This window comes from Bradyrhizobium sp. CB2312 (genome assembly GCF_029714425.1).
In the GTDB taxonomy this organism is placed as follows: Bacteria; Pseudomonadota; Alphaproteobacteria; order Rhizobiales; family Xanthobacteraceae; genus Bradyrhizobium.
Window position 1 is genome coordinate 8,098,007 of record NZ_CP121668.1, and the last position, 57,671, is coordinate 8,155,677.

General features: G+C 57.9%; 36 protein-coding genes and 8 pseudogenes (1 of these 44 cut by a window edge). 31 read left to right on the forward strand and 13 right to left on the reverse strand.

Features of this window, described 5'->3' with window-relative positions; translation table 11 throughout:
• From QA642_RS39135 to QA642_RS39150, 4 genes are all read left to right on the forward strand, one after another.
• On the forward strand, positions 1–655 hold the 3' portion of the coding sequence (locus QA642_RS39135) for an extracellular solute-binding protein (RefSeq protein WP_283081644.1). It extends 368 nt beyond the left edge of the window; only the last 655 of its 1,023 coding nucleotides appear in the window; its start codon lies off the left edge, out of view; it ends in the stop codon at positions 653–655.
• Between the two features lie 103 nt (positions 656–758).
• Entirely contained in the window at positions 759–1,640 is an 882-nt protein-coding gene (locus QA642_RS39140) for an ABC transporter permease (protein ID WP_283081645.1), read from the forward strand.
• Positions 1,630–2,430, forward strand: a complete 801-nt coding sequence (locus QA642_RS39145) for an ABC transporter permease (RefSeq protein ID WP_283081646.1) — start codon at positions 1,630–1,632, stop codon at positions 2,428–2,430. Before QA642_RS39140 ends, QA642_RS39145 begins: the two co-directional genes overlap by 11 nt.
• Positions 2,431–2,442: 12 nt before the next feature.
• Positions 2,443–3,531, forward strand: coding sequence for an ABC transporter ATP-binding protein (locus tag QA642_RS39150; protein WP_283081647.1), 1,089 nt, complete (start codon positions 2,443–2,445; stop codon positions 3,529–3,531).
• Positions 3,532–4,057: 526 nt separating this feature from the next.
• On the opposite strand, the gene QA642_RS39155 is transcribed toward QA642_RS39150, so the two are convergent.
• Together QA642_RS39155 and QA642_RS39160 are read right to left on the reverse strand one after the other, a co-directional pair.
• A complete protein-coding gene (locus QA642_RS39155; protein WP_283081648.1) occupies positions 4,058–4,426 on the reverse strand; it encodes an Ig-like domain-containing protein in 369 nt (122 codons plus the stop codon).
• 952 nt (positions 4,427–5,378) lie between these two features.
• Entirely contained in the window at positions 5,379–6,773 is a 1,395-nt protein-coding gene (locus QA642_RS39160; RefSeq protein ID WP_283081649.1) for a M20/M25/M40 family metallo-hydrolase, read from the reverse strand.
• Positions 6,774–7,011: 238 nt separating this feature from the next.
• Between QA642_RS39160 and QA642_RS39165 the strand changes: the two genes are divergently transcribed.
• From QA642_RS39165 to QA642_RS39175, 3 genes are all read left to right on the forward strand, one after another.
• A complete protein-coding gene (locus QA642_RS39165; RefSeq protein ID WP_283081650.1) occupies positions 7,012–7,155 on the forward strand; it encodes a hypothetical protein in 144 nt (47 codons plus the stop codon).
• Between the two features lie 840 nt (positions 7,156–7,995).
• Positions 7,996–9,189: a Xaa-Pro peptidase family protein gene (locus QA642_RS39170; protein WP_283081651.1), complete on the forward strand. Its 1,194-nt coding sequence runs from the start codon at positions 7,996–7,998 to the stop codon at positions 9,187–9,189.
• A 130-nt stretch (positions 9,190–9,319) separates the two neighbouring features.
• On the forward strand, positions 9,320–10,369 hold the full coding sequence (locus QA642_RS39175) for an extracellular solute-binding protein (RefSeq protein WP_283081652.1): 1,050 nt from the start codon (positions 9,320–9,322) through the stop codon (positions 10,367–10,369).
• A 204-nt stretch (positions 10,370–10,573) separates the two neighbouring features.
• Here the strand turns inward: QA642_RS39175 and QA642_RS39180 are convergent.
• The 5 genes and pseudogenes from QA642_RS39180 to QA642_RS39200 form a co-directional block, all read right to left on the reverse strand.
• Positions 10,574–10,987, reverse strand: a pseudogene (locus QA642_RS39180) (IS5/IS1182 family transposase); the annotation flags it as partial.
• A 316-nt stretch (positions 10,988–11,303) separates the two neighbouring features.
• A pseudogene (locus tag QA642_RS39185) lies at positions 11,304–12,317 on the reverse strand (IS110 family transposase).
• Positions 12,318–12,388: 71 nt separating this feature from the next.
• Positions 12,389–13,244 (reverse strand): annotated as a pseudogene (locus QA642_RS39190) (IS5 family transposase); the annotation flags it as partial.
• Positions 13,245–13,615: 371 nt separating this feature from the next.
• Positions 13,616–14,323 carry a hypothetical protein gene (locus tag QA642_RS39195; protein WP_283081653.1) on the reverse strand — a complete coding sequence of 236 codons (708 nt, stop codon included), beginning with the start codon at positions 14,321–14,323 and terminating at the stop codon, positions 13,616–13,618.
• Positions 14,324–14,585: 262 nt separating this feature from the next.
• The gene (locus tag QA642_RS39200) at positions 14,586–14,840 is read right to left on the reverse strand and encodes a hypothetical protein (protein ID WP_283081654.1); all 255 of its coding nucleotides are present in this window, start codon (positions 14,838–14,840) and stop codon (positions 14,586–14,588) included.
• Between the two features lie 130 nt (positions 14,841–14,970).
• Here QA642_RS39200 and QA642_RS39205 point away from each other — a divergent pair, with 130 nt between their 5' ends.
• From QA642_RS39205 to QA642_RS39220, 4 genes are all read left to right on the forward strand, one after another.
• The gene (locus QA642_RS39205) at positions 14,971–16,362 is read left to right on the forward strand and encodes an FAD-dependent oxidoreductase (protein WP_283081655.1); all 1,392 of its coding nucleotides are present in this window, start codon (positions 14,971–14,973) and stop codon (positions 16,360–16,362) included.
• 990 nt (positions 16,363–17,352) lie between these two features.
• Positions 17,353–18,528 (forward strand): Xaa-Pro peptidase family protein, encoded by a 1,176-nt coding sequence (locus tag QA642_RS39210; RefSeq protein ID WP_283081656.1) that lies wholly within the window; start codon positions 17,353–17,355, stop codon positions 18,526–18,528.
• Between the two features lie 935 nt (positions 18,529–19,463).
• Positions 19,464–20,165, forward strand: coding sequence for an aspartate/glutamate racemase family protein (locus tag QA642_RS39215; RefSeq protein ID WP_283081657.1), 702 nt, complete (start codon positions 19,464–19,466; stop codon positions 20,163–20,165).
• Between the two features lie 560 nt (positions 20,166–20,725).
• On the forward strand, positions 20,726–21,907 hold the full coding sequence (locus QA642_RS39220; protein WP_283081658.1) for a M20 family metallopeptidase: 1,182 nt from the start codon (positions 20,726–20,728) through the stop codon (positions 21,905–21,907).
• 579 nt (positions 21,908–22,486) lie between these two features.
• Here the strand turns inward: QA642_RS39220 and QA642_RS39225 are convergent.
• Positions 22,487–23,383, reverse strand: a complete 897-nt coding sequence (locus QA642_RS39225; protein WP_283081659.1) for a LysR substrate-binding domain-containing protein — start codon at positions 23,381–23,383, stop codon at positions 22,487–22,489.
• Between the two features lie 147 nt (positions 23,384–23,530).
• On the opposite strand from QA642_RS39225, the pseudogene QA642_RS39230 reads away from it, so the two are divergent.
• The 3 genes and pseudogenes from QA642_RS39230 to QA642_RS39240 all read left to right on the forward strand — a co-directional run.
• A pseudogene (locus QA642_RS39230) lies at positions 23,531–24,755 on the forward strand (VOC family protein); the annotation flags it as partial.
• A 237-nt stretch (positions 24,756–24,992) separates the two neighbouring features.
• Positions 24,993–26,219, forward strand: coding sequence for a pyridoxal phosphate-dependent aminotransferase (locus QA642_RS39235; RefSeq protein WP_283081660.1), 1,227 nt, complete (start codon positions 24,993–24,995; stop codon positions 26,217–26,219).
• 228 nt (positions 26,220–26,447) lie between these two features.
• Positions 26,448–28,112, forward strand: a complete 1,665-nt coding sequence (locus QA642_RS39240; RefSeq protein WP_283081661.1) for a thiamine pyrophosphate-binding protein — start codon at positions 26,448–26,450, stop codon at positions 28,110–28,112.
• Between the two features lie 130 nt (positions 28,113–28,242).
• Here QA642_RS39240 and QA642_RS39245 read toward each other — a convergent pair whose 3' ends face one another.
• Positions 28,243–29,094, reverse strand: a complete 852-nt coding sequence (locus QA642_RS39245; protein ID WP_283081662.1) for a LysR family transcriptional regulator — start codon at positions 29,092–29,094, stop codon at positions 28,243–28,245.
• Between the two features lie 232 nt (positions 29,095–29,326).
• Here QA642_RS39245 and QA642_RS39250 point away from each other — a divergent pair.
• From QA642_RS39250 to QA642_RS39270, 5 genes and pseudogenes are all read left to right on the forward strand, one after another.
• A pseudogene (locus QA642_RS39250) lies at positions 29,327–29,467 on the forward strand (acyl-CoA dehydrogenase); the annotation flags it as partial.
• A 9-nt stretch (positions 29,468–29,476) separates the two neighbouring features.
• Positions 29,477–30,695: pseudogene (locus QA642_RS39255) on the forward strand (CaiB/BaiF CoA-transferase family protein).
• A gap of 711 nt (positions 30,696–31,406) precedes the next feature.
• Positions 31,407–32,021, forward strand: coding sequence for a Xaa-Pro peptidase family protein (locus QA642_RS39260; RefSeq protein ID WP_283081663.1), 615 nt, complete (start codon positions 31,407–31,409; stop codon positions 32,019–32,021).
• The gene (locus tag QA642_RS39265; RefSeq protein WP_283081664.1) at positions 31,988–32,584 is read left to right on the forward strand and encodes a M24 family metallopeptidase; all 597 of its coding nucleotides are present in this window, start codon (positions 31,988–31,990) and stop codon (positions 32,582–32,584) included. Before QA642_RS39260 ends, QA642_RS39265 begins: the two co-directional genes overlap by 34 nt.
• Before the next feature lie 765 nt (positions 32,585–33,349).
• Positions 33,350–34,393 (forward strand): hypothetical protein, encoded by a 1,044-nt coding sequence (locus tag QA642_RS39270; protein ID WP_283081665.1) that lies wholly within the window; start codon positions 33,350–33,352, stop codon positions 34,391–34,393.
• Positions 34,394–34,469: 76 nt separating this feature from the next.
• On the opposite strand, the gene QA642_RS39275 is transcribed toward QA642_RS39270, so the two are convergent.
• A complete protein-coding gene (locus QA642_RS39275) occupies positions 34,470–34,952 on the reverse strand; it encodes a MarR family transcriptional regulator (RefSeq protein WP_283081666.1) in 483 nt (160 codons plus the stop codon).
• Positions 34,953–35,365: 413 nt separating this feature from the next.
• On the opposite strand from QA642_RS39275, the gene QA642_RS39280 reads away from it, so the two are divergent.
• Entirely contained in the window at positions 35,366–36,898 is a 1,533-nt protein-coding gene (locus QA642_RS39280) for a porin (protein ID WP_283081667.1), read from the forward strand.
• 906 nt (positions 36,899–37,804) lie between these two features.
• Here QA642_RS39280 and QA642_RS39285 read toward each other — a convergent pair.
• Positions 37,805–38,761 (reverse strand): 3-hydroxyacyl-CoA dehydrogenase NAD-binding domain-containing protein, encoded by a 957-nt coding sequence (locus tag QA642_RS39285; RefSeq protein WP_283081668.1) that lies wholly within the window; start codon positions 38,759–38,761, stop codon positions 37,805–37,807.
• Positions 38,762–39,535: 774 nt separating this feature from the next.
• Entirely contained in the window at positions 39,536–40,051 is a 516-nt protein-coding gene (locus QA642_RS39290; protein WP_283081669.1) for a thioesterase family protein, read from the reverse strand.
• 845 nt (positions 40,052–40,896) lie between these two features.
• Between QA642_RS39290 and QA642_RS39295 the strand changes: the two genes are divergently transcribed.
• The 3 genes from QA642_RS39295 to QA642_RS39305 all read left to right on the forward strand — a co-directional run bounded on the left by QA642_RS39295 (position 40,897) and on the right by QA642_RS39305 (position 44,249).
• Entirely contained in the window at positions 40,897–41,271 is a 375-nt protein-coding gene (locus tag QA642_RS39295; RefSeq protein WP_283081670.1) for a hypothetical protein, read from the forward strand.
• Between the two features lie 594 nt (positions 41,272–41,865).
• Positions 41,866–42,759: a 3-keto-5-aminohexanoate cleavage protein gene (locus QA642_RS39300; protein WP_283081671.1), complete on the forward strand. Its 894-nt coding sequence runs from the start codon at positions 41,866–41,868 to the stop codon at positions 42,757–42,759.
• Between the two features lie 14 nt (positions 42,760–42,773).
• The gene (locus QA642_RS39305; protein ID WP_283081672.1) at positions 42,774–44,249 is read left to right on the forward strand and encodes a 3-hydroxyacyl-CoA dehydrogenase NAD-binding domain-containing protein; all 1,476 of its coding nucleotides are present in this window, start codon (positions 42,774–42,776) and stop codon (positions 44,247–44,249) included.
• 148 nt (positions 44,250–44,397) lie between these two features.
• Here the strand turns inward: QA642_RS39305 and QA642_RS39310 are convergent.
• Positions 44,398–45,293 (reverse strand): annotated as a pseudogene (locus QA642_RS39310) (IS630 family transposase).
• A gap of 839 nt (positions 45,294–46,132) precedes the next feature.
• On the opposite strand from QA642_RS39310, the gene QA642_RS39315 reads away from it, so the two are divergent.
• The 8 genes and pseudogenes from QA642_RS39315 to QA642_RS39350 all read left to right on the forward strand — a co-directional run bounded on the left by QA642_RS39315 (position 46,133) and on the right by QA642_RS39350 (position 57,664).
• The gene (locus QA642_RS39315) at positions 46,133–47,665 is read left to right on the forward strand and encodes a porin (protein ID WP_283081673.1); all 1,533 of its coding nucleotides are present in this window, start codon (positions 46,133–46,135) and stop codon (positions 47,663–47,665) included.
• Positions 47,666–48,714: 1,049 nt separating this feature from the next.
• A complete protein-coding gene (locus tag QA642_RS39320; protein WP_283081674.1) occupies positions 48,715–49,833 on the forward strand; it encodes an ABC transporter ATP-binding protein in 1,119 nt (372 codons plus the stop codon).
• A gap of 60 nt (positions 49,834–49,893) precedes the next feature.
• A complete protein-coding gene (locus QA642_RS39325; RefSeq protein ID WP_283081675.1) occupies positions 49,894–50,943 on the forward strand; it encodes an ABC transporter substrate-binding protein in 1,050 nt (349 codons plus the stop codon).
• A gap of 55 nt (positions 50,944–50,998) precedes the next feature.
• Positions 50,999–52,255: an ABC transporter permease gene (locus QA642_RS39330; protein WP_283081676.1), complete on the forward strand. Its 1,257-nt coding sequence runs from the start codon at positions 50,999–51,001 to the stop codon at positions 52,253–52,255.
• A 3-nt stretch (positions 52,256–52,258) separates the two neighbouring features.
• Positions 52,259–53,089: an ABC transporter permease gene (locus QA642_RS39335; protein WP_283081677.1), complete on the forward strand. Its 831-nt coding sequence runs from the start codon at positions 52,259–52,261 to the stop codon at positions 53,087–53,089.
• Between the two features lie 132 nt (positions 53,090–53,221).
• Positions 53,222–53,816 (forward strand): annotated as a pseudogene (locus QA642_RS39340) (IS481 family transposase); the annotation flags it as partial.
• Between the two features lie 819 nt (positions 53,817–54,635).
• On the forward strand, positions 54,636–55,793 hold the full coding sequence (locus QA642_RS39345; RefSeq protein WP_283081678.1) for a Xaa-Pro peptidase family protein: 1,158 nt from the start codon (positions 54,636–54,638) through the stop codon (positions 55,791–55,793).
• 764 nt (positions 55,794–56,557) lie between these two features.
• On the forward strand, positions 56,558–57,664 hold the full coding sequence (locus QA642_RS39350) for an ABC transporter substrate-binding protein (protein ID WP_283081679.1): 1,107 nt from the start codon (positions 56,558–56,560) through the stop codon (positions 57,662–57,664).
• Positions 57,665–57,671: the final 7 nt, after the last annotated feature.

The following is a 57,671-nucleotide window of genomic DNA, read 5'->3' on the forward strand; positions in this document are numbered from 1 at the left end:
TTTCGACATCGCGTCCATTGTCCCGGTCTTCAACTCAAAATACATCAAGCAGTCGCTTACCTCATACTCAGACATCGCCCGGCCCGATCTTGCAGGCCGCGTCGTCATTGCGGCGCCGGGGCAAATCGCCAGCAACTTACATCTTCTTGCAATCGCCGAGGAAAACGGGGGTTCGGTTTCAAACATGGCGCCCGCGTTCAAGGTACTCGAAGCCGCGAAGCCGAACATTGCTGCCTTCGCGCAACAAACGGTCGCACTCGTGCAGATGTACCAGAACGAAGAGGTTTACGCAGGCATATGTTGGGACGGCCGCGCTCATGAATTGCGCACAAAGGGCGCTCCCATCGCGACCGTTGTGCCACCTAAAGGTATTTACTCGACGACAGACTACATCAACGTCGTCAAGGGCACGAAGTATCCGGAAGCTGCGCATGCCTATGCTGAGCAGTTGCTTTCTGACCAGGGGATTCTCGCGACGCCGCAGGCATTTCGGTACAGTCCAACAACGGATGTCAAATTGCCTGATGAGCTCAGCAAGGAGCTTCTGTTCAATTCACCTGAACGCAGCGATCTCAAAAAGAAGATCGATTGGAATACCCTGTGGGCGAACCGGAGCGCCATGATCGAGCGGGTAAACCGAATCGTTCGAAGCTAGCTCAGGGATTGGTTCGACCCCTTGGTATTGCGTCGAGCCTCTGGCTTGCGTGCTCCCACTGCTCCGCCCACAGGCGTCATATCAACTATGAAAGGTCCATCGTGTGAAGGAACCTCTCCTTAATAAGCGTATCACAACCGCAGCCCTTTTGCTGGCCCCAATGGTCTTGCTTCTCATCGGCTTCCTGGTGGTCCCGGTGCTGGGATTGTTGCGATCAAGTTTTCTGCCGACTAGTCATCTTCTCGATGGTGGTGGCTTCAGCTTGACGCACTACGTACGGTTCTTTTCGGACTCCTATTACCCGTCAGTGCTAATGGAAACATTTGTGGATGGACTTTTTGTCAGCCTCGTCTGCCTGGCACTTGGCTTTCCGGTCGGATATTCGCTTGCCCGCCAGCCGCTTCTGGCGCGGCGCTGGCGAACAATCATCGTTATCATGCCGCTGACGCTGAGCCTGGTGGTTGTCGTATTCGGATGGCTGATCGTTCTTGGCCGTAACGGGCTCCTCAATGCACTGCTCGTGAAGATCGGTATTCTTTCTTCGCCGAAAATATTCCTGTTTTCTCGCGCTGCCGTGATCATCGTTTTAGTGCAGCAATTTCTTCCCCTCATGATTCTGTCTGTCATGAGCGTCGTGACGCAGATAAACCCGGTGCTCGAACAGGCAGCTGCCAATCTCCGCGCCAATCGTTTCGTTACGTTCCGAAAGGTTATCATTCCGCTCGCGCTTCCCGGCATTCTCGTTGGCTTTAATCTTGTCTTCGTGTTGTCGATTTCAGCATTCGTCACGCCCCGTCTCATTGGCGGAAGTCGGGTGAGCATGCTTGGAAGTCTTATCTACGAGCGCATTATGGCGGAACTGAACTGGCCGTCGGGCGCAGCCATGGCCTTTATTCTCTTTGTTAGCGGACTTGGCTTCACGGCGGCGTTCAACGCGTTTGCTGCATCACGTTTGATCGTGAAAGGGCGCGGCTATGCGATCTGATCCCATCGACTATATGATGGTTGTATCCGGCGCAGTCATTCGGGTTATCGTCTACACGATGCTTGCCTTACCGGCGATTTTGGTGGTTGTGTCATCGTTTACCAGTGGTGACACAATGCAATTCCCTCCGAAGGGGTTTTCGCTGCGCTGGTATCAGAAGGTATGGGAAAATGAGCCGTTTATAGCGGCGCTTTGGACGAGCACATACATCGCCGTTCTCGTTGCCATCATGGCCCTTGCGATTGGCTTCGCCGCGGCTTTCGCGATCAACCGCTTTTCCTTTCGAGGGAAATCACTCCTGCAGGGCTTGGCCTTTTCGCCGTTGATCGTTCCAGCCGTCGTACTTGGAATAGGCTTGTTACAGCTCTTCTCGTGGTTGCGGCTTACACAGACGATCTATCCGTTGCTCTTGGGGCATCTTGTTCTCGCCATTCCGTACGTCGTTCGTACGATACTAGCGAGCCTCGCGCTGCACGACCAACAGCTCGAACATGCGGCGATGAATCTTCGGGCTACGCCATTGCAAGTCATTCGGCGTATTACGTTGCCACTCATTCTGCCCGGCTTGCTGTCCGCTTCGATTTTTGCCTTTGTGACATCGTTCGGAAACGCGACCGTTTCAGCGTTTCTCACCTACGGCGGCAATGTAACCCTGCCCGTACAGATCTTCACATATATCGACACCAGCTATGATCCGATGGTTGCTGCAATATCGAGCATTATGATCTTGGTGACATTGGCCGTCATTTTGACGATCGAGCGCTTAATTGGCGCGGAACGACTAACGTAGGAGTAGGAGAGGATGCTGGCTTTATCGAAAGAGGAGCAAACCACGGTGCAAGAAGCCGGTGATCTTGTTGTCGAGCTACGCTCTGTTTCCAAGCACTATGGTGATACGGTTGCTGTCGCGAACGCTTCCTTGAGTGCGCGTCGTGGCGAACTGGTTTGCCTGCTAGGTCCATCAGGCTGCGGCAAGACAACGACACTACGCATTGTTGCCGGATTTGTAGAGCCGACCTCAGGCACCGTGAGCATCAACGGCGTCGACATGACGCATCAGCCGCCTTATCGGCGAGATACTGGAATGGTGTTCCAGAGCTACGCTCTCTTTCCGCATATGACCGTAGCCGAGAATATCGCATTCGGTCTGGAAAACTTGAAATGGGCCCGCGCTGACCGTGAAAAGCGCGTCAGCGAAATGCTCAAATTGGTCGAGCTGCCACACCTGGCGCAGCGACTGCCGAGCCAGCTTTCCGGAGGTCAGCAGCAACGTATTGCACTTGCGCGCGCATTGGCGATGCGGCCGGCCGTACTCCTTCTCGACGAGCCGTTCTCAAATCTGGACGCTCAGCTTCGAGTTCGCATGCGCGAAGAGCTTCGTGAGGTCATTCGCGGCGTTGACGTCACGACCCTGTTCGTTACACACGACCAGGAAGAGGCGCTGACCATGTCGGACCGTATTGTCGTCATGAATGCCGGTCAGATCGAACAGGTGGGTACACCGGGCGAAATTTATGAAGCACCGTCGACGTCGTTCGTCGCAAAGTTCATCGGCTGGTGCTCATTGCTGAACGGAATTGTTGGTGCGGACGGCGTCTTCACGTCAGGCGGAGGGCTTCGCTTGAAAGGTCACTGGAGTCCCGGCGCGGGCACGGCGGTCATCCGGCCGGAGCAAATCAAGCTTTCCAGCGACGGAGCGAGAGGGACGGCACTGACGGCCCTCGTGTTGCAGTCACACTATTACGGAGGTGCGACGCGACTCCTGCTGGAGGTCAATGATGAACAATTGACAATGGAAGACCGTTTCCCGTTCGGACGGCAACCTAAGGCCGGCGATGTTCTCACTATCGTGATCTGTGTTGACGATATTCGCGTCATACCGTCAAAGTAAACTCCGGAGGCGAGGGCGCTCACGCATAGTGGCAGTCTAGCCCTCGGAGTTGCCGAAATCGCTGCCGCTCGGATCAGCAATGCGACCGCCGCGGCGTCGTTCATTCGCCAGATGCCGTCCCGCTACCATTCCTGGATCATCTGCCCGCGAGCGCGTGATCATACTGGGGCTCTGACCTTATTCGCCCGCTGCGGCGGCTCGCAGCTATCCATGCCTGGCGGGGAGATCATTGAGACGATAGACGTGGCCCCGAAATCCTGGAAGGTGATCCAGCACCTCCGGGAGAGATCCAATCCCGTGATAGCCAGGCGCCCGCCGTTCCATGTCATCGCTCCGGTTGGGCCGGCCATCTTTTGGTGATGGTGCTGTTTGGAGTTCAGGGCAGCTCCCGAACCGGCAAGCTGAGCGATGTGCCAAGGAAGGTGTCCCGATCAGCCTGTCGAACCTGGCCGACCAGGTCGACGGCTGCACGGTCGCATTGACGCCGTTGTCCCAGCACCTCAAGGCTCATGTGCTGAGCGCCGCCTCACTGAACGGTCGCGTTCAACGTGACCACCGATGTTCCAGAACCCGACGGGCCCTTCCCCCTGAAACTGACGGCAAAGGCGTCGCTGCCCTTGTAGCCTGCCTTAGCAGTATAGGTGTAGGTGGATGCATTCAGTTTCTTGAGAGTCCCGTGCGCGGGCTTTTGCGAAATGTTCGAGCTGGCAATCACTCCATCCATTTTGACCGGAAATAGGCATGTGCCGCCCGATGAGACGCTAAAGTAACCGGTCGAATTTACGCCCCAGCTCGACATGACACCGGTTACTGGACACTCAGAAGCGGCCCGTGCCGAAATCGGCATCGAGCCAAGAACAGCCAGGCCCACGATGGATAATGTACGAAAATGCATTTGGTGTCTCCATTAATGTGAAATGCGATTTGTGAGATCGTATCTTGTATCGTAACTGGCGGCTGTGCTTTTCGTTTCGGCGTGTAAAGTTTTATGAGACGAACTTAGCTTAAACCGGTGCTCTGTACGCGAGATTCGACCATGCGGCACAACACGTACAACTGCGCACCGGCCACGTACGCCCCTTCCTCTATCGGTGCTTAGACTAATCATGCATTGGCGCTTCTATCATGCGTATTTTTGAACGCCGTGCAGTATTTGTGCGCGTCTGGCGTTTGGCCTGGGAAGGTGCCACGCCGCGGGCCCGCTCGATATGCGGCCCCTGAAGTGTAGCCATCACCTTGGGATATTTCGGTGTGCGACCATAGCTCAGCCAAAGCAGCATCTAGTGCGCGCTACGTCCCGGCCAACTCATTGCGCAACGTCCTGCACGAGCATAGTGCGCAAGACCAGCCGGGTGAGCCCTCGGTGCATCCGCGCTATCAGATCGAGATTTCAATGCATACTGATTTTGTCCCAAGACGGCTTTCGGAGGGGGCAGTGCTCCTGCCGGATCTGGTTCGCTCCATGAATGAGCTAAGTTCTTGCAAGTGATTCTGATCGACCTGACTGGACCTATACTGTTTCTGATCAGAGGCGCGCTTTTGGTCCCTTTCCGATCTGACAGGTACGCGGTCCTCACCGGGTGTTTGCGGTTTGCCCCACGATCGCGGTGGGTTCGCCGGCAATCGGAGCTCGACGTTTCCGACGTGACCCCCAAGCGCACTCCTTGGTCACGTCGTCGACAACGTTGAGGATACCTGAGTCCCCCTGCGAGACGGTTTAGGATCGCGTACCCGCCATCTCCTTTCAAAACACAGGAGGGATGCTATCCACTAAGTACGCCGCTCGATCTGAAGGGGGGCAACCGGCCTAATCTACTTTAGAGCAGTTCCGTGCCGACCGGGCCCTTTCAGCTTGAATGTACAACTCCGCCCAGCGCATCCAAGAGAGCCGCTCCAGTACGTATTCCCTTTAGAAAGCAGTCAATCTTGATGTTCTCGTTTGGCGCGTGGTTGGCTTCGTCGGCATTAGCATAAGGCACCACAAATGATGGTACACCCAGAATCTTCGTGAACACGTAGTCCGGCAGGGTCGCTCCGAGCGACGGATAGAGGAGAGGCTCTACGCCATGTGCAATTTGCACTGCTGACTGAACAAGTTGCGAAAACGGTGCATCGAGCGGCGTCCTCGATGGCGGCGTCGACTCCACGCGGACGAACTCAACGTCCGGAGCATGTCTTCTTACGTGAGCCTCTATCTTCCGTAGGATGTCATCTGGGTCTTGTCGTTCGACAAGGCGGGCATCGCATTTGACGAACGCCTCGTGGGGTACAACCGTTTTCGATCCAGGCCCGCCATAGCCTCCGTGGAGTCCGTTGATAGTCAACGTTGGGTGGAACATCAGCCTATCTGCGAGCGGTCTATCTGCTGGATAATCGAGTCTCGCCAGTCCGAGGCCCCGCTTGATCGCTTCACTGTCCTGAGGCAACCGAGCTGCCGCAGCGCGTTCTATATCCCTTGGCGCCATGACGTCGTCATGAAACCCGTTGATCGTAATCTTCCCATCTGCATTCTTCATTGTCGCCAGCAGCTGCACTAGCGTCCAGATGGGGTTTGGAACGACCCCGCCAAAGTGACCTGAATGAACATCGCAGTTCGCAGCGCGAGCTCGTAGTTCAAATGCGGCTATGCCACGAACCCCGTATGTAATGATCGGCTGACCAGCCTCGTGCAGGGGACCGTCGGCTGTTACGACCAGGTCTGCTTTGAGCAGGTCGCGGTTAGCGCGTAAGAAATCCGCGATGTGGGGACTTCCGGTCTCCTCTTCTCCTTCCAACAGGACCAGGACGTTGCACGGCAAGCGGCCATGGACCGCTAGATGGGACTCCAGAGCCAAGAGATTAGCAAAGTGTTGACCCTTGTTGTCTCCGGCTCCGCGCGCATACACGCGTCCATCGCGTATCGTTGGTTCGAACGGCGGACTAATCCAGGCTTCCAAAGGATCCGGAGGCTGGACGTCGTAATGGCCATACAGAAGGATCGTCGGCGCGCCAGGTGCGCGCTCCCAACGCCCCATCACCATCGGGTGGCCCGAGGTTGGGATCATCAGTGCGTCGAGGCCCAACCGGCTCAGCATGCTCACAAGGAGTTCAGCGACCTCGGCCATACCGATGTTCTGCGCGCTGATGCTGGGGTGTCTCAGATAATCAAGCAAGCGGATAACGAACTGATCCTTCTTCGCCTCGATATGCTCAAACACTCTGGACAATTCCGGACGCTCGCTCTGGGCTGTATTGACACTCATGGGGCGCCGCCTCCGATCTGAGTTCGCCAAGCCAAGTGTGGCAACAATGATAGCTTTGATGATGTTAGCTAATGCACCCATCCGAACGATATGTTCGCAGGAAAGCTGCATTGTGGAGCAGTCAGGGATGTTCTTCGGCGTGAGGATGGCTTCCAGATGCGCTCGCCACACAAACGGTTTCTTAGCAGTCGTTGGCTCGCCACGCGCGATTGCCCGCCTCTTCCCGGTGGAAGACCGAGTGATCGCCTTGCTGGGTGAGCCTCTGCACCTGTTCGTAACGATGGGGGTGAGACGAGGCGCAATTGCGACGCCGAAAGTGATCGATAATAGTGAGCGGCGATGTTCGCTCGAAGAGCTGCGGCTGCCGATTTCGGTGCGCTAGGCTGCAGAGTGCTCTCCGCCGATCGTGGATGTTCAAATGGGCGTGCGCCGATCGTCGTCGAACCAAAAAAATCGACACCCTGGCCGAGAGCCCAAAATCGATCTCTGCCTTAGATCGGAATCTATCGCTGAGCTTCGGGGGGGCGTACCTTAAATGACTCGCCCGGTGCCCTTCTGGGCTTCTCCAAGATTGATGAGAACAAAGGCGAGATCATCTCGGCGTAAAATCTTCAGATTATTTCAAACTGGCGCGCATTTTCGGCGCTCTCGGTGTCAAAAGCGGAGAATGCGGCAGCAATCTCAGCTATGCTCCTCACCATGATGATGGCGCAACATCCTTGCTCAAATGTCGAGCCGGAGGCTGCCTCCGGCACGCTGTCAAAATTCGAGGCCGGCGCAGTTTCGCATCGACACGCATTCGATTCCTTGGTTGCGCATAGTCCGTGGCGGGCTGGCGCTGGTAGATGCTTACAATCCAGTTGGCATTGCGCGCGAGCGAGGTGCGGATCGGCATCCCTTGGGCGTGTCGCTTCTCTCTTGCACGTCAGCGGCTCATGCCCTCGAGGTACTTATGGTAGCATCGAGCCTGCTCTGCTCCTGTCTCGCTTTGATCCCGACAGAAGGTCATGATGGCGGTGGCGACACGCAAGGATGCACTTCACGCCGGCCCACAAAAGGGGCGGTTCGAGCGCGCGGGCGCGGTTTGCGATCGGAGTGGTCAAAAGTCCTCGCACGCGAGCAGCCGTCGTTCTGATCCGATTCATAGAGAGCTTCGCAGCCGCGTCGCGCGTCTTTTCACAAAGAAGGTTCGATCCGAACAATCGGAGGGGGATAGATAAAGATGGCATCCGCGTTTCCCAAGTTGGAGTATGAACAACGACTGACCCGCTTGCGCCGGCAGATGAATGACAAGGGTCTCTCTCTGCTGGTGGTGGTCAATCCAGCGAATCTCAACTACCTCTCAGGCTACGACGCCTGGAGTTACCAAAATACCCAAGCTCTGCTCGTGCCGAGCAGTGACCTCGAGCCCGTCTGGATCGGACGCAGTCTCGATGTTGCAGCTGCGCACAACACGAGTTGGCTTTCAGCTGACAATATTGTCGGTTATGCAGAGTCCTATGCCGACAATAGTCCGAATCACGCGATGGAGGCGGTCGCGGGCGAGATCAACCGTCGCGGCTGGAACACCGGGCGCATCGGGTATGAGGGTGATACGTTCTTTTTTAGTCTGCGTGGATTCTTCACTCTTCAGAAGGGTGTGCCCGAGGCCGAGTGGGTAGACGTCGGTGTTCTGATCAATTGGCTGAGAACGGTCAAGACTCCGAGCGAAATCGAGATTATGCGCCGGGCGGGCAAGGTTGTCGACAAGGTCATGGGGGTCGCCATCGATTCCCTTCGGCCAGGAATTCGCGAAAACGATTATGCCGCGCGGATTGTCCAAGCGCAGATCGAAGGGGACGCCGACTTTGGTGCTAGTTACCCGTGTATGATTCCGTTCATTCAGACCGGAGCGCATGCGGGTATAAGCCATGCACCATGGACAACAGACGTCATTCCAGACGGCAGCATTACAGTGTTGGAATTGTCAGGGTGTTACCTCAGGTACAATGCCACGCTCGCCCGGACCGTTAGTCTCGGCAAACCGAGCGACCGCTTGGTCCGACTGGCAAACACCGTGCAGGAAGGACATGCGGCTGCGATGGCGGCAATGAAGCCAGGAGTGACGTGTCACGACGTTTGGGCTGCGTGGCAAGCCGTTTTGTCGCCGAGCGGATTTAAGAAGAACTCTCGAATTGGGTACACTGTTGGTCTGAATTATACGCCGACTTGGCGCGAATATACGGCGAGTTTAGAGCCAGGAAAGGACGATGAACTCCGGGAAGGCATGTGCTTCCACCTCCTGTGCGGAATGTGGACTGGAGACGGCACTAACAAAGGCGACCCGAATTACGGGCTCAGCGAAACCGTTCTAGTGACCAAGAACGGCTGCGAGACCTTGACGAGCTTCGAACGAAAGCTGTTCGTGAAGCCTTAAACCATAAGATGGCAGTGAGGCAACTGCTGTCATCGTATGCCCTCTGCGATCAATGGAAAGTCTCATTACTATTCCCATCTCAGCACGCAATCGTCATTTTCACTCGGGGACCAAACTAAAGGAGACGGGAATGAACAGGCGGACTTTCTTGAAAGCCGCGACGGCGGCGGCAGCCACTTTGGCCTCACCCTACGTGCACGCTCAATCCAGGAAATTCGCAGGTATTACACTGCGTGTGAACGGATACGGCGGTCTCTACGATGACGCCCTCAACAAGAATGTAGTCGCACCGTTGGAAGAGAAGTACGGCCTAAAGGTTCAATTCAACGCCGGCATGACAGCTTCGGATCTGGTCAAACTGATCGCGAACAAGAACAATCCGCCCTACGATCTATTCCAGGCCGATAGCTCGTATATGATCGAACTCCTTAAGGCCAACATCATCGAAGAAATCAAGGCGACCGACGTCGCAAATGTCAAACGGATCCTTCCTGGATTCCGCGAATTCGGCGATTACGGTGTGCCGTATAGCGTCGCCTCCGTGGTTCCGGTCTACAATTCAAAATACATTAAGCAGCCACTTACATCGTACTCAGACATCGCACGGCCTGATCTGGCCGGTCGTGCCGTCATTCCGACAGCAGACACAATCGCCAGCAGCCTTTATATTCTGGGTATAGCCGAAGAAAATGGTGGCTCGATCTCGGACATGGAGCCGGCATTCAAAGTACTTGCGGCTGCGAAGTCTAACATCGTCGCCCTAGCGCAGTCGAATGTAGCCGAGGTCCAGATGTTTCAAGGCGAAGAGGTGTATGCGGGAATCTTTTGGGATGGCCGGGCCCATGAGTTGCGTACCAAGGGCGTTCCAATCGTGACCGTTGTCCCGGCCAAAGGCGTTTACGCGACGACCAGCTATTTCAATATCATCAAGGGCATGAAATATCCGGAAGCCGCATATGCATTCGCCGAGCAGTTGCTCTCGGACCAGGGCATGCTCGGACTACCTGAGGCGCTTCGGTATGGCGTAACCACCGACGTCAAGTTGCCGGATAATCTTAGCAATGATCTTCTGTTCAACTCAGCCGAGCGCAACAAGTTGAAAAAGACCATTGATTGGGAAAAGCTCAACGAAACGCGAAGCGCTCGGATCGAACGGATCAACAAGTTAGTGAGAAGTTAAATCGGCGGGCTGCTCAATGGAGTGACGGTGTTACGCCGATTTAATATGATCGGGGTAACGTCGCTGCATAGTCAATACGTCCATATAGGTTATGAAACGACATATTGACCCAGCAGCCGTAGTCGTCCGTTAAGAACTCGATTTCAGCGGTGAGCGGTCGCGGGTGGCTGCGATGAGGGTGGTCAGGATCAGGCACCGAAAAGCTCTCAGCCAGGCGAGGATGCGGCGAAAGTTGTGGCCGACGGCCGAGAGGATGACGTTGGCCGCATCGCCGGCGCGGCCTTTGAGGTAGCAGCGGCCGAGGTGACCATCGGTCTTCAGGTGTCCGATGATGGGTTCGATGGCGGAGCGGCGGCGCAGCTCGCGCTTGATGACCCCAAAGACGCCGCGCTTCTGGCCGGAGATGAAGATGCGGCGGGGATTTTGTGCGTCGTGGCCGCGGTATCCGTTGTCGACGTCGGCCCGCTCGATCGCGCAGCCGGTGAGTGTCTCGGTGCGGTCGATGACGTCCCGCAAGGTGTGACCATCATATGGGTTATCGGGTAGCGCCCTGGCGTGCAGCACGAACAGGCCGCCGGGAGCACGGCGGTTGTTGGTGACGATGGAGGCTTTGACACCGATCTATGGACCACGCCCGCGTTGCAAGAGGAATCGACAAAGGGATGAAGCGGTTTGCGCCAATCTATCCGGCTTCAATTTGGGGCTGTTGCCCCGAGCCATCATGGATATCCGCTCACTTCTGTCCTCAATAACTCGCCGGCCTCAAGAAGGGCCATGGAGTCGAACCAGGCTTCAGGAGTGTCGGTGGAACCGTTTCTCCATTCGTCCTTTCCGTCTCGCAAACCTCGGCGGGTTATTGTGCCTTCTGATCCCGACCTTGGATTTTCCTTTCCGGCCCTGTTTCTTATGCGGTGCGGCCCAGGAGGTTGGCGTCTTAGTCACGGCCCTTTGCGAGCATGCTCCAGGCCATGCGCGCAAGTTTTGCGGCCAGGGCAACAACCAAGACATTGGAGTGGAGCCGCTTCGACGCTGCCTCTAACCAGGCTGCGAAGCCATGCCGAGGCCAACTCTGACGCTGCAGAAGTACGGCTCTGGCACCTTGAATAAACAGCGTTCGCAGGTACCGATTACCGCGCCTCGATATGCGCCCGAGAATGGTTCGATCGCCGGTCGAGATTTGCTTTGGTACCAGACCAAGCCATGCTGCAAAGTCTCGGCCTTTATGGAAGGCATCACCGGTTCCGATGGCGGCGACCATCGCGCTTGAGATGATCGGCCCGACGCCGGGCGCACTCATTAGGCGGCGACAGTGTGGATCTTGATCAGCGAGTTCGTCGATTTCTTTCGTCATTGACGCGACCCGTCGGTCGAGATAGCGCCAGTCCTCGGCCAAGTCCTGAATGAGCTGGATCACGCGAGGCGATAAGTTGTCGTTTGGCGCTGAGAGAATCTGAGGAAGTGCCAGTCGGAGTGCTGCCGCTCCCTGCCGCACTGGTAGCCCTCGCTCAAGCAAAAAGCCCCGGATTTGATTGATGACCGCCGTTCTCTGCGTCACCAATCGACTGCGAACTCTGTGTAGTGCCTGTAAATCAAGTTGTTCGGCTGACTTCACTGGAACGAACCGCATTGTCGGCCGCTGAGCGGCCTCGGCGATCGCTTCAGCATCCCGAAAGTCATTTTTGTGACCCTTGAGGTATGGTTTGACGTACTGCGCCGGCAAGAGCCGTACTTAATGGCCTAATTTCTCGAGCCTGCGCCCCAGAGGATGTGCGCCTGCACACGCCTCCATTCCGATCAGACAACGCGGAATATTGCCCAGCGACTGGTCAAGCTGATTTCTCGACCGCTTCTTGCGTAGCGTAATTGCGCCTGTGGCATCGAGACCGACGACGTGGAATGTGTTCTTCCCGAGATTGATGCCGATTGTGACAAGGTTCGTATTCGACATGGCTTGCGCTCCTGCTGCCCCCCGCCGGGCTGCACGTTGCCGCTGAGAGCGGGCGTGGTCCATGCCATTAACTCGTAAGGCGCGGCAGCCTTGCCCTTGCCGATGCACTCCACCTCCCGGGCGTGGAAGGAATAAAGCTTCCAGCCCCGCTGACGCTGCTGTTGCGAGCGGATCTGCGAAGTCCCGGCTGAGCGGGAGGACGAAGGCGTTCTCGAGCACAGCTCGACCTTCGATCTTGCGGCCGATATCGCGGATGATCCGGCCCAGCCGGCTGCGCAGGATGCGCAACTCCCGCTGATGCCGCCTGAATTGCTTGGCATGGGCGTAGCGTCCCGCCATCATTGCCGCGGTCTTGGCGACGCGCAGATAGGACTGACGCAGCTTGACCCCGTGCTTTCTCGCCATGTGGTTGAGCCCCTTGATCGCTGCGTGCAGCAGCTTGGCATCGGTCGGGAAGGTGATCGCCTTCAGCTGCACGGTGGTATCGACCGTGACACGCTTGAGGTCCTGGCTGCGTAACGCACCGGCTTCGTGCGCCACCCGCAGGCTCTCGGCCAGCAGCAGCTCCAGCTTGTCGCCGAGCCGCTTGCGCCAGTGGCTCAAATCCGAGCGCTCGTGCGGCAATGAATGCTGGAAGAACTCTTCGCCGGTGAAGTACTGGAAATACGGGTCGTGGACCCAGCGCTCGCACACCCCCTCGTCGGACAGGCCGTAAATCTGCTTGAGCAGCAGCAGCCCAATCACGAAGCGGGTCGCGATGCCCGGCCGACCATTCTCGCTATAGAGCGGCGCGATCTCCCCGTCGATCCAGTCCCAATCGACCCTGCCGGCGAGCTGAACCAGCTCGTGCTTCATATTGATGATCTGGTCCAGTCTGGCCCGGAACAGATCGCCCGATCCCATCGCCTTCTGCTTCTTCGGCCGCATCGCCCCCTCCGATGCGAGGAGGGAATCATGACTGGCGATTCGACGGAATCCTGAAAATGAAATTGCAAGGTTCCGATCCCCGAAGCATCAACACCCTGCAATCGCAAAAAAGCCGGTCTGCCAGATTACGCTTCCACATCAGTCACTTGGTCGCTCTTAACGGACGACAGCCGTACCGGGCCTTCATTGAGGTGGGCTAAAGGCGATGGGCGCGCATGGTGCGGGACGCCGTAGCGACGATCTTCCCCTTACGAACGCGAGGAAACGTAGGCGATGACTCAGCCCTTGAAGACGAAGGGTGAGGCTGCAATTCGGCCCGACACCTTATGCCTAGATCTGCCTGAAGCCTTTCCACGAATATAATCACGCCCTCAGGCGACGGACGCTACCGTCAACCGGCAGAGGGTCGTGATATCGTAGACGGGCAAGTTGGTCGTGCGTCGGATTGCCGGTGCGACCAGCGGGAAGGCTGTGCATTCGAACAGTATAGCCGCGATCCCTTGATGGGCCGCGCGCAGGCGCGCAACGCAGGCGGTGACATCCGCCTCAACAGCAGCCACGTCGGCTGGTGGCAATGGGCGTTTGAGGCCGTCATGCCAGTACTTGCCGCCTTCAATGCCGCCGATCACAATTCGGGCTCGCTCAGTCTCGTCGTTCACTCCGAGCAGATCCTCACTGCAATGGGTCGAGTCGTAGGTCGCGACGGCAATCTTGGCAGACTTCGGCAGCTGGCGAAGCAAGGCCGGCAATAGGAGCAGGCTGGACATCGCGACGGGCACATTTACCGATGCGGCCACCGCCTCCTGATGCCGGATAGAGAAGCCACAATCCGAACTGATTGCAACGGCTCCTCGGTCGACCAAGCGGCGGGCGGCTGCGATGTAGGCTGATTCCAACGCTGGATCGCCCCGGACGACGTTCTCGACCCAAGCTCCCGGGACAATTTCCGAGATGATGGGAAAGTTGAGCAGGGCCGAATCCCGCATTGAGCCAGGCACCGCTGGTGGGGGCGGGGCCCCGGGCGGCAGCCCTCGTTCGAGAAGCAAGACTCCGAGCGAGCGCGGGATCTGCGATGTCATTGCGTGATTTTCCACCAGAAATGAAGGGCTTCGTCTTTCCTGCACTATTATCGCATTCCCTAAGCAGGTTTTCGCTAACGTGGGCGTGTCTTAGACTGCAATTATGCGTGAGGTTGGCAGAAAGCGAACGCCGAAGCCGATTTTGGCCGGACACGCGCGACACGAGCGCGCTTCTAATAAGCTTGGGCAAGCCCACCCTCGAAAGTGCATCGCCGAGCTTCCTGGCTGCCGTTCGCCTTGCTGCTATCTATATTGCTGTCTACTAATCCAACGCGCCTCGTGCACGGTATTGCAGCTCCAAGCGATCCGCTCCAATAGCGACCGCCCTCGTCACCCACGGCATCGCTTTCGGCACGCGCGCAAACACATGGCTGCCGGGTTGATTGCTAAGGCTCTGCATATCGCGCCGGAAGCGCTCAGAAGCTGCCGTGCCAGCAGAGCCAACATGAATAGGCCGCGAAATTTGGTTGTGCGATCGTTCATTAACCAAAGTACGATTCTCGGTGTCGTTCGCCATCTTGGTGATCGAAATCTTCGTCGTCCAGGAAAAAGGTGGTTAATTTCTGCATTGACTGTCGCTGGATCGGAGAAAACCACCCGAGAGCATGCAGTAGTATTGGCGCAAAGATGAAAGCTGCAGGCGTGGAATGGATAATTTCTGGCTGAAACAAGCGTTCGATCGTCTCGGAAAGCCACGGGTGCAATCATTGTCGATGCACGTCACGGTCGATGTGACGATCGTGGGCGGTGGTTATTTGGGCTTATGGACAGCAATCCGTATCAAGGAAAGCTCGCCCTCTCTCAACGTCGCCGTCGTTGAGAGAGATGTGTGCGGGTCGGGCGCAAGCGGCCGCAACGGCGGATTCGTCACGAGCTACTGGGCCAAATATCTCTCGTTGCACAAGCTATGCGGTACTGAAGAAGCGGCCAGGATAGCCAAAGCTTCGGCGGAGGCGGTGCTGGAGATCGGCGCCTTTTGCCGGGAGAATGGCATCGACGCGGAGTTTCGGGCGGATGGGTGGCTATGGACCGCGACTTCGGCGCCGCAAATCGGCTGCTGGAATATCCTCCTCGACGAGTTGGACAAGCACAATGTTCGGCCCTTTCAGGCCCTCGACGGTGCAGATGTTGCCCGCTTGGGGGGGACTGACCGCAACCTGGCTGGGGTGTTCGAACCGAACGCTGCCACGGTTCAGCCGGCCATTCTTGCGCTCGGTTTGCGAGACCACGCCCAAAAGCTGGGTGTGGCGATCTACGAGCACTCGCCTATGATCCGTCTAGAGCGGACCAGAACGCCCAAGGTGATAACGCCTAAAGGTTCGGTCACGAGCAAGGCCGTCGTTCTGGCCATGAACGCCTGGGGAGCCCAGTTCACCTATCTGCGACGTAAGGTCGCCATCGTGTCTAGCGACATGATCGCAACGACGGCCAGACCAGAAAAGCTAAACGAGATCGGCTTTCGAAAAGGCGTCGCGATCTGTGATTCCCGGATGTTCCTGAATTATTACCGGAATACACCGGATGGCCGTGTCGTCTTCGGCAAATCGCTTGGGCATTTCGCATTCGCCGGCCGGGTCGATGATCACTACGACGGGGCCTCACCCAGAGTCGCCGAAGTTGAAGAAAGCTTCCGCAAGCTTTACCCGGCGCTCGGTGACATGGAGATCGAATCATCATGGACCGGTCCAATCGACAGATCTGTAAACGGTCTCCCGTTCTTCGGCCGCTTAGACAATCACCCGGGCATAGTGTTCGGCATCGGCTTTTCCGGTCAGGGTGTCGCGCCAAGCGTTCTTGGAGGAAAGATACTGGCGTCACTCGCTCTTGACGAAGCGAACCAGTGGTCCAACTGCGGACTGGTGCGCGAGAATGTCGAGAGATTCCCGATTGAGCCTTTTCGTTATGCCGGCTCAATCGTTGTGCGCGAAGCCTTGCGCCGTAAGGAAGGTTTGGAAGATCGGGCCAGGAGTCCCGACCCCCTTACGCTTGCGATCGCAAACCTTGCTCCCGTCGGCTACGTGCCTTCGAGGCGAAACTGATATTGCACAAAATAACAGGAACAGATCATGACTCCGCTTGTCCTCAAAGCGTCTGTCCAGCTGACTACAGACGAACTCGACAGTATCAGCCCGGTTTCTCGTCCGATCGGTGAGCCGATCTCCGTCATGCGCAGCAAGGTCGCCTTCAAGTCCTCGACGGCGCGACCAGCGCCGGCATTTGGGAATGTTCACCTGGAAGATGGCGCCGTCAGGTCGCGGAAGCGGAATTCTCCACTTTCATATCAGGGCGTTGCACGTTTACACCTGACGACGGCCCGACAATCTCTCTCGAAGCCGGCGACTCGATATATTTTCATCCGAACACGAATGGCGAGTGGAATATTACTGAGCCGGTTAGGAAGGTTTACGTCATTCTTCCAGCAATACACCGGCCTCTGTGATCGGAGCGAGGACTCTGCGGCCGGAATAGGAGCGAGCATTATCACGCCAAAGCTGCTGGGCGCCGACCTCGGTCGGCGCTTTATCTCCGTGGCTCCAGGTCAAGCCCGGACAGCTATGGCTGGCGTGATCCCCGCTGGAGATCGCCCGGCAATCCACCGGACGTTTGCACTGGGGCAGCCACCTTCGCGTTGTCGCTTTGGGAGAACGCGACTGCAGGCCGACGTTCGCTTCGACTGCGGGAAAGAGCTTACCGTTCCTCGCTCGCAGCGGCTGGTATGGCAAGGGATACATCGTGCGAGCACGCTTCATTTCTGAAGCCGCAATGGCTTGTTCGACTTAATTTCCGCACGAATGGCACACGTTCTGCCAAGCAGGCGCAGGGTTTCGTCCATCAATCCCGCTACATTAGCGAAATCGGGCATTCGGGGGGCGATAATAATGGTGGCATGAGACGATACAGTCACCTGCCGAGCCGACCCAGTGATCTGGTCTTTGGCGTTCCTGCGAAGCTGACTCTTCAATTGCGCATTCTAAGCCCTTCTGCCGCCCTCCAATCTCGACACAACGCATCTCAATGGAGCTAAGACAATGACGATCTGCAAAGCACCGCAGGCCTTCCCTCGCACCGAGTACATGCGCCGGCTTGCCGCGGTGAAATCGGAGATGGCGCGGCGAAACGTCGAGGCGCTCGTCGTCAGCAACAGCTCAAATCAAACCTATCTCACGGGCTATACGGCTCGGTCGGGGTATGTCCCCCAGGCCCTCGTTGTTTCGATGGACCAGGAGGAGCCGACGTTCTTGATGCGGGAAATGGACGCGCCCGCCGCGCTTCATCAGACGTTCCTGGAGCAGGACAAGGTCATTGGTTATCCAGAGTCGCTAGTCGGCAACCCGGTCAAAGACGGCTACGACGCGATCATCGATTTCTTGCGCGAGGCTGGCCTGGCTAACCGCCCTGTGGGATTCGAGAGGGGTGTACTGTCGGCACCTGCGGTAGAGAAATTCAACACGCGCCTGCTCGACGCGACACTCGTGGATTGCACCAGCGCCGTGAACTGGATCCGAATGGTTAAATCGGAACTCGAGATATCTGTCCTGAAAGAGGCGGCCGCCATTACCGACGCCGGTGTCGCGCGCGCGGCGGAGATCTTTCGTGCGGGAGTGCGGGAAGCTGATGCGATCGCGGAAATTGTGTCGACGTTGGCGCGCGGCGCAAACGGCAAGCCCGGGACCTGGATCGCTACTCCCTATTTATGCTCCTCGCCACGAACGGGAACGAGCCACATCACGTGGAGCGATGATGTCTTCCGCCCGGGCTCCCAGATCAACCTAGAAATCGCCGGTGTGCGCCATGGCTATACTGCCCCGATCAGTCGGACGTTCTCCATCGGCCAACCTTCAGACCGATTACGCCGCGTACATGAAGCTCAGGCCGCCGGGCTGGAAGCTGCGCTTGCCACAATCTGCGCAGGACGCACCTGTAGTGAGGTCGCCGAGGCAGCCGATCGCGCGGTCGAGAAGTTCGGGGTCAAGAAAGAGTCCCGGTTTGGTTATCCTATTGGGATCGATTGGCAAGAGCAGACCGCCAGCATCAAGGTTGGCGACAAGACGGTTCTGAAACCGAACATGACGTTCCATGTGCACCTTGGCAACTGGGCTATCGAGGAGGACTTCGGCTACGTGATCAGCGAGTGCGTGCGGCTAACTGAGTCCGGCGTCGAAGTCTTGACGAATGTGTCACGAAAGCTTTTCGAGCTTGTCTAGTGGTCTATGCGGGTCTTTCGGACGCCAAGTCGCTCCGTCTACTTCTGTGTCAATTTGCGAGTTGCACGCTGAGCGACTGGTGCGCCCCCGTTAGGCCCGATTTTTCGCTTCGATGCGACAGAAGCCCACACAGCGAGAGATTATTGCTCGCGGTGCTGTCGTCTTGAGTTCATGCTGCACATTGTGGCCAGTTGGTCGCCGCACCAGTCGAATACCGCAACTCAGCATCGCGTCGCGCGCGCTCATCGATCACCGCCGTTACACGTCAGCTCGATCGATCCAAAATGCACATGCGATGGATGTCCGTGTGCGCCGGCCACGCCAAGAAGGAACGAAATTCTAAGGCGCTCCTAGTCCAATTGACCTCCGATGGACTGCCGACGTCTGTCGGATCAGAGAGCAGACGGCGGCCGTATCAGCTGTAGGGCATAGACTCTCCAAAAGCGATCTGTATGGCTCTTTCATAGTATTCGCATTCCTCAACGGCGCGCCGGGCGCGTCCAGCTGTGTCGGGCTTTGCGAACGATCTCGCTTTCGGAAGACGGGGGTAAACACCTTGCTCCCATTGTAACGGGAAACACACGCCGAGTCCCATTTCGATCTTCTGCGTGCCTGATCCGGGCTAAGCGCTCGCTCATCGCGTCATCGAACACAGTTCCGACCTAATTTCTTATGTCATCTCTGTCGCTTAACCGCCGGCCAGACGCCAGCAGCGCGAAACGTCGTTCCTTGCCGCCAAGACGCAGGATTCCTGCTGTGTAGCGCCACATCAGTTAAATTCCAGCTCTAGAGCCGTGTATTTTATAAGATGGCAGCCATTCTTGATCTCCCAATGTGGCGAGATCTCATGGGGACGACCCATCGGCGGCGATGCCGATACATATATTCCGCCAAACGGCAATGAGCTCATTGTTTTCACGGGAGGAAGATCGGACATGACCCAGAGCGGCGGTGCACTCGGCATATTGCAGTTACAGAATACTGCGCAGACCATGTACGGGTCGCTCGGCCATCCAGCCACTTTCCCATTTCCAACCATTTCCCGACCTGTTCTTGGCGCTTGGACCAAGAATGTCGTCTTTGGCGGTGAAGATAGCAAATTGGAGGCGGCGTACATAAGCACGGCAAAGGATTTGGTACGTGAGGGCGCAGTCGCGATTACCAGCAATTGCGGATTTACGCTCAAATTCCAGAGGGCAATGACCGCGGCTCTGCCGGTGCCAGTGTCGATGTCTTCCCTATTGCTCCTGCCCTATCTCATTGCGACCATCAAAGGGCGTATCGGCATCTTGACGTTCGATTCGAGGCCACTGACCCCTGATCTGCTTAAACTCGCCGGCGTCAGGTCGAACGAGCGCGTAGCCGTCACTGGGATTGAAAACTCAGAGACATGGAGGGTGATGTCAGAGCCTGAAAACAATTACACGATTGAGCAGCTAACAAAGGATGTGCTGTCCGCTATCGCGGCGATGCGCAAGCGATACGACGACATCGAGGCCATCCTCTTCGAATGCGCGGGATTTCCCATAGCGGCTCAGCAGGTTCGCGAGCAGACGAAGCTGCCGGTGTTCGACGCGGTTACCAATGCGAGATTATTGATGAGCGGACGCAACATGGCAGCTCCCAAGTCGATCTAGCACGACCGCCTGCGCGCCTCCGAGTGAAGAGCGGAGAGCGACAAGCCAATCCGGGCGCGAGGCATCCGGCGCCATCGCGCGTAAGGCCGACGGCTCTCTCAGTGGTTCCTAGGCCTTGGCCACGAGTTGAGGGGGCTCCTGCTGGCTGCCAAGGACGTAAACCAGTCGTCGCTGGCTCAGGCGCCAACGTCGACGGGCAATGCCGGAGAGGGGGCAGCTGCTCAATCCTGGGCATGGTCGCGAAGACCGCTGGGGTCGAGCAGGGGCCGTGCTGTCGTCTGTTGCCAACTGCAGTCACAAGCTTCATTCACTACGGCCGGTGAGCCAAAAGACGTAATGGACGTTTGCGGCAGTATCGCGCTTGGCTGAAGGTGAGCTGTTCGCATCAATTGGATGGGATCGAGCCATGGCTGATTTCTGCGATGGACTTCTGCGTCAGAGTTGAGAAAACGCCTCACAAATGCACCCTTGCCAGGCAGTTAGCCGATCTTCTTCCTTGAGCCAGTGTAATCTTCGGCTGAAAGGAGCGCCGGTCGAAGGGCGTGGTGGAGGCAAGCCGAATGAACAGCCGCAGCAACACGTTCATATCCGATGCCGAGCGCGACGCGGTGATCGAGCTGCGCCATGCCATGCATCGCGAGCCTGAGCTTTCCAATGCGGAATGGAAGACGCAAGAACGGATACGCAGCGTGCTGGAGCGCTTCGGCCTCAGGGGCATCAAGGTCTTCCACAATACAGGCCTCTATGTCGACATCGAGGGCACTGCCTCGGGTCCAAAGCGATCGATTGCGGTGCGAGGCGACATCGATGCGCTGCCAATCAAGGAGGCGCGAGACGATCTGCCCTATCAATCCCAGATCAATGGGGTCATGCATGCCTGCGGCCACGACATGCACGGCTCGATCGCGCTCGGCACCGCGCTCGCATTCCATCGAATGCGGGACAACTTCGCGGGTAGGGTACGCGTCTTCTTCCAGCCAGCCGAAGAGGCTGAACCTCTCGGTGGTCAAACGGTGGCAGACGAGAGGCTGCTCGAAGGCTTCGACCGAGCCGTCGGCTTTCACGTCAGTCCGGAAATTCCGGCTGGCAAATTCGGTGCCCGTGAAGGTGCGGTAAGCAAATCTGCCGACCAGTTCACGCTCACCATCTCTGGCAAAATGGCCCATGGCGCCGCACCACATAAGGGCATCGACGCGATCTCCATCGCTGCCGCCTTTGTCAATGAGGTACAGAAGGTAGTTTCGCGCGAAATGCCTGCCGACGACGGCGCGGTCATTACGGTGGGCACTATTCATGGTGGGACCGCCGCCAACATCATCTGCCCCTCCGTTGTCATGAAGGGCACTATTAGGACCCGCAGCCCGGACCGCCGTGCGTTGCTGTCGCAACGTGTGCGCGAAGTAGCCGACGGGGTCGCCGCCATGCACCGCGGCCAGGCCGACTGCGTCATCCGCACCGGCGAGCCTCCCGTGATCAATGATTCCGACATGGTCAAGCGCTTCCGGCAAATCGTTCATGAGAGTGTTGGTCGCGACGCCTTCAATGATAGGAAAGAGATCGCGGGCAGTGACGATTTCGGCTTCTACTCGGCATGCGTGCCGTCGATCTATTTCTGGTTTGGCAGTCGCGCGCCCGGCAACGAGTCGCATGTCCACACGCCGACATTTGGAGCGTCGGACGACCTCATCATACCAACGACTGAGCTCACGGTCCGCTACCTCCTCGATTTCCTGAACTCGTAGGTCGATCGCAGCCGTAGGCCGATTCTGAGCAATGCCCGCCATCGAGCCGCTCAACTTGATCAACCTGTCGCCATCCTGTGTGAGAGGAGCTCATCTCCCACAATCCTCCGAGTTCGTTCGCCATAATGTCTCCCCCGCGACGAACGCTCGCTGGGCTATTTTTCGATGCCGATCTGAGCGCTCCAGTGGCTTCTTACTAATCGCAACATGATGGGCTTGGTGAACTGTGAACACGGCAATCTATAGCGGTCCTGTATTCGAAAATGGCAAGGCAGCAATTCGAGCGGGTCGTGGATCACCTGCGAATTCCGGAAATGGACAGGAGCGTCATCATGACGCGGCGATATGGTCGGTTATCCTTCCAGGTTCTTTCCAGGCATCCTCAGGATGAGCAGCCAGATGCGAGGTGGCCGGAATCGCGCATGAGTGCTCCGCCATCATCGAAGTTTCGCGCACTTACGCACCCGATCCTTTAGCAGGCCATAGTCGGCTCAGGATCGAAGTATGGGAAGCGTGCGAGTTTCACTTTCAGCTTCTGCATCTCTTGGCTCACATCGTAGCCATTGAACGCAAAGCTGTTCATCGGTCTGCAGCGCTTTCCGCGAGCACCCAATCCCGGAATGCGATAAGGGGGGGATGGCTCGATCGCTCAGTTGGCCATACAAGGTAATAGCGCTCAGCACTTTCAATTGGCAGGTCGAGAGCGCGAACAAGCTTGCCATTCGCTAGCTCATCCTGAATGAGGAAGGTCGGTAGCAGAGCAACACCGACGCCGGCCATCGCGGCCTGGGCGGCGGTCGCGAACTGGTCGAAATACATCATCTGTCCGGATCCGCCCACGATGTTCTGGGCCGAGAACCACTGGTCCCAGGCGCCCGGCCGCGTCGAGATGCCGAGCAGGGGGGCTTTCTTGAGGTCGCCCGCTGCACAAAAATCATACTGGTTCTTCAGCTTGGAGCTGCAGGTGGGGACGACCTCTTCAGAGCGCAGCAAGGCCATCTCAGCGCCGGGCCAGTCCCGCGGGCCAAAATGAATGGCCGCATCCAGTGCGTCCGTCCTGAAATCAAAATAGGTCAGGCGCGTTGCAAGGTTGATGGTGATGCCCGGATGCTGCGCGAAGAAGAGGGGAAGTCGCGGCGCCAGCCAACGCGTGCCAAAGGTCGGCAGGATCGCAAGATTGAGGGTCCCTCCCTTGGGATTGGCGCGAACGTTGAAGGAGGCTGTGCTGATCTTCCGTAGCGCTTCGCGGATTTCGCGAGCGTAGGCTTCGCCGGCCGCGGTCAATCGGATGCTCTGGCGTTCGCGTGCAAAGAGCTCGACCTCGAGCAATCCCTCCAGGAGCTTGATCTGCCGGCTGACCGCGCTCTGGGTGAGGCTGAGCTCCCGGGCCGCCAAGGTGATACTGCTCATTCTGGCGGTGGCCTCAAAAGCGGCCAGCAGAGCGGTCGAAGGCAGAAATCGGCGGGGCATATGCATGTTCATTCCGCATGAGAATGATCTCAGGACAAAAGATCGTTTGATTGCAGTGAAAACACAACAATAATCTCTGGTCGGACATACCAGAGCGGCATGGGTCCTGGCGGAAGTCGTTGGATGCCGAAGAGTCCAACACGGAGCGATTTGATGACTGAGCGGCAAGCTCATCCTGATGACATTCGCGACCTGTTCTCACGCGCAATGTCCGACATGTATCGCGCCGAGATTCCGCAATATGGGACCCTCCTGGCGCTTGTCGCTGACGTCCTTGGCGTCGAGCGTCACGGCGTCATCCGGCTCGGCACTGCGCAAGAGTTGTACGACATTCGTCGTCTCTTCGCGGTTCTGGGCATGGACCCCGTGGGCTATCACGATCTTTCGGTGGCCGGCGCCCCCGTTCACTCAACCGCCTTTCGCCCGATCACGGAAGATGCTCTCCGCCGAAATCCCTTCTGGGTCTTCACGCCCCTGCTTCGGGTCGACTTGATCGAAGACCTCGCCCTTCGCGCCGAGGCCGCGGCGATCCTTGCCGCTCGGCGGGTCTTCACGCGGCGTGTCCTCGAGCTAGTTGGAGTGTTCGAGGCAGAAAGGGCGCTGACGCTGTCGGAAGCGCAAGAGTTCGCGCGCGAGGCATTGGAGACCTTTCGTAGGCACAGTGACCCAACCGTCTATTTTGCCACTTATAGGAAGCTCCATAGCGCGCTTCGCCTGATCGCGGACATTGTCAGCTTCGAGGGCCCGCACATCAATCACTGACGCCGCGCACTTTGGATATCGATGCCCTCCAAGCCGGCATGCCAGGACGCGGCACCGCTCCCAAGGCAATCATTGAAGGACCGCCGCGTCGGAACTGTCCGGTTCTGTTGCGCAAGAACAGCTTCAAGGCGCGCGAGGAGCGCATCGTCTTCAGACAAAGCACTCAGAAGGTTACGGCAGGCACTGCGCTTTTTGGCGAGATTAAGCAACGTGGCGGCGCGATGGCGGCAAAGGGACGCAAGTTCTATGATGAGTTGCTCGCGTCGGTACGCCGAAATGTTCAAAACGACCCTGCGGGTCTGAACGCGTCGAACTACGAGTCGAGCTCTCGGTGCGCTTTCGTTCATTGCCGCACGATTGGGGTGGTGGACTGCATTCCAAGGGGCTTGGCTTCTTGCTATTCGGCAACTCCGGCCGGGCGGGCATCGACCCGCCCGGGCGCGGCGGCAACCGTCTATGAACTGGTCAGGGAGTTTTTCTGCAATTTCAGCTCATCGTGTACGAGGACTTCCTACCCGTCAGCGCAGCCGGCATCTTCCAGTCCAATCTCGGCAACAACGAGAAGAACTACGCCGCGCAATCCAACCGGGCGCAGTTCGAAACCGTACTTGGTGCGGTGTCCACGACGAAGTCGAGTTCTATGCGCAGGCAGAGAGGGCTTCGGCAGCAAGCGTTGAATCAAATCGGAGCGACCCAAATCGCCTTTGCCTGAGCAAGAGTCTTGAAAGACACAAGACCCGATCCAGCGCAAGGAATGGGGATATGCGCCAGCCCGCGAGCGCGGCCATTTCGCTCGTAGTTGGCCGCTCGCTCAGAACGCCAACTTTGATGTTCTCTGATCAAGGATTACAACGTGAAGGCTTTAGTTCAAAACCCCCAATTTCGCTTGGCGAGCCGTCTTGCATCAATCGGAGTGTCGCAGATCCTGAGGATCACAGCCCTTGCGAGCGATCTTAAGCGAAACGGCAAAGATGTTATCGTTCTCGGCACGGGAGAGCCTGATTTCGACACGCCGGAATATATCAAAGACGCAGCGAAGTGCGCGATGGATAACGGCGCAACAAAATATACCGCGCTGGACGGCACGCCCGAGCTGAAGGCCGCGATCTGTGCCAAGTTCAAGCGGGACAATGGCCTTGAGTTCGCGCAGAACGAGATCACAGTATCGGCCGGCGCTAAGCAGGTCCTGTTCAACGCCATGATGGCTACACTCGAACCTGGCGACGAGGTAATTCTCCCCACCCCGTACTGGGTGAGTTATGCTGACATCGTGCTAATCATGGGCGGAAAGCCGGTGTTCGTGCCATGTCAAGAAGCGAATGGCTTCCGCCTGACCGCGGACGATCTCGTGCGGGCGATCACGCCGCGTACGCGCTGGGTGATCTTCAATTCACCGTCCAATCCGTCCGGCGCGGCCTATTCGGAGGCAGATTACCGGCCCATCCTCGACGTGTTGCTGGCGCACCCGCATGTATGGCTGATGGTGGACGATATTTACGAGCACATCGTATACGACGATTTTCGTTTCGTCACACCCGTCGCGCTCGAGCCTTCGCTACGCAATCGGACTCTCACGATCAACGGGGTTTCCAAAGCCTATGCCATGACAGGCTGGCGAATTGGTTACGCCGGCGGCCCACGCGCCCTCATCCAGGCAATGGCCGTTGTTCAGAGTCAATCAACTTCCTGTCCTTCGTCAATCAGCCAAGCTGCCGCCATTGCGGCGCTTAATGGTTCCGCGGACATCGTCACGGAGCGGTGCCGATCCTTCCAGGCGCGGCGCGACTTGGTCGTTAGATCCTTAAACAAGATCGAAGGTATCACCTGCCGGGTGCCCGAGGGCGCGTTCTATACCTTTGCCGGCTGTGCGGCACTGATCGGAACGACGACGCCGGATGGAGAATGCATCAACAGCGATATCGATTTTGCGGAATATCTTCTGCGCAGCGTTGGTGTTGCCGTCGTTCCGGGTTCGGCTTTCGGGCTCGCGCCGTATTTCCGGATCTCGTACGCCACATCCGCGAGCCAGCTCGAGGACGCATGCCAGCGAATCACCCTTGCGACAAGTCAGTTGTCCTAGTCTCATACTGATTGTCACATATTCGCGCTTCTCACCTTTATGAAGGTACTTGCCGGAGCGCGCACCATAGTTGGATGATCGACGCCGATACAATCTTCTTGTCGTCCAACAACAGGTCGCCTTCCATTGTGCCGAGGGGGGTGCGATTTTGTCCATCTTCTCCATGCTACTTCCGTCAGACAACAATTGCGCGAAGCGCTCGAACATATTTCCATGGAGAGAGCCGTCATGACCATCCGCAACACCCGCACCGGGGGCCAGATCCTGATCGATCAGCTCGTCGCCCAAGGCGTCGAGCGCGTCACCTGCGTGCCGGGCGAGAGCTATCTGGCGGCGCTCGATGCGCTGCATGACAGCCCGATCGATGTCGTGATCTGCCGCGCCGAAGGCGGCGCTGCGATGATGGCGGAAGCCTATGGCAAGCTCACCGGACGCCCCGGAATCTGCTTCGTCACCCGCGGTCCCGGCGCGACCAATGCCAGCCACGGCGTCCACATCGCGATGCAGGATTCGACGCCGATGATCCTGTTCGTCGGCCAGGTCGATACCGGCATGCGCGAGCGTGAGGCGTTCCAGGAGCTCGACTACAAGGCGGTGTTCGGCTCCATGGCGAAATGGGCGGTCGAGATCGATCGGCCCGATCGTATCCCCGAGCTGGTCGCGCGCGCCTTCCGTGTCGCGATGCAGGGCCGCCCCGGTCCCGTCGTGATCGCGCTGCCGGAGAACATGCTGACCGAAACCGCCGCCGTTGCCGATGCCATGCGCATCGAGCCGGCCGTGAGCTGGCCGGCGCCATCAGATCTCGAGCGCGTCGGCGCGATGCTCGCGAGCGCCAAGGCGCCGCTCGTCATCCTCGGCGGCTCGCGCTGGACTGATGAAGCGACCAAGAGCATCGCGCGCTTTGCCGAGCGGTTCGGCCTGCCGGTCGCGACCTCGTTCCGCCGGGCCTCGCTGATCGATGCCGATCATTCGCACTACGCCGGCGATCTCGGCATCGGGCCGAGCCCGGGCCTGAAAGCACGCATCGACAATGCCGACGTCGTTCTGCTGATCGGTGGCCGCATGTCGGAGATGCCGTCCTCGTCCTACACGCTGCTCGAGATTCCGACCCCGCAGCAGAAGCTGATCCATGTGCATCCGGGCTCGGAAGAGCTCGGCCGCGTCTATCAGCCGGCGCTGGCGATCCAGGCGACGCCGGCCGCGTTCGCCGCCGCGGTCGAGACGCTGAAGCCGTCAGGCGCGGTTGCCTGGAAGGGCGAGGCGGCGAAGGCGCACGCCGATTACCTCGCCTGGACCGACAAGGCGCGCGAGCTGCCGGGCACGTTCCAGTACGGCCAGGTCATGACCTGGCTGCGCGACCGCCTGCCGAAGGACGCGATCGTCTGCAACGGCGCCGGCAACTATGCCGGCTGGATCCATCGCCATCACCGCTTCCACAGCTTCGCCGCCCAGCTCGCGCCGACCTCGGGCTCGATGGGCTACGGCGTGCCGGCCGGCGTGCTGGCCAAGCGTCAATATCCGGATCGCGTCGTCGTCGCCTTTGCCGGCGACGGCTGCTTCCTGATGAACGGGCAGGAATTCGCGACCGCCGTGCAGTACGACGCGCCGCTGATCGTGATCGTCGTCGACAATTCGCAATACGGCACCATCCGCATGCACCAGGAGCGCGACTATCCCGGGCGCGTCGTCGGCACCCAGCTGAAGAACCCCGACTTCGCGATGTATGCGAAGGCGTTCGGCGGCCATGGCGAGCGGGTCGAGCGCACCGAAGAATTCGCGCCGGCGTTCGAGCGGGCGCTGGCCTCGGGCAAGCCGGCGATCCTCCACTGCATCATCGATCCACGCGCGATCTCGGTCGGCAAGGATTTCGTGCCGCAGGCGAAAGCACGCTGAAGCTGGATCCAAGGCCCGTGGAACCTCGATCGTTGCCAGTCCATCGCTCTAGGCTCGCCTGGCTCGGGCACAATGTCTTCCCGCCTCGAGCGGGCTCGCGATCTCCCCTGTGATTAAGTGGCCGACACGATCACGCGCCGATGTCGTCCGTCAGTGAACGGTTCGACTGGGCAAACAGGCTCGAAAGCACCATCGTGACGCTGCTCGCAGCCATGGAAGGGGGCGTCTTGGACGAGCGCGCCAGGTAGATCGACCTTTCGATGCGTGGCTCCGCTATCGGACGACACTTCAGGCGCGCGGAAATCGATCCGTGTTCGGCCACTCGCGCAGAGAGCACGGTATATCCGATGCGTTCAGCGACCAACGATTTTATGTTCTCCAAAGAATCGATTTCCATGACTACATTGGGCCTGTGGCCGTGCCGGGATGCTGCCCGCTCAACCTCCTCTCTCAGCCCGTGCGGACGGCCTGGGAGGATCAGGGGTAAATCGAACAGTGCCGATACAGGCATCTCGCTGCACGAGGACACCGCCTCAGCGCCTTCAGCTCCCACCAGGTTCAAGTGCTCTCTGGCGAGCAGCTCCTTCGAAATTCCCGAGATGATGTTGCTGCCGAACACGAGCGCCAAATCGAGCTGGCCTGCCAGCAGCCATTGAGACATATGACCCGACAAGCCTTCTGCGATACGAAGTCGGATGAGCGGGTACTGGCGGCGGATCGTTATTGCAAGCGGTACCGTCAACGCGATGCCGAGCGAAGTGGGCATTCCGACGATCACACTGCCCGACGGTTCCGCTTCTATACCTCGCACCTCTTCTGCGATTGTCCCTATATCGGTCAGAACCGACCGGGCGCGGCTGGCAAGCCTAACCCCGCTCTCTGTCGGCACGATGCCCCTGGGGGTGCGGTGAACCAGACTGCAGCCCAGTTCCTTCTCAAGCCGGTTCAGATGAAGACTGATGGCCGATTGGGCAACATGCAATCATCAGCCGCCCTAGCAATAGACCCGTGTTCCACGATACCAACGAAATATCGGAGCTGACGAAGGTCCATGGACGAACTCTCAGGGTGGGTGACACGCACATTTGCGCCGTTTGCAAAACGTACCGATCGCGCAAGAGCGGGTAACAATCCAGCTAAAACTCCGGCAAGGACTTCTTACCGGGAGCGATCGGAGCAATCATTAAGTGCACCCACAATATTGGTTTCACCCCGGCGGCAACGGGATCTCCGACGAATTCCACGTCATCAGACACGTGATGAACCTCGAAGCGGTGAACACCTACGAGGGTACGCACGACATCCATGCCCTCATCCTCGGGCGGGCGCAGACTGGCATCCAGGCCTTCAACTAGGAGTCCCAAATGAGCGGGTGCCTGAGCGGGCTTCGCGTCCTGGACCTGAGCCGTGTTCTTGCGGGGCCGTGGGCCGGACAGATACTTGCCGATCTCGGTGCCGAAGGTATTAAGATTGAGCGTCAGTAGGAGATGACACCAGGGGTTGGGGGCCAGCCTTCCTCACAGACGGCGCGGGCCGCCCAACATCGGAAGCTGCGTACTTCCTTTCATGCAATCGCGGGAAAAAGTCGGTCACCATCGACCTGAAAGATCCGGCGGGGCAAGAGCTGGCGAAGAAGTTGGCGACGAAATCCGACTTCCTGATCGAGAACTACAAGGCTGGGGGACTGGCCAACTACGGACTCGCCTACGAAGATTTACGCAAGCTGAACCCCGGCTTGATCTACTGCTCAATCACCGGTTTCGGTCAGACTGGCCCGTACAAGGATCACGCCGGCTACGACTTCATGATTCAGGCTATGGGCGGTCTCATGAGCGTTACGGGGCTTCCGGATGGAGTGCCTGGAAGTGGTCCCGTGAAGGCGGGAGTCGCCGTGACTGACTTGTTCACAGGAATGTACGCGACTGTCGCGATGCTTGCTGCGCTCGGACATCGGCGACGCACCGGTGATGGACAGCATGTCGACCTATCGCTCATGGACGTTCAAGTCGCAACTTTGGCCAACCAGGCTCAGAACTATCTGACGTCTGGGAGAATACCAACCCGGCTCGGCAATGCCCATCCAAACATCACGCCATATGAGACATTCCCGACGTCCGATGGTCAGATGGTCCTTACGGTCGGCAACGATGGGCAATTCGCCAGGTTCTGCGCTGTGGCCGGCCGACCCGATCTGTGTGCGGACCCAAGATTTGCGACCAATGCGGCCCGCGTGCAGAACCGCGGCATCCTCATCCCACAGCTCGGATCACTGACGTCAAGACACTCGACCGATCACTGGCTAACGGTTCTGCAGGCCGCTCGCGTCCCTTGCGGACCGATCAACACATTGGACCGGGTCTTCGACGATCCCCAGGTCAGACGCCGTCAGATGTGCGTGAATGTGGCTCATCCTTTCGGAGGCGCCTTCGCCTCGTAGGCTCTCCAATGAAGTTTTCGGCTACGCCAGTTTCCGAGGCTCAGGCGCCCCCGGTGCTTGGACAACATACCGAGGAGCTTCTTTCCGAGCTGTTGGGAGTGCCGAAAGATGACATCGAGACACTGAGACTCCGTGGAATCATCTAGTCGCGGTTGCGCTTCCTACGGATCCATCCGGGAGCAAAGGCGCGGAGCTTTTCACACTAGGCTCACCTTCTCGCCTCGGTCTTCAGGCATACGCATGGCTTGATAGATCTACATCACCCATGATCGCCTGCAATTTTGAGACTGGCCGAAAGAGTCGGCGGCCAACTTTACGTGAGTCTCCGCTTGTCGCACCAGTTCCATCGGCGAGCTTTGACACTCTGTGGCCTTGATACGCTTTTGGCTGACTCCGAACTCCTAACCGCCGGGCCGGGTCGTAACCCCTTCAAAGAGCTGCAGTTACTCGCTATCGTTTGCAAGATGCGAGGCAGGTCCCTTCCATCACAAACCAAGAGATCTAGTTCGACGTGAACTGCCTCTTAACATTGCCTTGATGGCGACAACTCGATAGTCACGATGCCCACTGACCAGCCAACTAATTAGACAGCTATTTGCCGCGCAGGAATTGTATGCCTGGCAGCTATTCCAAGCAGGAAAACGGCGGGGCGATGCACTAAGCTCGACCACAGAGAAGCGATGAATGAATTCGCGCGCGGCTCAGCCGGGAAATAGCCGAGGTGGTCGCCTCAACTACCGCGGACAGCTCTTGGACGGCAACCCCTCACAACGACACTCTGTCCTAATGGCTAGGTCTGATCTCATGCGAGCATGCGACCACGTACCTAGTCAATCAACATCTGGAGCTACAGCAGAATGCAAAAGCCACTTCCATTTGAACAAGCCGAATTCGCAGCACGCTTGACGGCGGTAAAAAAAGAAATGGCCAAGAGGGGGATTGACATTCTTCTTCTGTCTGAGCCCCCCAACCAAAATTACCTAACTGGCTATGATAGCCTCTCGTTCTACACGCCTCAAATGGTGGTCGTAGCGCTCTCTCACGAAGAACCCGTGTGGATCGCGCGATTCATGGAACGGCCGCAGGCAATGATGGGAACTTATCTTGCAGCCGAGAATATCCGGACCTATCCGGACGAGTATGTAAACTCGCACGCTGGTTTGTCGGCATATGACGTTGTGGCCGATATCGTAAAAGAACTCGACGGTGAAACGGCGCGAATTGGCGTGGAGATGGGAGGCTATTATTATTCCGCGCGCGCACACGCAGATCTTGTGCGGGCTCTGCCCCTTGCAACGTTCGTAGACGCCGACCTGCTCGTCAATTGGATCCGGATCGTGAAGAGTCCGGCCGAACTTGTTTGCATGCGTCAAGCCGGCCGCATCGCCGATGCGATGATAAAACGCGGCGTCGATACAATCGAGCCCGGTGTACGTGAATGCGACATTGCGGCGTTTATCACCAGCAGATAGCGGGTACCCCAGAATTCGGAGGAGGCTATGACAGCTCCTGTCTGTTCTTTGGTGCGGGCGAACGCGCCCTTGCGCCACATCCGACATGGACCGACGATCCGTTGCCGGCGTCAACAACCGTCTATATGGAAGTTCACGGAGTTCGTCTTCGTTATCAAGTCAATCTCGCTCGCACAATTGTCGTCGGAAAGCCTAGTCCCGCTTACCAGAAATTCACGGAGATTGCGGTCGAAGCTCTAAATGCGGGCCTCGAAAGCGTCCGTCCCGGTCGTACATGCTCGGAAGTCCATGCAGCGTACGCCCAATCGCTCGCGCGTCATGGATATGAAAAAGAGGCGAGGCTCGGCTATCCTCAAGGAATAGGCTATCCACCCGCATCAGCTGAGCGTACGGCCAGTTTGCGGAAGGGAGACAATACTGTGCTTAAGCCGGGTATGTGCTTCCACATGATGGCTGCCCTCTGGCTGGAGGACAAGAGCGTCTGCATCACGCAACCCTTCGCCGTCACTGAGAACGGTTTTGAGCCCTTGACCTCGACGCCCCGCAGCCTGATTGTCAAATAGCCAATTGCGAGCATTCCACGCTGGTGCCGCTGCAGCAGGGACTTGGCCCTAGATCAACCGCTTCGAAGGTAATTTTCAAATCGGAGAGGACTTTGCGCTCTCCACGGGGCTACTCGACTGTCCGTAGGGAGCTGGCACGCCTATCGGCTTGAATGGGCTGCCATTTGGAGAAGGGCCACACGGATCAAGTGTCTGACTGCGAGTGAATTGAAAACGTCAAGGCAAATCCAGGAATCGAAACGGCTCACCTCACCGTGAGCACAGGAAAAGAGGTCGGCTCACCAACTGTTAGCAGTTTCGGGCTCCCAGCCCGAGCAGCAATGGTTCGAGAGAATGGCTGTCCCGGCGCAGTCTTCAATTCCAAGCTGCTGGCGGAACGCCTTGCGATCATTTTCAAGATGGGTTCTACTCCGCCTAGGATGCCCGCCGGCTTGATCTGGCCTGCGACGTGCCGTAACCCGCACTGGGGCGCTGGCCTGAAGACGCTGAACTTCAAGAACGTTCCGGTCTCCGCATCAGCTTATCGTATGGGCTCAACGAGGATTACGTCGTGTCGTGCTCACGAGACGGAAAGCGTGCGCCTTGCGAGATAGGAAGCAGAATTTCGGCAACGCTAGGCCTGACATTGAGGAAATTCGGCTGGGAAGGCAAAGTAATATTCGTGTGATCTGATAGTGGATTCGGTATCAAGAGGCGAACCGGATGTTCTGCGCTGCTTGGCCCCAAATATGGGGGGATCTTGCGTCCACACGGCGAGGTGCCGCGGTGTTCCTGGACAAGCTTGAGAGCATCTGGGCAGCAAGCAGTCGACAAAACTGGGCCGCAAAGTGGATCAAGATCGGCGATGCTCAGTGCTTGCTTTGTGATCTGAATTTCAAAAAGGGAGCATTCACTGAGGCAACCGAGGCTTGGCTTAGCGCGCTGACCGCCTTCGAGGTCGCCAGGCGGCTAATCGATGAAGATGATGAACTAAGCGAAGAAATTTCGGCGAAGGTCGAATTTGGCATTCAGAGATTCGGATCCTGCCTGAAGAAGGTGGAGCGGGTAAAATTCGCCTGTGTTGATCAAGGCGAATTCGAAGCCTACTTCTTGCCCGGCGCCAAATCCGATGAACGTAGCCCGGCGGTCATTTGCATCAGCAGGGAAGAAGAGACACGGGCGAGATTGCTCGGAAGGCTCTTGCCCGTGGCAGTTGGCCGCGACATTTCACTCCTCGTTGTCTGTCACGACGACTTCTCAAATCACTCGCCCGGCCAACCGGAAAACTTCTTTTCTTATTGTGTGGATTACCTGTCAGCGAGGTCTGACGTGGATGCCGCTCGGATCGGCGTGTATGGAGAAGGATTATCGGCTGCTCTAGCCACCGATTTCGCTGTGTTTGATCACCGGATCGCTGCGGCGGTCTGCGACGGTGGCCTTTGGAATTGGACTTCAACTGTGGCATCTGTCAGCTGGATGGCGGGGACAGCCGATATCGTAGACGAGGACGTCCAGTCGATCCGTCGTTTGCGGTTCGCGCGACATTTGAAATGTCCGGTCCTGGTGGTTGCTGGGGGGCGCGGCATGGTCAGCGCCTCGGAGGCGATGAACCTGCAATCCGACTGCACCGCTGCGCGCGTCGACCTGGAGGTGGCCGTATCACCGGCGGCGCAGACCCCCAGGGGGGAGATCGAAAACTTCGTCACCTCGGACGATTGTATATTTGGATGGCTCGAAAACAAGCTCGCGGCGGTTCAGATTCGCAGGCATGGCGGCCGGTATAAAGGTGAAGACCTCGCCAACGCTGTCGATATTCGGGGTGTCCCATAATTAGGTCGCCTTAGTGGTGCTCCTTCTCGAGGGGGCCATGAAAGGCAAGTTCGGGCAGTCGTTGTGGATGCGGCAGCTACAATATGCCTATGGTCAGTTTTTGCGATGCCAATCGGCTATTCTTGGCAATCGAGGTGAGCCGTTTGTTCAGGTACCGCAGTGACTCCTCATCAAGCTCGGCAAACATGGTCGAGTTGAGCACCTGCCTCTTGATTGACAGATTGGCGATTTCAGACCGCGCCTTTTGGGTCAGCGATATCTCCAGAAATCGGGCGTCATCCGGCGATGTCACACGGACGAGGAATTCCATTTTTTCGAGCTTCTTCGTTTGGGTGGTAACGAAGGCAGTATGGATGCGCAGCTTATTCGCAACCGCTGTTCCCGAAACGCCGCGACCTTTATCGAGCTCATCGATCGCCATTAGGATCAACCACTGCGATTCGGAGATCCCGAGTATCTGCGCCCAACCCTTATGTATTTCTGCGAGATGGGCGTTGATCTCGACAATGTTCCAGATGAAATCCCGCACCGCTCTCTCAGGATATTCATTCACTGCCATGTTTGGTCTTTCGTTTCGCTGGCGATAGAGGCGGGTAGTCAGGTATCCCCGTTCGACATAGAGCCTAGGGGTAATTTTGCAATCAATATATTAATTAATGTATTCAATTTATTGGAATAATTAGTATTGGCTGGAAATCGACGATTTGCTGGCAAATTGCCCCTTGTTTCACCAGTTGAGGTCGAACTCATAAAGTTTGGCTTACGACGGTGCGCTCGTTGCCGAATCAGCACACCTTCCCAGCAAATATTGATATAGAAAATTAATTAATTGCAGTAATTGATATCTAAAATTACTGTGGTGTGGACAGCGAGGGGGGCCTCGAGGTCGATCGGTCGAGACGCACCCAATGGAGTGCGGCTGCAGCGGCGGATCTGGAAGGAATGACGTTTTTCCAACTTGGAGGTTCATCGATGAAATTGACGAAGAGTCTTGTCCTCACTTCGGCGGCGATGTTCGTCGGCGCCGGGGCGCAGGCGGCCGATCTGCCCGTGAAGGCCAAGGCCGTGGAGTACGTGAAGATCTGCTCGTTGTATGGCGCCGGCTTCTACTTCGTCCCGGGTACCGAAACTTGCGTCAAACTTGGTGGTTATGTGCGAGTCGAGCTGGGCGTGCGGACAAATTCCTACGCCTACCCTGCCGACAGTGGTTTGGGGGGCGCGCAAAATCGTCTTAGCAACTACTACACGGCCTTTTCTCGTGAAGCCCTGAATATCGATACCCGGACCGCAACGGAATATGGTGTGCTCCGTACCTACTTCCAAGGAGTATTCAGTTGGTATTCGGGCGGATACAACGGAGCGGGGACGGGCCTCACGGGTGGGGCAACAGCGTATAATGGAGCCCCGTCCGGAACGAACGGTAGCGGCTCGATAGCCGGTGGTAAGCTTGGCGTCTATGACGCCTTCATCCAATTCGCTGGTTTCACTATTGGTAGGGCACAGTCGCAGTTCAATGCGCCCTGGTCCGAGTATCCGGCGAACTGGTACGAAGCGGTGGGCGCGGCCGGCTGGGAGCGCGTGAACCAGCTCACCTATACAGCCGATTTCGGCCAAGGCATCACGGCCTCCTTCTCGGCTCAGGATCAAGTGAACAATTATCAGGGGGGCATCTGGAACGTGAGCGCTGCCTCGCCCGCAGGTATCGCCTTTGGTCAGTACGGCGCCAACAACACCGGCGGTTCACGCGCTCCTGATCTTGTCGCCATGCTACGCGTTGATCAGGCCTGGGGCCTTTTCCAGGCATCGGTCGCTGCTCACGACAACCATGCTGGCTACTATGGGGCATCAGAGGTCACTGGCTATCCGAGCGACAAGTGGGGCTGGGCTGGTCAGTTGGCGTTATCGATTAAGAATATCCCGACTGGCCCGGGTGACACGATCAACATGTCAGGAGTGTATACGAACGGTGCAAGCCGCTACAACTTCGGAAGCTATTACTCCAACGTCTTCGCGATGTACGGCGGCACGAACTTGCCCGGTGCTTACCAGAGTGTCGGACTCGCCGGTGTTTCCGACTCCGTGTTCGTGGCTGGCTCCGGCCAGGAGTTGACCACGACCTACGGCTTCAACGGCGGCTACACCCACAACTGGGACCCGCACTGGGCTAGTACCCTCTACGGTTCGTGGGCCGCCGTTCGCTATAATAGCACGGCGAAGGGCTACATCTGCGGTGCGGTCGTGACGAACCTTGCGCTGTCGAGCGGGCTCGCTGGCTGTAACCCCAACTTCAACTATGGGGCTATCGGTACATACACCTCCTGGACTCCGGTCAAAGGCCTAACCTTCCTGGCCGAGATCAATTACACAATGCTGGACCAGAAGTACGCGAGCGGAAGCACCGTCGCGCTACCTCTGCAGGCTAATATCGCCAAGCCGGGCGCCGCGTATGAGTTGAAGAACCAAAACAGCCTCACAATGCTGCTCCACGCTCAACGCAATTGGTGAGTTTACGGCAACCGCCGGAATCAGAAAAGAAGCGGATATCTTTATCCAACTTTGACCTCCAAAAAAGGCTTCCGACACGCTCGCTGGAGGCCTTTTAGATTCAGATCCGATTCACCGCTTGGCCGCTTCTCTGATATTCATATAGACCAGAACGAGTTTCGATTACGTCAGGACAAAGGTCGTGCTCTTGCTGGCGATCAAGTTCATTGAGAATACTGTGACGGTATACAGCAACATCGTCAATCGGCGGTCGCAAGAGCGATGGCGCTGTGCACGAGGCACTACGTCAGGTGGGCGCTTGCGATAGCCGGTCAGAGGTGCCTACGGTCCTGATCAAGAGAGCGGGTTGGTGAAGACAAACTGGAGTGTGACACGGCACAATCTGGTGAACTCGGAGCAAGCGTCGACCAAGGCCCGTCCAATCGCAAAAACTGACCGGCTTCTCCGCCTACTCGAATTTAGCATCTAGCTCCCACAAAGCGGGCCGGCATGGAAATGGACCTCGCGGAAGAATGCGGTTGGGATCATCAGGGAATAGACGCGAGCGTCCCCATGCTGGTCGACGCAAATTCTAACGGTGTTGTGAAATGGCCGCCTCGGAGCTCGAGCCGGTCGATCTGCCTCCAGAGCTGCCCACTCGCGCGTCAGCAAGTTGCTATCACGCGAGAGGCAGGTCGGGATCCATTAGCAGGCTGTCCCCGCCACTAGACTGGAGCCGAACCCACGACAGACGATCAGGGCAAAATCCGCCAGCGGCGCAGCCAAACTACGCCCATTGAGAAAATCCCGTTCGCCACCCAACGGTGCCGTCACCCAGCTGTCGCAGCCTTGCGACCTAGCCTTTGAACCGCGCACGTGTAGTCTGTTTCCATTGTACGAACTACAGCGCGGTCAACTCGCATACGGCTATTTGTCAGGTTGCAAGCGCAGGGCCTGCTCCCAGCGAAGGAACGTCTCGCCGGCGCCGTAACCTTCGGCGCGAAGTCCCTGCAGCACGGCCACGAGACACTCGTCACGCTTCTGCTGGAGCTGGGCGCTGGTAAGCTTCTCGCTGCGAGCGTCCGACTGCTCGGCGAGCTTGTCAATGAATGCATCGTTGTGCTCAGGCACGTTAGAGTAGTTCGTCCATTTCGACGTGAGATCGGGTCCCCATTTCTCCAACATCTGCCGCATCGCCGCCCCACTCCCGCCGATATTGAAGGGGCCCTTCACCGCCAGCCGCAGTCCGAACGAGTAACGGATCGCGTCGTCGATCTCTTCCAGAGTGGCTACATCGTCATGCGCCAGCCACAAGCCCTCGCGCCAGATCGCCTCCTGTAGCCGGTTCGCAATGAAGCCGTCGACTTCCTTGCGCACCACGAGCGGGCGCATGCCCACGGACCGATAGATTTCCGCCGCACGGTCCAACGCGTTAGGATCCGTGCTGCGCCCGCCGCACAGTTCAACCAGCGGCAACAGGTACACAGGGTTGAACGGATGTCCGACGAGCACACGCTCCGAGTGATCGACACCTTCTTGCAGTGACGACGGCATGAACCCCGACGTCGACGAGCAGATTAAGATCTCGGGTGCCGCAACTCGGCTGGCTGCGGCGAGCAATTGCTGCTTGAGCTCCAGCCGTTCTGGGGCGGACTCCTGCACGAACTCTACATCGCAAACCGCCTCTGCGATCGTATCCACAACCTTCAGCGTTCCCTCGGCCGGCAGTGGGATTCCCAGGCGCCAATATGCCCGCCGCGCGTCGTCAATGACCTTCCGTACAGCCTCGGCCGCACCGCGAGCTGGGTCGTACAGCAGAACGTTCACGCCGCTCAGAACAAACCGTCCGGCCCAACCACCGCCGATGATTCCGCCGCCCAGCAAGCCAACCGCTCGTGGAAGTTTGCCAGACGGGGACTTTGATATATTGGACATGAACTTTGAGTCCTTAAGGCTCGCTTCAACAAATCCGTCCACGAAGGTGGCGCTCGCAATTGCCGCATGGTGACACGCCGCCCCATCTTTTGCGGTTGAAAAAAAGGGTTTTCGGTCGCAATTGCTGCACTTTCCTTCTAAAGGTGCAGCAATCAAGCCCCCTAACACGAAGTGCGGCGGCCCGTCGCGAACGGGCGCCAACAACGAACTTAGGCGCGTAGGAGCCGGCGCCATGGCATTCAAGAGGACATTCGTTCGCTAGTCCGCCAGCTGGATTTTTTGCCTTTAGGGGATCGGGCGGCTCTGCTGATCCCGGCCACCGTCATGTGCACATCCAAGGGCTTTCCTGCCGGATAAATCTCGGCAGTATCTACAGCCGTGCCATATACGAGTTAGCAATTGTGCCGACGATCAGACTTCGCTGATACGACTCCCGGCCCGTCAGAACGACCAAAAACGTTTTGAACGCGGGGAAATCAAGCCATGGCGAAGCGGGCCGCACGATGCACATAACGCGCTCGACGAAGATTGTCATGTCCTGTCGAACCGCCCTGGTCCGGCTGAAGATGAGTGGACCGGAGACACGGTCCACTACGTCTCGCTCAGGGCGAGACGATCTCTGACGCTCAAGGCTTTCTCCTAAAAGATAGCCTTCTGATCACGTTTCATCTGATGTTACATCCTAGGAAGTACGCACAGTCTTAGTGCAGCGCCACCGGCGGCTCACCTTTTCCTTTGCATCGCGACAGCTCGGCCAATACCCTCCGGCCGTGGCACGGCCCTGTGAGTCGACGCAAGCGCTGCCAGGCGCTCTCGAATGTCCAGTGGAAAGGGTGCAACCTTGCGTGATGTCATGTCGATATTAAGCGACAAGTTTTCCGAGGTGGCGGAGATCCACCCTTCAGCTGCGTGACGCAATTCCTTGAAGGTGTGCAGCCGCTTGTCATCGGCCTCAAGCAGCCAGACCGAAATCTGCACGGGATCACCGAGATGGATCTCGCGCAAGTAGCGCACGTGGCATTCGGCCGTGAAGGTCGAGCAGTTGCGCTCCTCGATATAGGACCATCCGATCCCAAGCATTGTCCATAATTGGCCGGCGGCGCTATCGAACATCACATTGTAATAGGCCATGTTGAGATGGCCATTAAGATCGATCCATTGTGGCTCAATCTGCATGATCGACGAGCGAAACGGCCCTGGGGTGACCGCGGTGCTGTCGTTGGTAGTATCTTTTGTCATCTTCTGTTCTTGCCTGCCATCTTCATTTTCCACGATCGGCCGGAAACCACTTTCTGTCGACCAGACTATCCGAATAGACGCATCAGCCTTAGCGGAAGGCGTTCGCGAGCGCATCAGGGTCAATGGCCGCGAAAAAATTCGGTCGTGCGGAAAAAAAAGCCTCCATGCGATGTTCTCACAAGTACGGCTGACCGCGTTTTGTGCAACACGCGCTTAGAGAGAGCGTGCAGGATTATATGTTCAGCTTCGGAATGAAACGCTTCGAAAGAGGGTGCCCAAACGCCGAATTTAGGCGCGGGCACATCGGTAGCTGCATCAATCGATACTGGCTGCACCTTATAGCTCAGCAAGCGATCACTGCGGCCCACACCAAGGCAAGGCCACATGATTGCCCTGCGCTCTGCCAATGGGCGCCTGTCACCTGGGAACGAAGGTGGTTCAGCGATCATGGCGAATTGCGACGATGCAAGTGGCGGACCGATCCAACTGTTGAACCGAGCGCCGTCGCCAGGCGCCAATGACGCTCAAAGTTCAGGTCTGAATCTCGAAGTGCACATCCGAGCGTTCAACTTCGCGGTAGGGAGGTGGCCGCGGGCAGATCCCTGGACAGATTACAAGCCGAGGCTGCCCGCATTGTCCGGGACGGGTGGTTTGGCGGGCTCCTGGTGCAGCTCGTCTACCTGCAAAATGTGATTGCCAACGCGCCGAGCTACGGGAGGATCGCGCGCGGCCAAATCGGTTGCGGACACTGCTCCGATGTGGGCGCCCGCGCCTGAACGGCCTGGAGCTCAACAGCTCGTTCGCTTGTTTCAGCCGGCGAGTCTGCAGCACGGGAAAGTTGATTTGTGCGTGATCTCGGGTCTCGGGCCATCGTCGTTGTCGGCTGGGCCGAGTTCCCTGAGCGGCGGCTGAGCACATTCCGCGCGGAGCGGCGCGCTGCCACCGTCAACGACAAGTTCCTTGAACCCAAGCCGGCGATGGGTGCGAGATATTGCGTGGAACATCTGCCGCCGTGCCTTAAGCTAGAGGTGACCTGGCGTTGGTACGAAGCGGAAGATACCCGCTTCTGGGGCGCAAAGAAAAATGGGCCATTTCATAAGAATCGAAAGTACGAGGTGATACGGCGCCGCGAGCACCTGCAGTTGGTGGATCACGGTTTGGCCTCGTTGCTGGAGATCGACTATGCGACACTCTCGGCATGGCAGCCAGGGACACCCTGAGGCTTGATGGTCTCGGTGGTGGCTCTTCGCCTTCGCTTAGTGTCTCGATGGCGCGAGCCGGTTGAAGTCCAAAAATTACAAAAGGTGCGGGTGATTGAGGAAATTCTGCGAAGTACAAGGTGTCGTCCGCGCTGGCGCCGCAATCGCCCGTATCGCTCGCGCTGTGCGGCCCTGCTCTTTGATGGCCACGTCAGCCCGAAGGGGCGGACGGGATGATTCGCTGATCCGGGAACAAACCAGCCGCATATTGGCTTCCGCAATGGGGTGATGCTTAACCCGCGCGTGGAGCGCGGCATTTCAAAGCAGTCGATCGAGATACTGCCGGATGCGGTTTCCGCTATTGCATCGGTGAGTCAATCCATAATGGCTGCTGCGGGCCTGTGAGCGCAGATGTCGAGACCAATCTCTTCCGAACATCAGATGACCTTCGGCGCCCAAGGCTGGGGACATAAACTTCCTATTCGACGATTAGGCGCAGCATTTCTGCTCGCGTGCTGTCTATAACAACTAAAAGCGCATCCCGTAGCCCAGTATTAATTATCGCCAGTTGTCCCGCTTAGGACAGGCCAATCTTTTCAGAAGGAGAAGGTCAAGATGATCTCCGAGGTGTTCATCACCTGTGCGGTCACGGGGGGGGGCAAGGCGCCGAGTAGTCCGCATGTGCCGGTGACCCCGGAGCAGATAGCAGACTCGGCTATTGAGGCCGCGCGAGCGGGAGCTGCAGTGGTGCACATTCATGTGCGTAATCCCGAAACCGGGCGCGGCTCGCGTGATCCGGCGCTCTATCGGGCGGTGGTGCAACGCATTCGGAAGTCCGATGTGCATCCTGTGATTAACCTGACCACAGGGGTGGGCGGCGACCTGACGCTGGGTGAGCCGGACTCTCCTTTGCCGCCGAACCCGGCGGGGACGGACATGGCGGGCGCGATTGAGCGGATGGTGCATGTGGAAGAGCTGCGCCCTGAGATTTGCACACTGGATTGCGGCACGATGAACTGGGGTGCCCGCAGCCAATACATTATGGTGAACACCGCCGGGACTCTGCGCGCGATGGCCGCGCGTCTAAAGGAGATCGGTGTGCGTCCAGAGCTCGAGGTGTTCGATACCGGTCAGTTGGTGCTGGTACACGACCTCATCGAGGAGGGGCTGATCGACGAGCAGGCGTTGATTCAGCTATGCATGGGAATTCGCTACGGTGCGCCGGACGATCCGACCACGCTGATGGCGCTGGTGCACAAGCTTCCGCCGCGGGCCGTCTACTCGGCCTTCTCGATCGGACCGATGCAGCTTCCGTATGCGGCATTGGCCCCGTTGGTCGGCGCGAACGTGCGCGTGGGGTTGGAGGACAATTTGTATCTCTCCCGCGGGCGGCTAGCGACCAACGCCGAGCTCGTGCAGCGGGCGGTAGAGATCGTCGAGAGGATGGGCGTGCGGGTGATGTCCCCCGATGATGTGCGCCAGAAGCTTGCATTGAAGATTCAGGGCTGAGAGGTCAAAAGTTCATGTCTGAACAGCCGGTGCGCACGGTAGGGCTGCTGGGGGGCGGGGTAATTGGCGGCGGCTGGGCGGCGCGGTTTGTCCTCAACGGAGTGGACGTACAGCTGTATGACCCGGCGCCTGGGGCGATCGAGCGTGTTCAGGAAATGCTGGCTAGCGCGCGCCGCGCATACCGGCGGCTGACACAATTTCCGCTGCCGCGCGAGGGCTCGCTGACGGTGGTGGAGTCCGTCGCAGGCGCGGTGCGCGGTGTGGAGCTCGTGCAGGAGTCCGCGCCGGAGCGCCTCGAACTCAAGCAGCAACTGCTTGCGGATGCCAGCCGGGCGGCGGCTCCCGAGACGCTGATCTGCTCCTCAACTTCGGGCTTGCGGCCGTCCTTGCTGGCGGTCGCGGTGAAGCACCCCGAGCGCCTGCTCGTCGCGCACCCATTCACCCCGGTATACCTGCTGCCGCTCGTTGAGCTGTGCGCTGCACAGAGCACAAAGCCTGAGGCGCTCGGGCGAGCGGCGGAGATCTACCGGGCGGTCGGGATGCACCCGCTTGTGGTGCGCAAAGAGATAGACGGGTTCATTGGGAACCGGTTGCAGGAGGCCATGTGGCGAGAAGCGCTATGGCTGGTGCACGACAATCTCGCCACCGTGCAGGATGTCGATGACGCGATCCGCTACTCCTTCGGGGTGCGCAGGGCGATCATCGGGCCCTTCCGAGTCGGCGGGGACGGGGCCGGCATGCGCCAGTTCATGGCGAAATGGGGGCCTGTGACGCTGAAACAGCCGTGGACGAAGCTCACTGAAGTCCCCGAACTCACCGAGGCTTTCCTCGACAAACTCGCCGAGCAGACCGATGAGCGCGGAGACGCGCGGGCCGAGAACTTGAGCAGCTCCGAGCTCGAACGGAAGCGCGACGACTGCCTCGTGGCTGTGCTGCAGGGTCTGCGCGCTCAGGGTTATGGCGCGGGCGAGACAGTCGCGCGCTGGGAAAAGGGGCTGCGTGATCGCGCTCCCAAGCTCGTTGACGGCTGCCGCCCGTTGCTGATGACGCGCCAGATTCCGTCTGACTGGATCGATTACAACGGCCACCTCACTGAGAGCCGCTACCTCCAGCTCTGCGGCATCGCTACTGACAACCTGCTCAGTTGCGTCGGTATTGACAGCGAATACCGCTCAAAGTTCGGCAGTTACTTCACGCTCGAGACGCACTTGTCGCATCTTGGGGAGTTGCACGCCGGCGACCACGTTGAGGTACTCACGCATGTCCTGGGAGCTGACGATAAGCGCCTCCATGTCTTCCACGTGCTTAGGCGTGAGTGCGACGAGAAGCCGGCGGCAACAGGCGAGCAGATGCTCATTCATGTCAAGACTGGCAGCGGACGCAGTGGACCTGCGCAGGGAAGTGTCAGTGAGCGCATACTTGAGCTTGCGCATAGGCACGCGGAGCTGCCGCGCCCGGAACGCGCCGGTGCGAGCATCCGGCTGCGCTGAGCCGCAACCTGACCAATGGCACGCGGCGATCGCCGCGAGCTTCCAGAGTGGGGCAGGAAACTTCCGCGCGCCGTCGGCTGTGCGAGCTGCTAAAGCGTGATGGCATTAGTTAGGTCCGATAGCCTGAATTTTTGAGGTAGTTGGCACATTACTCGGACGTGAAGGCGTCGAGTGCGTGGACGACCGCGTCGACGGTCCGCGCGGCAGCTTTGCGGAGCAGGTGCTTGAGCTTGGCAAAGACGTGTTCGATCGGGTTCAGGTCAGGCGAGTATTTGGGCAGGAAGAATAGTTTGGCGCCGACCGCAGGGATGAGTTGGCGAAGCGCTTTGCCTCTGTGGCTGCCGAGGTTATCCAAAATGACGATATCTCCGGGTCGCAGGACGGGCAGGGAGGACCTTCTCGATTAGGTACGAAAGCTTACGCCATCGATCGGCCCCTCGATGATCATGGAGCATCGATCCGATTATGGCGTAGGGCCGCCACGAAGGTCATGGTCTTCCAGCGGCCGTGGGGAACCTTGGGGTGAAGCCTGCGTCCGCGCGGCGCCCATCCCCGCAAGGACGACATATCGGTTCTGGTCCAGGTCTCGTCGATGAAGACCAGTCGCTCAGCTTCGACGCGACCTTGATAATTTATCTACTGGGCTCGTCGCGCGACCTCGGGTCGTTCACGTTCGCCAGCCGCCACGCTTTTTGAAGCTGAGCTTCTCGGCATGAACGAAGTCCCACAGCGAGTGGTAGTGGACCTTCAGGCGACCGGCAAGCTCGGCAACGAGCCCCCGTATGGTGAAATCGCCGTCCTTGATCCGTCGCGACAGCCGAGCCGCGTGGTCCCCGACACCGCCTTCGGTTTATGACCGCCCATCTGACCTGGCTCAACGCTGCCGGTCTCCTCGACCCGCTGCATCCATCCAATGGCTGTGCTGATCGTCACCCCAAACTGCTTGGCTGCCTGATTGCGGGACATCCCGTCCTCAATCGCGGCCACGACACGCTTGCGGAGATCCAGAGAAGGAGATTCAGAGAATAAGGCTTGCCCATCCATGCTGGCCTCCAATCCAGCCAGCATGGTGAATCAGAAACAAGCTGATTCGGGAATCCCAAATCGATTCAACCTAACCCCATGACGCTTTAGTCACTGCACCTCCATCGTATGAACGCACGGCTTATGAAAGTGAACACCTTTTGGAAAATTCACGAACGCCGACAACCTAATCAACCCCGTTGCTCCCCGCGGAAATGCCGGTTGAATTAAGGGGAGATGCGAGCCTGAGCCTTGCCGCTGCGCTAACAATTGAAGCGCCTCAGATCGTATTCCTAGTGCGGAACGAACATGATGAAAGCGAGTCGCATCAATTCAGACAATAGAATCAGTTTCGATCAATGCCGAACTCAAAGACGCAGCCGACGTTCTTGGCAAATCGGGCGGCGATGTGCGGAGACCCCTGACAGTGCGGTGCATCGTAGGCCTATCTACGCTTTTCCCAACGAGCAACGACCAGAGGCGGCTTCTAAAATAAATTGACATATACAATTATATTATGCTAGTAGCCACCTCAGATCGCTCAGGTTCTTCTGACGATCATAGTTAAATCTCCAAGGAGAGCCGCCGGGATGCCCCCCGGGGGCTCTTTTTTGTAGGGAAACTCGAAAACAAGACGATGGCGACGGCTTTAACCCCAAGGGTATGTTGCTCAAGGGTGACACCGAACATCGTAATGACGATGTAACAAATTAATTAATTGCATAAATCAATGGCGCTAAATAAGTGTCGCTCGACGGCGAGGGGCGCCTCGAAGTCGTTCCGTCGAGCACCTGCCCACCGAGGAGAGTTGGCCGCGGCGGATCTCTGAACGGCGAGTTTTCCAGCTTGGAGATTCATTTATGAAACGAACGATGAAAAGTCTTATCCTCGGCTCCGCGGCAATGTTGGCGGGTACCGGGGCGCAGGCAGCCGATCTTCCGGTGAAGGCCAAAGCGGTCGAGTACGTGAAGATCTGCTCGCTCTATGGTGCCGGTTTCTACTACATTCCAGGCACCGACACCTGTATCAAGCTCGGTGGTTACTTGCGCGCTGAAGTCGCGCTGGGCACCAATAGTCATTATAATTGGACCAGCAGCGGCGTCGGTGCCGCGCATAACCGCCTGAGCAACTATTACACCGCGCGCTCGCGGGAAGATTTCAACATCGATACGCGTACCGCGACCGAGTACGGCGTGGTTCGTACTTTCTTCGATGGCGTGTTCTCGTGGACGACGGGTGGTTATGCTGGGAGCGGTACTGGCCTCACTGGCGGTGCGACGGCTTACGACGCGGCTCCGTCTGGCACGAACGGCAGCGGTTCGATCGCCGGCGGTTCGCTGGGCGTCTACTACGCCTTTATCCAGTTCGCTGGCTTCACACTGGGTAAGGCCGTTTCACAGTTCAGCGCTCCTTGGACCAACTATCCGGCCAACAACTTCGATGGTCTCTGGGGCGGCGGGGGCACGGTCACTGGCGTGAACCAGTTCACCTACACCGCCGATTTTGGTCAGGGCGTAACAGCCGCGATTTCGGCCCAGGATCAGGTCCAGTACTATCAAGCCGGCCTTGTCAACGTGTCGGGCATTACATCGTCGGGCATCGTCGGTGGCGCCTATGGCTTGAACGACATCGGTGGTTCACGGTCTCCTGACCTCGTAGGTATGGTTCGCGTCGACCAGGCTTGGGGTCTCTTCCAGGCATCGGTAGCGGCGCACGACAATCATGCTGGTTATTACGGAGCGGACGAGACCACTGGTCATCCCGGCGACAAATGGGGTTGGGCGCTTCAATTGGCCTTGTCCATCAAGAACATCCCGACTGGTGCGGGTGACACCATCAACATCCAAGGTGTCTATACGGATGGCGCGACCCGCTACAATGCTCAGGACTTGGCTCCCATCGCGTTCTCGATGTTTGGCGGCACCGGTTTGGCTGGCGCATATCAAAGCGTCGGCTTTGCCAGTGCACCTGATGCCGTCTTTGTCGCTGGCTCTGGACTGCAGACAATCAAGACATACGGCTTCAACGGTGGTTACACCCACAACTGGGATCCGAACTGGAATACGGGCATCTATGGCATGTGGGCTGCGGTCCGCTACACCGATGCGGCGAAGGGCTTCATTTGCGGTAGCACCGCCATGGGTGCTCTTCTCGTAACCGGTTCGACGTGTAACCCGGACTTCAACGTCATGTCGGCCGGTGTCATCACGCGCTGGACCCCCGTCAAAAACCTAACCTTCTCGGCGGATCTCAACTGGAGCCGCCTGGACCAGAAATACTTTGGTGCGGTCGTTTACGCGGGCAGCGCTGCCACTGCCAAGCCGGCAGCTGTCTACGAGCTGAAGGACCAGAACAGCCTCACGCTGCTTCTCCGTGCTCAGCGCAACTGGTGAGTTTTCTGTCCAACCAGCAAAAGGGAGAACACGAAGCGGCTCTATTCAGTGAAGTTTGACCTCCAAGGAGGCCTCCGGCATGCCCGCCGGGGGCCTCTGGTGGGGAGAAAATCTCAACGTCGCGTGAAACCTGCGCACCTGCTTAGCGATTGGGCCCGACTGATTTGAAAACCGCCCTCGGCCACCGAGTCTCAAAGCTTGGTCTGATTAGCGCGAGTGGGATGTACGCTAGATCTCGTTCTGGTCAGGACCCCAGAGGGCAAGGCGCTCAATCATTTTTTGAATGTTGCATGTGAGCAGGTCAGCGACCGCCAATGCGGTTCGGCTAATCCGACCAAGAGTTCGCGCTCACATCATTCTGGCCCATATGTGAATGCCTCGTGCGGTTCAGGGCGATGGGATGGGGCACCACGTCCGACGTTAATCCAGCCCTCATAGGCGCTACGGATGAGCCCGCAGCGCATGTCGGATCGCTCCAGCGAGATGGACTTCCCGCATCATACCTCGCATCTCGACGGTCGCCTCAGCTCGCCTTTTTTAAGATCTCCTCGAAAGCATAAATCGATGCGGTTCGTCAGAAGAGATGCCCTCGTCCGCGTAACATGGCTCTGGCATAGTGAGCAGCGCGCCTCGGCCGCATGACACCGAAGGTACAGATCACTCCCTCGCTCTCGTCTCATTGATGTTGGCGGAGGGAGAAAAAGGGCACATACAGAGCGCGGATGCCGGTGCGGCTTGCCGCAAGGATTACAGCACTTGATCAGGAAGTGCCCTCGTTCAGCCGCGGTCCGAGCGCTTTACTCTCCGGGTTAATCAATCCAAGTCCGTGATCACGGTGACATAAGGTGTTCGCACTTGGGGGATGCCGTGCAGAATTTCAGACGTCGGAGGGGGCATATTAACGGAAATCAGCGCTATGGGCTCGGCAGAATGCTTTGTGAAAAGCAAAGGCATCGGCGCAGGAACCTGCATCCGTCAGGACGAACATCATGGCTGGTCCTCGACGGGAGAGTAGGGGGAACGCCAGAAGGCACCGGAAGGGAAGGCCAATGCCATGCACGAACAATGCGTTTGTGAAGTTTTCCGGGGTCCAGAAGACTTATGACGGCGAAACGCTGGTCGTTAAGAATCTCAACTTGGAAATCGCCCGGGGTGAATTTCTGACGATGCTGGGGCCCTCCGGCTCCGGCAAGACCACGACGCTTACGATGCTCGCCGGCTTTGAAGCTCCCACCCACGGCTCGATTCACTTGGCGGGTCGGCCAATCGATAAAATGCCGCCTCACAAGCGCGATATCGGCATGGTGTTTCAGAATTACGCGTTGTTTCCGCACTTGACCGTAAAGGACAACCTTGCCTTCCCGCTTAAGGTCCGCAAGCTGGGTAGAGCTGAGATCGAGGCTAGGATCAAGCGAGCGCTCGACATGGTTCAGCTCGGCGCCTACAGCGCGCGCCGACCCGGCCAGCTTTCGGGTGGCCAGCAGCAGCGCGTCGCGCTCGCCCGCGCGCTCGTCTTCGAGCCCAAGCTCGTTCTGATGGACGAGCCGCTCGGAGCGCTGGACAAGCAGCTGCGTGAGCAGATGCAGCTCGAGATCAAGCACATTCACGAGGATCTCGGCGTCACGATAGTTTATGTGACGCACGACCAAGGCGAAGCGTTGACCATGTCGGACCGAATAGCGGTATTCAACGATGGGGTCGTCCAGCAGCTTGCTGCGCCCGACGAGCTATATGAGCGGCCGACGAACGCTTTCGTGGCGCAATTCATCGGTGAGAACAACCGCCTCTACGGGAACGTTCTGGGAATCAACGGCACGACATGCAACGTGGAGATTTCCGGTGCCGGCACTGTGAAGGCGCTGGCGATCAATGTTGAGGCCGTCGGCCGACCGACCGTGCTATCGCTGCGGCCCGAGCGCGTGAGGCTTAATCCTACGCCAGGATCGCTGCCGAACATCTTCGATGCCCGGGTGAAGGAGCTGATTTACCTCGGGGACCATGTGCGCACTCGCCTCTCGGTCTGCGGGCACGATGATTTCGTGGTCAAGCTGCCGAATTCCGAAGGTATTGCACAGCTCGATGCCGGAGCGGCGATTACCGTAGGCTGGAAAACCGAGGATTGCCGTGCGCTCGAGTTATTGAAGGGCACGACAGCTGCTGTGCGGTAACGCTGGCCGGATGTTTCTTTGATGCCGTATCACGTTTTTGAGCCATAGAGGAGACATTGGATGATGAACAAACTCGTGAAAGTCGCCAGCCTGGGGACAATGGCTTTGCTGGCGCTAGAACCTGCTTTAGCGGCCGATCAGTTCACGGTCGTCTCGTGGGGGGGAGCCTTTCAGGTGGCACAACGCAAAGCGTTCTTCGAGCCTTTCACGAAGGAGACCGGGATCAAGATTACCGAAGACGAGTACAACGGCGAGATCGCAAAGGTCCGCGCTATGGTCGAGTCCAAGAGCGTCAGCTGGGATGTGATCAACGAATACTCCCTGTGGACGATTGAATTGTGCAACCAAGGCCTTGTCGAAAAGATCGACTGGAACAAATTGGGCCTCGACCGGTCGAAATTCCTCGGAGCCGACATGTATGAGTGCGGGGTGCCAGCTGAAGTCCTTGCGACCGGTATCGCTTATGACAAGGATAAGCTGCCGGATGGCCCAACGACCGTCGCTGACCTGTTTGACTTGCAGAAATTTCCAGGCAAGCGCGGACTCTACAAGGGTTTCGAGGGCAATCTCGAATTGGCCCTTATGGCCGAGGGGGTAGCCATCAAGGATCTCTACAAGGTTCTCCGTACGCCCGAAGGCGTCGACCGCGCCATCAAGAAGCTTGACACGATCAAGAAAGACACCATCTGGTGGACGTCTGGTGCCCAGCCGCCGCAGCTTCTAGCCGATGGTCAGGTCGTTATGACAACGGCTTACAACGGCCGCATAGACGATGCCAACAAGAATTCCGGCAAACACTTTGAGATGATGTGGGATGGCGCCGGCTTAACTGTGAACGTCTGGGCCATTCCAAAGGGAACGCCGCGGAGAGAGGAGGCATACAAGTTCATCGCCTTCGCAGCGGCGCCCCGTGCTCAGGCTGACCTTACCCGCTATATCACCTACTCGTCCCTCAACCAAGACGCGATGGCTCTGGTCGATCCAGCAATCATGCCCCACCTTGCGACTGCGCCTGATCATCTACCCAATTTGGTCATGGTCGATCCGGCCTTTCGGGCTGAAAAAGGCGCCGAACTGCGCCAGCGCTTCAACAACTGGCTCGCGAAGTAACACGACCACAAAGAACGAGGACGCGTGGAGCTCAACGCGTCCCGCGGCCTTATGGATGAGTTCGATGGCAATGATCGCGGCCCCAATCAATGGCCCGTACGAAATTCCGCTGCGGATCACGCTGAAGCGCCTCGAACGTCGGCGCAAGCTGCAGGCCTTCTTGCTTGTCCTACCGCTGCTGCTCTTCATGGCAATCACTTTCGTCCTGCCAATCGGCCGGATGATTTTCAACGCCGTTCATGACGACACGTTGCTGATTCGAATGCCAAGAACTGTGGCAGCGCTCAGAGAATGGGACGGCAAAGACCTGCCAGACGAAGCCGTCTATGCGGCGCTTGCCGAAGATCTCAAAAGGTCCCGGGAACGGATGACCGCTTCCGAGATCGGTACGCGAATCAACTACGAATTGCCTGGCGCAATCAGTCAGCTAACCTTGAGCGCCGCAAAGGCGAGCACTCTCACATCCGGTCCCTACAAGGCAGCGCTGATCGAGATTAGTCCGCTGTGGGAACGGCACGAGGTCTGGACTCTGCTGAAACGCGAAATCTCCGGCTACACTGCCTATTACCTGCTTCGTTCGATCGATTACCAGTACGGCCCCGACGGCCACATCGTTGCCTCACCTCCTGATACCGCAGTCTTCCGGGATGTGTTCGTGCGCACAATCGGCATCAGTATCAGCGTCACGGCGGCGGCTCTCCTTCTCGGCTTTCCAGTAGCTTATCTCCTCGCAACATTGCCGCTCAGGACTAGCAATCTGCTGATGATCATGGTCCTCCTGCCGCTTTGGACCTCGGTGCTCGTGCGTACAACCGCGTGGGTCATTCTCTTGCAACAGCACGGCGTGGTCAATGAAGTGCTCATGGCGCTTCATTTCATATCGAAGCCTGCCGAGCTTATTTTCAATCGAGTTGGCACTGTCATCGCCATGACCCACATTCAGCTCCCCTTCACACTCCTGCCGATCTATAGCGTGATGAGGACCATTCCGCCTAGCCACGTCCGCGCCGCGCGCTCGCTTGGCGCCGGCCCGTTCTATGCGTTTTGGAAAATTTATTTCCCGCAAACACTGCCGGGCATCGCCGCAGGCTGCCTCCTGAGCTTCATCATGTGTTTAGGCTATTACATCACGCCGGCACTCGTCGGGGGAGCGTCCGACCAGATGATCAGCTATTTCGTCGCGCTGTACACCAACGAAGAGCTAAACTGGGGAATGGCCTCGGCCTTGGGTGCTATTCTGCTAACAGCGACACTGCTGCTCTACTATGTCTTCAATAAGTTAATCGGCATCGACCGGATCAAGATGGGGTAGAACATGCGTGCTTCCGCCTATGTCTCTCCGATCGAAAAGGGCTGGTGCTACCTGCACCGGCTGATCTGTGGAGCAGTGCTTCTATTTCTGATCGCACCGATCCTTGCCATTGTGCCGCTCTCCTTCAACTCCGTGCCCTTCTTCACCTATCCGATGCCGTCGCTGTCACTGCGTTGGTATCAGGAGTTCTTTTTCACGAATCGATGGCAGGGCGCGCTACTCAACTCGATTTTCATTGCGATATCCGTGACGCTGCTATCTTCCGTGCTTGGCACACTGGCTGCGCTGGGCCTCAGCCGAAACAACTTTCCTTGGCGCACAGCGATCACGGGCCTCTTGATCGCCCCCATGGTCGTGCCGGTCGTCATCACGGCAGTCGGAGTGTACTTCTTCTTCGCCAATGTGGGGCTGCTGAACACGTATATCGGCCTGGTTCTCGCTCATACAACGTTGGCTACTCCCTTCGTCGTCATTACCGTGACCGCAACCATGAAGGGTTTCGACCATTCGATCGTTCGGGCTGCATCGAGCTTGGGCGCGCCGCCGATCACAGCATTTTTCAAAATCACTCTACCGCTGATCATGCCTGGATTCATTTCTGGCGCGCTCTTCGCCTTCCTCACCTCGTTCGACGAGGTAGTAGTCGCGCTTTTCATCGCAGGCCCCGAGCAGCGTACGCTGCCGAGGGTCATGTTCTCCGGCATGCGAGAGGAAATCAGTCCAACCATCATCGCCGCCGCCACTGTGTTGATCCTGTTCTCCATCGGCATGTTGACCGCTGTCGAGCTACTCCGCAGGCGATCGGAGCGCCTGCGCGGCATCCGTAACACCTGACGACTCATGCCGCGTGTTGAGAACACTCTCCCGGCTTCTGGCAAAATTTCAAGCTTTGTCCAACACGTCGCTAGATGTTTGATCCCAGATTTTGATGGAGGCATCCTTGTCTACCGAATCAAAGGATGCGCTATGGGCCAGGTTCTTCATGGGAGCGCCACGACGACAGAGGCGATCCGTCCAGCGATACAGTATAGTCGAGTGAGTCTGAGGACCCTGGCTAAACGCTATGGGATCAACTAGAACACCGTCGCCAAATGGAAGAAGCGGACTTCGCTTGCCGACCTCCCAACCGGCCCCAGGCAGGCAAATCGACGGTGCTGTCCGTGGAAGAAGAGGCGGTTATCGTAGCCTTCCGGCGCTACATGCTATTGCCGCTCGATGATTGCCTCTATGCGCTGCAGCCAACGATCCCGCATCTGACACGCTCATCATTGCATCGCTGCCTGCAGCGCCATGGGATCGGCCGACTGCCGGACGTTGAAGGCGACCGACCAGCAAAGAAGAAGCAAGAGCTATCCGATCGGCTTCTTCCACATCGACATTGCCGAGGTGCGAACCGAACAGGGCAAGCTCCACATGTTTGTGGCGATCGACCGCATTCGCCTATGTCGAACTACACGAAAGGGCTACCACGGCTGTATCGAGGGACTTCCTGCCGCGCCTGATCGCAGCCGCTCCCTATCAGATCCATACGGTGTTCACTGAAGACGACATTCAGTTTACGACCCCCGAGCGCCGGCGGCTCGGCCGTGCCGTTGATCAAAGAGGCCATCGCAAACGGCGAATTCTTCTGGGCCCACGCATTCGAGCACGCCTGCGCCAGAAACAAGGGACTTCCGTCACCGCTTTGCGTTGGACGCTAGCTGCCGAGCTCCTGTCTCAGGAAAGCTCTCGGCTGCAGCACGAACTACATGGCTTCCTGGCCGGGGTCCAAGCGGCTCGAGCTCGACGCCAATATTGCTTCTTCTTCCGAGGCTAGCATGCCCTGCGGAGTGAGGACGAATGCTCGTAGAGATGTACAAGGCCGATGCGTTCTTCTTCCGAAACGTCCGGGCCTCGCGCTGTTTTGTTAGGGCCGAAGCAACACACCAGGTGACTTATAGTAGGCGGCCTGAACTGATCGAATTTCCGTCAGCTCGCGGGGCGGTAGGTTGCCCCGACCGACAACCGCTGTACGATCCCATGAAGGTTCGTATGGCCTGCGCGTAGCTATTCGATACAGGAAGCCTCGAGGCCCCCGTCAAAACGAACTCGTGCAATAGCTTTCTATCATGCCGGCATTACGATCGCCTGGATACTACGCGTCGCTCGCTCACCTCCACCCGCGGTGAGGCGACGAGTCGTTCAAAGCGCGTTAGGGGCGTTTTCGAATGTCGCGTCCCAGTGCAGAATTTCGTCCGTGCTGGCGCAGCTTTTGGAGAAAGTCGGCTTTCGGCCGCGCTATGCTTTGCTTAGGTCCTTGATGCCTACCGATCTCTCAGAACTCGTCGCGGGGGGTCTGGGTAGAGTAAACAATTGGGACAGGTAGAGGTAATTTCCAGTCATGACATTCTCAGCGATTCCTCTAACCGGTATCCCATTCCCAAGATCAGAGTATGAGCGCCGCCAAAAGAAAGTGCTCGAGAACGTGGCGCGCACTAAACTTGACGCGCTATTGGTCACCGGCCATTCTCACCTGCAATATTTGACCGGATACGACCCCTCTACTGGCGCCTACTTCGCGCCGTTTCCCCTAATTCTTGTGCCTGGACGAGCGCCAATCTTTGTTGTTCGGGCCTATGATGAGGCTGCGGTGCGTGCAAACAGCTGCATCGACGAGATCGTTACCTATATTCATCGGCCGGACTTTGCCAAACAAACTGCCAACGTTCTACGACAGTATGGACTACAGGCAAAGAAGATAGGCCTTGAGCTTGACGCCTGGGGGCTCGCGCCAGCAGACGTGAGCGCCCTTCAAGCACAACTCCCAGAGATGAAGGTCACAGACGCGACCGATGTGGTCCGTTTGGCTAAGGCCGTAAAAGGCCAGTTGGAACTTGAGGTCATGCGCAGCGCCATGACTCTGACTGATCTGGCCATAAAGACATTTCAGGGGTCTCTTCGGGAAGGCATCACTGAAACGGAAATGGCTGACACGCTCAGTGAGACTCTCAACAAGGCTGGCGGCAGACTCGTGATGCCGGTTCTCGCTTTCGGCGAACGGGCCAAGCTACCACACCCATCCCCGGCGCAGCATCCAATCAGAAACAATCAACCCGCACTGATCGAATGTGGCGGCGCAAAGAGCGGCTATTCCGTCGGCGTGTGCCGAGGCGCCGTACTTGGTCGGCATCCCGAGACCGAAGCTCTGCATGCCCTGGCGGAAGAGGCCCTCGAGGCTGCAATCGCCGCTATCAGACCGGGTGTCACTGCAGGTTCGGTGGACGCCGCTGCCCGAACGGTTGTCGAGCGAGCCGGAAGTCCGCAGGCTCTGCGCCATCGGACCGGATACTCAACCTGCCCCCATTGGTCAGGTCACCGCGGTAACGTGAGCTTGGAGCCGGGGGCGACGCACCTCCTCGAGGCCGGGATGACCTTCCACATGCCAATCCATCTTTTCGGAGACAGCGGCTACATATTCGGGTGTAGCGAGCACGTCGTAGTGACGGAGAACGGGGCGGAGATACTCAGCCGTACGCCCCGCACACTTTATCGCGCATGATCCGCAAGGGTATGGCGTGCGTAGGTTTTCCGGCTTCTCCGGTTCAAGAAAACCACCACGCCCTGTCGGTGCATCTGGATTTAACTCGCGGGTGGCGACGATCGCCCTAGCGGCTTAGACCGAAGGCGCGGAGCTTGTTTCGAGCATGCCAGAAGTAGGAGTTTAAACTCGGTGTTGGCGGTGCGACCGGTACAACCAAGGACTAGACCACCGTGTTTTAAGTACGATCGCAACTTGGCGAAGGTCAAAAACGACCGCCATCCCCGCGCAGCGGCAACACCAGATGCCGACTGGCACGATTCGATTGAGTAATGGATGATCTGCCGGCCATGCGATCGTCTAATCTGAGCGTCGCCGTCCAATCGGAGTTGCCGGGCTTTCCGTTCGAGACGTTTTCGGAGCGCCCAGACGCCGTCGCAACTTCGGATGATATCTCCGCCGGCGGCCTCGGCCTTCGTCGCGAATGGATCTGCATCTAAAAAGCAGGAGGCGTCCTTCTTTCGCAGAATTTCCTTGATCCTCGACAAGTTTTCAGCGCTTTTATACGTGAGGAGGCCCTTACGATCATACGATAAGGACGCGAAAGGCGATCTACTCCCGCAGGAGAGAATGTACTGTCGTGACGAACCGGATGACAAGCGGGCCTCGACGATCGAGGGTGATCGCGACGTATCCTTGAACTCATCTTGCTGTCATGGCTAGGAGAGCCCCAATGTCCCAGGCCGATCCACGGAAGTTGCAATGACGAGTGGCAGGAGGGTTTCATGGACAAACACCCAATACGGGCTATCAGTCGCCGCCGCGCTGCCGGCCTGATCGTTGCCGGAGCCGCAGCGCCCTTTGTAATTCGCCCGGCGAGCGCCCAATTGGTATTGCCCGAGCAGACGACCGTACCGGACATTCTGAAAGGCTCGGGAGAGGTTCGCGTCGCTGAATGGGGGGGCACGACGCAGGAGGCAGAGCAGAAGGCATATTTTGAGCCTTTCGAGAAAGCGACAGGCATCAAGGTTCGGGTCTTCCCTGCAAGCACGGCAAAAATCAAGCCGATGGTCGAAACCGGCAATGTCGAATGGGACGTGATCCACACCGGCCGCACCACGATCGCGAAGCTGATGAAGGCGGGCGATTATTTCGAGAGGATCGACTACTCATTGATCGACGACGGCGTGCCCAAGGAACATCGCCTCGAATATGGTGTGGAGATGCAGATATGGGCCCAAGTGATGGCCTACAGCACCGACGCTTTCAAAGGCGCCGCACCTGTGAGCTGGGCCGATTTCTGGGACACCGAGAAGTTCCCCGGCGATCGTGCGATGTTCGGCATCGGGGACGTTCCCCCGGAGATGGAATTCGCTCTGATGGCTGCCGGAGTGCCCGCCGACAAGATCTATCCAATCGATGTCGATAAGGCCCTGGCAAGCTATGACAAGATAAAGAAGAGCGTCGTTAAATGGTGGCAGACCGGCGCCCAGCCGACGCAGATGCTAACTGATCGCGAGGTCGTCATGACTACCGTCTGGAACGCTCGCATGATGGCTCTGCAGGAGCAAGGCGTACCAGCGGCGATCTGCTGGAACCAGGGAATGTTGAATTCCGATGCTTGGGGCATCCTCAAGGGCGCCAAGAACAAGGCAAACGCCATGAAGTTCGTGGCCTATGCGACCATGCCAATTCCGCAGGCGCGCTTCGCGCTCTCCACTCCCTATGGCGTTACCAATGTCGGCGCTAATAACTACATTCCTCCACTGCGGTTAGCGATGCTGCCGAGCGCACCTGAAAACAAGAAGCAGATGCTCGTCCACAATATGGACTGGTGGATCGACAACGGCGACATGGCTCAGGCCAAATTCAACAAGTGGCTGCTGGGCTAGTGCGCTC

Bases quoted from the DNA above. Each gene is read 5' to 3' on its own strand.
- QA642_RS39145 (WP_283081646.1), top strand. From the start codon at position 1,630: ATGCGATCTGATCCCATCGACTATATGATGGTTGTATCCGGCGCAGTC.
- QA642_RS39200 (WP_283081654.1), bottom strand. From the start codon at position 14,840: ATGGCGAACGACACCGAGAATCGTACTTTGGTTAATGAACGATCGCAC.
- QA642_RS39325 (WP_283081675.1), top strand. From the start codon at position 49,894: ATGATGAACAAACTCGTGAAAGTCGCCAGCCTGGGGACAATGGCTTTG.
- QA642_RS39320 (WP_283081674.1), top strand. From the start codon at position 48,715: ATGCCATGCACGAACAATGCGTTTGTGAAGTTTTCCGGGGTCCAGAAG.
- QA642_RS39170 (WP_283081651.1), top strand. From the start codon at position 7,996: ATGGCATCCGCGTTTCCCAAGTTGGAGTATGAACAACGACTGACCCGC.
- QA642_RS39315 (WP_283081673.1), top strand. From the start codon at position 46,133: ATGAAACGAACGATGAAAAGTCTTATCCTCGGCTCCGCGGCAATGTTG.
- QA642_RS39175 (WP_283081652.1), top strand. From the start codon at position 9,320: ATGAACAGGCGGACTTTCTTGAAAGCCGCGACGGCGGCGGCAGCCACT.
- QA642_RS39240 (WP_283081661.1), top strand. From the start codon at position 26,448: ATGACCATCCGCAACACCCGCACCGGGGGCCAGATCCTGATCGATCAG.
- QA642_RS39215 (WP_283081657.1), top strand. From the start codon at position 19,464: ATGACCCAGAGCGGCGGTGCACTCGGCATATTGCAGTTACAGAATACT.
- QA642_RS39335 (WP_283081677.1), top strand. From the start codon at position 52,259: ATGCGTGCTTCCGCCTATGTCTCTCCGATCGAAAAGGGCTGGTGCTAC.
- QA642_RS39210 (WP_283081656.1), top strand. From the start codon at position 17,353: ATGACGATCTGCAAAGCACCGCAGGCCTTCCCTCGCACCGAGTACATG.
- QA642_RS39195 (WP_283081653.1), bottom strand. From the start codon at position 14,323: ATGACATCGCAGATCCCGCGCTCGCTCGGAGTCTTGCTTCTCGAACGA.
- QA642_RS39225 (WP_283081659.1), bottom strand. From the start codon at position 23,383: ATGCATATGCCCCGCCGATTTCTGCCTTCGACCGCTCTGCTGGCCGCT.
- QA642_RS39350 (WP_283081679.1), top strand. From the start codon at position 56,558: ATGGACAAACACCCAATACGGGCTATCAGTCGCCGCCGCGCTGCCGGC.
- QA642_RS39275 (WP_283081666.1), bottom strand. From the start codon at position 34,952: ATGGCAGTGAATGAATATCCTGAGAGAGCGGTGCGGGATTTCATCTGG.
- QA642_RS39220 (WP_283081658.1), top strand. From the start codon at position 20,726: ATGAACAGCCGCAGCAACACGTTCATATCCGATGCCGAGCGCGACGCG.
- QA642_RS39290 (WP_283081669.1), bottom strand. From the start codon at position 40,051: ATGACAAAAGATACTACCAACGACAGCACCGCGGTCACCCCAGGGCCG.
- QA642_RS39260 (WP_283081663.1), top strand. From the start codon at position 31,407: ATGCAAAAGCCACTTCCATTTGAACAAGCCGAATTCGCAGCACGCTTG.
- QA642_RS39330 (WP_283081676.1), top strand. From the start codon at position 50,999: ATGAGTTCGATGGCAATGATCGCGGCCCCAATCAATGGCCCGTACGAA.
- QA642_RS39160 (WP_283081649.1), bottom strand. From the start codon at position 6,773: ATGAGTGTCAATACAGCCCAGAGCGAGCGTCCGGAATTGTCCAGAGTG.
- QA642_RS39300 (WP_283081671.1), top strand. From the start codon at position 41,866: ATGATCTCCGAGGTGTTCATCACCTGTGCGGTCACGGGGGGGGGCAAG.
- QA642_RS39205 (WP_283081655.1), top strand. From the start codon at position 14,971: ATGGATAATTTCTGGCTGAAACAAGCGTTCGATCGTCTCGGAAAGCCA.
- QA642_RS39280 (WP_283081667.1), top strand. From the start codon at position 35,366: ATGAAATTGACGAAGAGTCTTGTCCTCACTTCGGCGGCGATGTTCGTC.
- QA642_RS39155 (WP_283081648.1), bottom strand. From the start codon at position 4,426: ATGCATTTTCGTACATTATCCATCGTGGGCCTGGCTGTTCTTGGCTCG.
- QA642_RS39345 (WP_283081678.1), top strand. From the start codon at position 54,636: ATGACATTCTCAGCGATTCCTCTAACCGGTATCCCATTCCCAAGATCA.
- QA642_RS39265 (WP_283081664.1), top strand. From the start codon at position 31,988: ATGCGACATTGCGGCGTTTATCACCAGCAGATAGCGGGTACCCCAGAA.
- QA642_RS39305 (WP_283081672.1), top strand. From the start codon at position 42,774: ATGTCTGAACAGCCGGTGCGCACGGTAGGGCTGCTGGGGGGCGGGGTA.
- QA642_RS39150 (WP_283081647.1), top strand. From the start codon at position 2,443: ATGCTGGCTTTATCGAAAGAGGAGCAAACCACGGTGCAAGAAGCCGGT.